This window comes from Actinomadura sp. 9N407 (genome assembly GCF_044326315.1).
Taxonomy (GTDB): Bacteria; Actinomycetota; Actinomycetes; order Streptosporangiales; family Streptosporangiaceae; genus Spirillospora.
This window is the reverse complement of sequence record NZ_JBIRAW010000005.1, coordinates 1-56,457: the sequence shown is the minus strand read 5'-3', so window position 1 is coordinate 56,457 and position 56,457 is coordinate 1. Positions and strand designations below refer to the sequence as shown.

Sequence of the window (56,457 nt, the reverse complement as noted above, 5' to 3'; positions counted from 1 at the left end):
TGATGATGATGACCATGTCGCCCGGCTGCACCAGCCGGGCCGCCGCGCCGTTGATCCCGATCACCCCGCTGCCCGGCTCGCCGGTGATGGCGTAGGTGACCAGGCGGGAGCCGTTGGTGATGTCGACGACGTGCACCTGCTCGCCCTCGACGATGTCGGACGCGGCCATCAGCTCCGCGTCGATCGTCAGCGAACCCACGTAGTGCAGATCCGCCTGGGTGACGGTGGCACGATGGATCTTTCCGTTCATCAGCATGCGCTGCACTGGCCGGCCTCTCTCCAACATGAACAACTAAGGCTAGGCTTACCTTAGCTACTCCCCCAGCCGAGGAGAACCCCGAGAATGCTCCGCCGCCTTGCCATGGACATCTCACCCCTGCGCACCAGCAGACCGTTCCGCAACGTCTTCATCGCCCGCACGGTCTCGGTCGTCGGCATCGGCATGCTCATGGTCGCCGTACCGGTGCAGGTGTACGAGATGACGGACTCGACGGTGCACGTCGGCGCCGTCGCCGCCGCCAGCGGGTTCGCGCTCCTCGCCGGGTTCCTGTGGGGCGGGGTGCTCTCCGACCGGTACGACCGCCGGACGCTGATGCTGCGCGCCCGTACCGCCGCCGGCATCGGCTTCCTGCTGCTGACCGTCAACGCGTTCCTGCCGTCCCCGTCGCTGGCCGCGCTCTACCTGCTCGCCGCCTGGGACGGCTTGGCGACCGGCGTCAGCGTCACCGCGCTGCTGGCCGCCACGCCCGCGCTCGTCGGGCCCGACAAGCTGGTCGCGGCGGGCGCGCTCAACGCGCTGACCGTACGGCTCGGCTCGATGCTGTCGCCCGCGATCGGCGGCCTGGTGGTGTCGGCGTTCGGTGTCGGCTGGAACTACGCGGCCGCCGCGGCCGGAACGTTCGGCACGCTGTTCATGCTGACCGCGCTGCCACCGCTCAAGCCCGCCACGGAGGCGCACGAGAGCCCGCTGAGATCGCTGGTCTCGGGACTGCGGTTCGTCTCGTCCCATCGCGTCGTGGGCTCGCTGATGCTGCTCGGGCTGCTGTTCATGGTGGCGGGCGGCATCCCGGTGCTCATGCCCGCGTTCGCGGCGCTGAGCCTGGGCGGCGGACCCACGACGGTCGGGCTCCTATACGCGGCGCCTGCCTGCGGCGCCGTCCTGGCGTCGGTGACCAGCGGCTGGGCGTCGTCGCTGCGCACGCCGGGCCGGGCGCTGCTCATCGCCTCGGTCGCCGGGTTCGCGACGCTCGCCGTCCTCGGCCTCGCCAAGCATCCGGCGGTCGCCGTCGCGATCCTGTTCGGGTACGGGTTCGTCGCCTCGATCGAGGAGATCCTGCGCTACGGCCTGATCCAGAGCCACACGCCCGACGCCTACCTCGGCCGGGTCAACGCGCTGTGGTCCGCCCAGGAGACCGGCGGCGAGGCCGTCGGCTCGCTCGGCGCCGGAGCGCTCGGCCGCTACCTCGCGCCCGGCGCCGCCATCGTCGTGTACGGAACGGTCAGCGCCGTCCTCGCCCTCGCCCTGGCCCTGTCCCTCACCGGCCTCCGCAAGGCCGAGTTCGAACCGGCCCCGGACACGGCGACCTAGCCCGTCCCGTTGACTCGTGGCGTGTTCGCCTGCTTGTTGCTCTGGAAAGGCGAACACGCCACGAGTCAACAAGGAGGACTTAGGGGTGGGCGAGGCGCTCGGACAGCTCGTCGTCCGACATGCCCTCGACTATCAGCCAGATCTGGGCGACCGCGTCCAGGCGTCCCGGTTCCGTCTCCAGGTCGGTGAACCGGCGGGCGATGGCGGCGACGGTCCGCTGGTTGAAGACCACCCGGACCGGAAGGGCGGTGGTGTCGAGGGCCTCGCGGAGCCGGGCGATGACCGATGTCGCCAGTACGGAGTCGCCGCCTAGCGCGAAGAAGTCGTCGTCCACGCCGACCCGTTCGACGCCCACCACGTCGGCCACGATGGCGGCGAGGACCTTCTCCAGCGCGGTACGCGGAGCGACGTAGGCCTCGCCCGCCGCACCGCTCGCGGCGGCGGCCAGGGCGGTCAGCGCCTTGCGGTCGACCTTGCCGTTCGCGGTCAGGGGCAGCTCCGCGACCGGCAGGAGCAGCTCGGGCACCATGTGCGGCGGGAGCAGCTCGCGGGCGTGGGCGAGCACGTCGGCGGAGGCGAGGTCCGCCGGGCCTGTGACGGCCGCCGCGAGACGTCCGGCGGCGAGCAACCCCACGGCGCGGCCCACCTCCGGGTGGCTCGCCAGCGCGGCCTCGACCTCGCCCAGCTCGATCCGGAACCCGCGTACCTTCACCTGGTGGTCGCGGCGGCCGAGGAACTCCAGCGTCCCGTCCGGCCAGTACCGCGCCAGGTCGCCCGTCCGGTACCAGCGGGTGCCCTCGTGCACCACGAACCTGTCAGCCGTACGATCCGGATCAGCTGTGTAGCCGTCGGCCACTCCTCCGCCGCCGATCCACAACTCGCCCGTCACCCAGTCGGGACGGTCGCGGCCTGCCTCGTCCACGACCCGGCAGGCGACACCGCGCAGCGGCACGCCGTACGGGATCGCGTGCCAGCCGGACGGTACCTCGCCCTCGACCTCCAGGACGGTGGAGTGGATCGCCGTCTCGGTCGTACCGCCAAGGGCCACGAACCGGCAGCCGGGCGCCCGCTCCCGCAGCAGCGCGGGCAGGTGCGCGCCGACCCAGTCGCCACCGAGCAGCACCAGGCGCAGGCTCGGAACAGTTGCCTTTCCCGCCTCGACCCGCCCCGGGCCGGTCGCCAGCAGCATCTCCAGTACGGATGGCACGCAGTTGAGCACGGTCACCGACCGTCGCTCGACCAGCTCGGCCCAGCGCGCGGCGTCGCGGCGGTCGTCCTGCTCGGGCAGCACGACCGCGCCGCCCGACGACCAGGGCGCGAACAGGTCGAACACCGACAGGTCGAAGTCGAGTGCCGACACCCCGAACGTCACGTCGGACGGGCCGAGCCCGAACCGTTCCACCAGGTCGCCGATGGTGTTCATGGCCGCGCCGTGCGAGACCTCGACGCCCTTGGGCTCGCCGGTCGATCCGGAGGTGAACAGCACGTAGGCGACCTGGTCCGGGCGTACCTGAACGGGCGCGTCCAGCCGTTCGGACCCGTCGGTGTCCACGGCGGTCAGGGAGGCGGCCACGGCGGCGCTCGCGCGGATCTTCTCGCGGCGGGCGGCCGGCTGCTCGGCCCCGATCGGTACGTACGCGGCGCCCGCGGCCAGCACGCCGAGCACGGCGACGGCCTGGCCAGGGCCCTTGGGCAGCTCGATCGACACGCGGTCGCCGGGGCGTACGCCTTGGGCCACCAGGCGGCCCGCGACGTGGAGTGCCCGGTCGGCCAGTTCGCCGTACGAGAGCGTGCCGTCGTCGCCCCAGTGCAGCGCGGGCGCGGCAGGCCGCTCCCCGGCAAGGCGGAAGAAGCCTTCGATGAGAGTGCGCGCGGGCGGCGCCTCGGTGGCGTTCAGCCGGTGCCGGATGCGCAGTTGCTCGGGCGTCGCGCCGATCCGCAGCGGCTCGGTCCAGTCGGCGCCCTCGGCGCCCAGCCGGGTGATGTGCGCGGTGTACGCGGCGAACATCGCGTCGGCGACGCCTTCGGGGAACGCGGGAGTCCGTACGTCCCAGTTGAGAAGGAGCCCGCCGGACACCTCGGTGACCTGGGCGTCCAGCAGCACCTGCGGGCCCTGTGACACGATCCACTCCGGCTCGCCGAAGCACCCGCGCACCCGTTCGCCGAACAGCTCGCCGAGATTGAGCGCGCTGGTATAGACGATCGGCGCGAGCACCTGCTCGCCGCGTGCGCGCGACAGGTCACGCAGCACTTCGAGACCGGAGTAGTCGCTGTGCGCGCCCGAGGTGTGCAGCCGCGCCTGGACGGTACGCGCCCGTTCCACGAACGGCAGGTCCTCGGTGAGGTCGACCTCCAGCATGATCGAGCCGGTGAAGTCGCCGACCACCTGGTCGACGCCGGGGTGGACGGGCTCGCGGTGGAACAGCGGGAGGTTGAGCAGGAACCGCGGCGTGGCCGACCAGGCACCGATGACCTCGGCGAACACGGCGGCCAGCGCCATCGCGGGGGTGACTCCCTCGCGGTGCGCCCGCGCGAGGAAACGGTCCTTGTCGCCGGGCGGGAGCCAGTGGTGCATCCGGACGACCCGGTCGCCGGGCTCGGGCACCACCGGCAGTTCGGGCGGGCCGGGCAGGTCGCCGAGCCGCTCGTTCCACCACTGCCGGTCGCGCTCGCGGGCCTCGGCACGCGGGTCGGCGGCCAGGTAGCGCGCGTAGGTGTAGCCGATGGGGGCGAGCGACTCGCCCTCGTACAGCGCGGCCAGGTCGGCCAGCAGCGTGCGGTAGCTCATCGCGTCCGCCGCGACCATGTCCACGTCCAGGTGGAGGCGTGCGGCGCCGGAGGGCAGCAGGCTGAGCCGGGCGTCGAAGACGCGGCCGTCCTCGATCGGCAGCCGCTGCACCGACATCTCGGCGCGGATCCGCTCCAGCCCGGGTGCCGGGTCGCCCGCCTCGCGCAGGTCGTGAACGGTGATGACCGGGCCCGCGCGTTCGGGCAGGACGCGCTGCGTACCGTCGTCGGAGACCGCGACGCGCAGCATCGGGTGCCGTTCCACCAGCGCGCGCACGGCCGCCTCGAACCGTTCCGGGTCGATCTCCCGGCCGTCCAGCTCCACGTACAGGTGCGCGGCGACCGAGCCGAGCGACTGCTCGGAGTCGCGGCCGATCCAGTACGCGTGCTGCATCAGCGCCAGCGGGAACGCCTCGCCGTCCTCGTCGGCCGGACCGGGCTCGGGCGGCGCGGGCTCCGGTTCCGGGACGGGTCCCGGATCGACCGCGCCCCGCTCGGTGAGCAGGTCCCACCACTCCGCGAGGGTGGGGCGTTCGGCCAGCTCGGCGAAGCGCACCTCGACGCCCCGCTTGCGCAGCCGGCCGGTCAGCCCCATCAGCCGGATCGAGTCCATGCCCAGCTCGATGAGGTTGTCGTCGGGCCGGGCCTCCTCGCCCAGCACCTCGGTCAAGGCGGTGTGCAGTTCGTCCCAGGTCAGCACGGCGCTCCTCTGAAAATTAGGTAAGGCTAACCTAATTCACGCCGATTTCGCCGTCAACGCCGCCGCGGCGGTCCCCTTGCCCCGCCGCCGGTCGGCGGGCACGATCAGCGGCGTCCCGGACTCCGGGTCCGGGATGACCTGGCACGCGAGCCCGAACACCCGCTCCACCAGATCCGCCGTGACGACCTCGCTCGGGTGCCCCTGGTCGACGATCTCGCCGCCGCGCATCGCGACCAGGTGCGTCGCGTACCGGCAGGCGTGGTTGAGGTCGTGCAGGACCGCGACGAGCGTGCGGCCCTCCTCGTGCAGCCGCGAGCACAGGTCGAGCACCTCGATCTGGTGCGCGATGTCGAGGTAGGTCGTCGGCTCGTCCAGCAGCATGATGGGCGTCTGCTGGGCCAGCACCAGCGCCAGCCACACCCGCTGCCGCTGGCCGCCCGACAGCTCGTCCACGACGCGATCGGCCAGGTCGGTCACCCCGACCGCCTCCATCGCCTCGTTCACCGCGCGCTCGTCGTCGCGCGACCACTGGCGCAGCAGGCCCTGGTACGGGTAGCGGCCGCGCGCCACCAGGTCGCCGACCGAGATGCCGTCGGGGGTGATCGGCGACTGCGGCAGCAGCCCGAGCCGGCGCGCGACCTCCTTGCCCTGCAGCGAGGTGATCGGCTCGTCGTCCAGGAAGACCGTGCCCGCCTTCGGCTTCAGCAGCCGGGCGAGCGCGCGCAGCAGCGTCGACTTCCCGCACGCGTTCGGCCCCACGATGACGGTGAACGACCCGTCCGGGATCTCCACGCCCAGCCCCTCGGCCACCACGCGCTGGTCGTAGGCCAGCGTCAGATCAGCGGCACGCAACCTCGTCACGGCATCCCCTTTCGATCCCTCATGGACAACAGCCAAACCAGATACAGACCGCCCAGCACGCCGGTCACCACACCGACCGGCAGCGCGACGGGCAGCCGCAGCGAGATGAGATCGCTGAACACCAGCAGCGCCGCCCCCATCAGCCCGGCCGACATCAGATGCGGGCCCGTGCGCCGGGTGAGGCGGCGGGCCAGCTGCGGCGCCGCCAGCGCGACGAACGGGACCGGCCCGGCCGCCGCCGTCGCCGCCGCGACCAGCCCGACCCCCGCGATCACCAGCATCACGCGGGAGCGCTGGACCGGGACGCCGAGCGCCCGGGCGGCCTCGTCGCCCAGCTCCCCCATGCCGAGCTGCCGCCCGTACAGCAGCGCCATCGGCACGAGCACGGCCATCGCGACGGCCAGCGGCACCGCCTGCTCCCACCCCCGGCCGTTGAGGCTGCCGGTCAGCCAGAACGCCGCCTCGTACGCGTCGCGCAGCTCGGCCCGGGTGATGAGGTAGGCGTTCAGCGACTCCAGCATCGCGGCGGCGCCGACCCCGATGAGCACCAGCCGCATGCCGTGCACGCCGCCGCCCTTGTAGGCCACCAGGTAGACGACGAGCGCCGTACCGACGGCGCCCGCCACCGAACTGGTCGCGATGGCGACGGTCCCGCCGCCGAAGACCAGGATCTGCAGCAGCGCGCCGCTCGCCGAGCCGGTGGTGAACCCGATCAGGTCCGGGCTGCCCAGCGGGTTCCGCGAGATGCTCTGGAAGATCGCCCCGCTCAGCCCGAGCGCGAGCCCGGCCAGCAGCCCCACGACGGCGCGCGGCAGCCGCAGCGTGGTGACGATGAAGTCGGTGGCCTGGTCGCCCTGGCCCAGCAGCACCCGGACGACGTCGAGCGCGGGGATGGGGAAGTCGCCCGTCCCGACCACGAACACGGCGGCGCCGCACGCGGCGGCCAGGAGCGCGGCGCAGACCGCGACGACCCGCGGCTCCCAGCGCAGCGATACGGAGTTGGTACGCGTCACCCGGCTCATAGTTTGCGCATCCCCCCGCGCCGCACCATCAGCATGAAGAGGGGCGCGCCGAGGAACGCCGTGACGATGCCCGTCTCCAGTTCGCCCGGCGTCGCCACCCGTCCCAGGACGTCCGCGCCCAGCAGCAGGACCGGCGCGAGCAGCATCGAATACGGCAGCACCCAGCGCTGGTCGGGCCCGACCCAGGCGCGCACGATGAACGGGACGGCCAGCCCCAGGAACGCGATGGGACCGGCGGCGGCGGTGGCGGCCCCGCACAGGATGACCACCGCCAGCGCACCGAGCGCGCGAGTGCGGCCCGGCTTGACGCCCAGCGCCCGGCCGGCGTCCTCGCCGAGGTCCAGGGCGTTCAGGGGGCGCGCGAGCAGCAGGGCCAGGACCGTTCCCACGACGAAGAACGGCGCCACCTCGTAGAACACCTCGATCGGGCGTCCCGACAGCGAACCGACCTGCCAGAACCGGAAGCCGTTGAACGTCTTGGGGCTGAGCAGCATCAGCCCGGCCGTCAGCGCCGTGAACACCGCGTTCAGCGCGGCCCCGGCCAGCACCAGCCGTCCCGGCGAGGCACCGCCCCTGCCCTGCGCGCCGATCAGGTAGACCAGCACGAACGCGGCCGCCGCCCCGCCGAACGCCGCCCAGATGTAGAACAGGACCTCGTCGGTCCTGACCAGGCTCATCACGGTCACCACGGCCAGCGCGGCGCCGCCGTTGACGCCCAGCAGGCCCGGCTCGGCCATCGGGTTGCGGGTCAGCGCCTGCATCAGCGCCCCGGCCAGCCCCAGCGCCAGCCCGACCCCCACGCCCAGCAGCGTGCGGGGAAGCCGCAGTTCCTGGACGATCAGGGCGTGCTCCGAGCCGTCCGGGCTGAGCACCGCGGCCAGCACCTCGCCCGGCGGGATCCCCTCGGCCCCGATCCCGAGACCGGCGAGCACCGCCACCACCAGCAGACCGCCGAGCAGTGCCAGCCCGGCCCACCGGCGGGCGCGGCCACCGCTCCGCGCGGGTGGCGGACGGTCGCCGAGGGGGACTTTCCGCACGGAGGTCAGCACATAATTAGGCTAGCCTAAGCTAATTCCTCGCGCGATCCCCCGGTGCTTTCGGGGCCCGGTGGCTCGATGTGGTCCATCAGCCATTCGATCAGCCGCTGCCGGTGCTCCGGGGACGGCCCGGGCAGTTCGATGCGGGCCGGGCCCCGGCCGACCTGGACGGTACGGCCGGGGCCCGCGGACAGCCACGCGAAGACGCACTCGACGAGCGCGGCGACGGCGGGGCCCGAGGCGACCACGACGGCGAGCGAGGATCCGTAGGAGGGCTCGGCCGGTACGTGCCGTTCGGTCAGCTCGCGGTGCAGCCCTCGCGCCTGCGTCTCCGTCACGAGCGGATCGGCGTGCTCTTCGAAGATCTCGAGCAGGGCGATGTTCTTGCTGGGCTGCCGCATGCCCTTAAGGACGTGGCAGGCCGTGGGACCGATGGCACCTGCCGGGTCTCGATCAAGAAAACACCGGCAGGTAACCACGGGCAGGTAACCACGGGCAGGTAGCCCTCGATCAGCGGCCCGCGTGGACCGGCTCGGACACCGGCTCGGGCGTGGTGTCCTCCCGTACGGACTCGGTGAGGGCCAGCCGGGTGTGGACCCGGTGCAGGGGACGCGGCAGCCACCAGTTGTACCGGCCGAGCAGGGTCATCGTGGCCGGGACCAGCAGCATCCGCACGATCGTCGCGTCCAGCGTGACGGCCAGCGCCAGGCCCAGTCCGAGCGCCTTGATGGGGGCGAAGCCGCCGAGCGCGAACGCGGCGAAGACCACGCCGATGACCAGGGCCGCCGCGGTCACGATGCCGCCGGTGTGCTGGAGCCCCTCGGCGACCGAGGCGCGCGGGCCCGCCCCGGCGAGCCAGCGCTCGCGGATCCGCGACAGCAGGAACACCTCGTAGTCCACCGACAGCCCGAACGCGATCGCGCCGACCAGGACCGGGACGGTGAGATGCAGGTAGCCCGCGCCCTCGGTACCGAACAGGCCCGCCAGATGGCCGTCCTGGAACACCCAGACCACGACGCCGAGCGCGGCGCCGATGCTGAGCAGGTTGGTCAGCACGGCCTTGACGGGCAGCAGGACCGAGCCGGTGAACGCGAACAGCAGGAGCAGCGTGCCGAACGCCACGATCGCGATGGCCCAGGGCACCCGCTCGACGAGCATCGCCTTGTAGTCGGCCAGCCGGGCGGTGTCACCGGTCACCTCGACGCCGAACGGCGCGCGCAGGTCGCGGATCGACTCGACGGCGGCACGGGCCTCCGCGCTCTCGGCGGCGCCGCGCGGGGTGGCCATCATCGCCGTCGCCTCGGGCCCGGCCTTCTCCATCCGTACCTCGGCCACGCCCGGCAGCGCGGCCACATCCCGGCGGAGCGACGCGATGCGCGGATCGTCCGCGGGCGCGTCGGCGATGATCTGGATGTCGCCGCCCCACTGCGCCTGCTCCGGGAAGTACCTGTTGAGCTGGTCCCACATCGCGCGGGTGGTGGACGACTCGGGCAGCATCCGCGGGTCGCCCTCGGAGATGCGCATCCCGAACACCGGCAGCGCCAGCGTCACCATCGCGCCGGCCGCGACGACCAGCGTCAGAACGGGACGGCGCTGGACGGCGCGGGCCACCCGGGCGAAGACCGCGCGTCCCTCGCGCCGCTTCGCCGGCTTGATCCGGTGCCCGAACCGGCCGAGCAGCGCGGGCAGCAGCGTGAGCGCGACGGCCATGTCCACGGCGACGACGGCGGCTCCGGCCACTCCCATCGAGCGCAGGAACGGGTCCGGGAACACCGTCAGGCCGGCCAGCGCGACCGCGACGGTCAGGCCGGAGAACATGACCGTGCGGCCGGCCGTCGCCATCGTGCGCGTCACCGCCGTGTGCACGTCGGGCGCGGTGTGGCGTTCCTCGCGGAACCGGCTGACGATCAGCAGCGCGTAGTCCACCGCCAAGCCGACGGCCAGCATGGTGACGATCTGGATGGAGTACACCGAGATGTCGGTGACGGTGCTGAAGGCGTACAGGATCCCGAAGGTGGCGCCGACGCCCACGACCGCGATCAGCAGCGGCAGACCGGCGGCCAGCAGCCCGCCGAAGAAGACCAGGAGCAGGACCAGCACGACCGGCATGCTCAGCATCTCTGCCCTGGCCACATCGCTCTGGGCCTGCTCGTCGTACTCGGCGTCCGACAGGGGACCGCCCGAGACGGTGGCGCCCAGGCCTTCCAGCCGCCCGGCGGCGGTCTCGGCGGCGTCCTCCTGGCCGTCGCCCGGCGCGAGGGCGATCTCGACCAGCAGCGGTCCGCCGGCCTGGGACGACGGGAGCGGTTCGGACACCTCGGCGACGCCCGGCACGGCGCGCACGGCGGCCAGGCTGCCCTTCAGCGCGGGATCGTTCGCTGGACGGCCGGGGACGATGGCGGTGATGGTCTCGGGACGGGGCGCGGCCTGCTCGAGCCGCTGCTCGGCACGGTAGGACTCGCTGCCCGGCACCGAGCCGACCTCGGGGTTGAGCTTGTCGAACACCCCGGTGCCGACACCGAACCCGGCGGCCACGACCGCGAGCCAGAGCACGATGACGACCCAGGGGCGCCGGACGGAGAATCCGGAGATGGTGTGGTTCACGACAGCCTCCATCTGGGGGGAAGGGCTGCCCTGATGCTCGTACGGGGCCGTCCGGCGCGAATCGCCGCCAGGAGCGGATCTCCGGCCCGCTCTCAGGAGGGGGCGCCTCCCCCTCAGGAGTGGCCGGGGGCCGGGTTCTCTCCCGGCCGTACCAGGCCCGTCTCGTAGGCCAGCACCACGACCTGTACCCGGTCGCGCAGGCCGAGCTTGCTCAGCAGGCTGCTGACATGGGTCTTCACCGTGTGCTCGGTGACGAACAGCTCCCGGGCGATCTCGGCGTTGGACAGGCCGCGCGCGACCTGCCGCAGCGTGTCGGTCTCCCGGGCGGTGAGCGCCGCCAGCCGCTCGCCGGAACGGGCCGCGGGCGGGGCGGCCCGCGCGACCACGTCGGCGATCAGCCGCCGGGTCACGGTCGGCGCGAGCAGCGCCTCGCCCGCGGCCACCACCCGTACGGCGTCGACCAGCTCGGCCCGCCGCATGTCCTTCAGCAGGAAGCCGCTGGCGCCGGCGCGCAGCGCGTCGTAGACGTACTCGTCGAGGTCGAACGTGGTGAGCACCAGCACCTTGGCGGCGGTGTCGCGGCAGATGGCGGCGGTCGCCTCGATGCCGTCCACGTTCGGCATCCGCACGTCCATGAGCACCACGTCGGGGCTCAGCTCGCGCGCCGCCCGGATCGCCTCCGCGCCGTCGGACGCCTCGCCCACCAGGTCGAGATCGGGCTGCGCGGCCAGGATCATGCCGAAGCCGTCCCGGACGAGCGCTTGGTCGTCGGCGATGAGGACGCGGATCCGCTGCTGCTCGGGCACGCCTCAATCTAAGGGTTCTCAGGGCTCCAAGGGCAGAGTGGCCGCCACGCGGTAGCCCGTTCCGCCGGGTCCGGCGCCGGTCTCCAGCTCGCCGCCGGCCGCGTTGACGCGCTCGCGCATCCCGACCAGCCCGTGCCCGCCGGAGCCGTTGGAGCCACCGGGGCCGTTCCCGTCGTCGCTCACCTCCAGGCGCAGCGAGCCGTCACGCCAGACCAGCCGCACCCGGGCGTTACGCGCGGCCGCGTGCTTGACCGTGTTCGTCAATGCTTCCTGGACGATCCGGTACGCGGTCACCGCCAGGTCGGACGGGACGGACCGGCGCTTCCCGTCCTCCTCCAGCGTGACGTCCAGGCCGGCGAGCCGGACGTCGGCGACCAGGGCGGGCAGCGCGTCCAGGCCCGGCGGCGGCCGGCGGGACGCCTCCTCCGAGCGCAGCACGCCCAGCGCCCGGCGCAGCTGCGCCAGCGCCTCCCGCGCGGTGGCCGAGATGGTGTCGAACACCTCCTCGGCCTTGGCCGGATCGGTGCGCACGGCGACCGGGCCCGCCTCGGCCTGGATCACGACCATGCTCATCGAGTGCGCCAGGATGTCGTGCATCTCGCGCGCGATCCGCTCGCGCTCGCGGGTGGCGGCGGCGGACTGCTCCTCGGCCAGCCGCGCGGCCCGTTCCTCCAGCATCGCGATCCGGTCCCGGCGGGCCCGGGCGCCGGTGCCCAGCGCGTACGCGACCGCGAACGCGATCCCGACCGGCCCCAGGTTGAGCACCCCTTCGGCCGGGACGACGATCGACACCGCGATGCCCACGACCGTGGTCACGACCCCGATCAGGCGCTCCGTCGGGGGGCACAGGGCGGCGAACGTGTAGGTGGCGACCAGCTGCGCGGGCGGGATGTCGCCCAGCGCGTCCGCCAGGGCCAGCGCGGTGGTGCAGGCGCCGACCACGCCCGCCACCCCGAGCGGGTACCGTCGCCGCCACAGCAGCGCCACCGAAGCGACCGTCGCCACCAGCGGCAGCCACCACGCGAAGCGCTGGTTGACCATCGCCTGGATGACCGCGTTGACCAGGCAGCCGGCCGCGATGACGGCGTCCACGGCGAACGGCGGCAGGCCGCGCAGGCGGTCGGCGATCCGGTCGATGGGGGGCACCGCCCCAGTATCCGGCCGCGCCCCGCCGCTGTCCTCACTCGTGAGAGCGAGCCCGCTCAGCGATCGACGCCGTAGACGACGCGGCCGAGGCGCGGGAGGCCGTCGATCTCGGCGTACAGCCGCAGGCACCAGATCACCCGGCCGGGGTGCGTCCGGCTGACCACCGGGACGTCGTCCTCGGTGAGGTCGCGGACGTCCCGGAACCGGCGGGCGGGCTCGCGGACCCGCGCGCGCCCGGGCAGTCCCGCCGCCTGGGCGAACACCAGCTCGTGCGAGCGGGCGGCCAGGCCGTTCCACCAGGAGGCCGGGTCGGCGGCCGGAGGCAGGTGGGCGACCGAGCAGAGCGCCTCGTCGACGGCGACCAGGGACTCCAGGGCCCGGAGCGGATCGGCGGACACGTCCGGCGGGAACGCGTCGAGCCTGGTCAGCAGCTCCCTGGTGTAGTCGGCCAGGGCGGCGGTCTCGCCGAGGGGGCGCGGCTGCGGCGTCAGGCTCTCGAAGTAGAGCGCCTCGGGATCGGACGCGGCGATGGCCAGGACCTGCGAGGCGAGCGCCGCCAGTGCCCGGCCGGCCGGATCCTGGACGGCCTGGTGGCCGAGCGCGTTCGCCACCTTGGGATGCGGGGCCGCGCCGATCGCCGTCCGCACTCCCCCGATCCCCTGGTCGGGCCAAGGGAGGATCAGGTCCTCTTCGGTGTCGAGCGCGGGCAGCACCGTCGCGGGCGGGCCACCGTGACTCGCCGGTACGGCCTCGGCCGCCTGGGCGCGCCAGGTCTCCGCCGTCTTCCGCGGCAGGCGCAGCAGCGCACAGTTGAACGCGACCCACTGGCGCGCGGGGTCGTGATGGCGCCGGGTCTCGCCGAGGTGCTCGCGTACGGAGCGGTCGGCGTAGAAACGCTCGAAGAGGTCGAAGACCTGGTGCGGCTCTTCCTCGACGGGCGCCGCCGCCTGTGCGGGGGCCTGCTCGGGGGTCTGCTCGTCAAGGAGCCCGCGCAGGACGGCGCGGACCCGCCCGTACGCCTCGGTGCCCGGGTCGTCCGGGGTGAGCAGGGCGGTCTGGTCGAGAGCGCGGGCCAGCAGCCGGAGCCCGTCGTGAAGGGTCCCGGCGAGGTCGGACCCCTCGACGGCCATCAGGTCGCGGAACGGCTCGTCGCTCCCCACTCCGGGGTTCACTGCTCCGGGGTTCACTGCTCACCGCTGAACGGGTCGCGCGCCTCGTCGAGCTGGAGGTCGGGCTCGGCCAGCGCGGTGCTGAAGACCGCGCCCGGGTCCTGCTCGACGTCCAGCAGGCTCTCGGCCCGGACGAACGGCGGCCCGCCGGGATGCAGGCGCAGCATGCCGTCCTCGTCGATCGAGACCCAGCACGCGACGTACGGTGCCTCGGGCAGCGGCCGGCTCTCGCCCACCCGCACCACGTCGTTGCCGCTGGTGAGGCGGAGGTGGAACGTCCAGGCCCCGTTGCGCGGCGGGCGCTGGAGCGGGAGGGGGGACAGCAGGCCGGACCGGACGCGGCCGTCGCGGCCGCGGAACCGGTCGGCGAGCACGGCGGGATAGATCCGGCCGTCCGGGCCGACGGCCAGCTCGCCGAACACGACCGAGCCGCCCGCCGGGTCCTCCGGGGGCGTGTCCACGACGAGCTGGAAGCGGGCTCCCGGCTCCTCGTGCGCGATGCCGCCCAGATTGGCCAGCACCTCGTGCACGTTCCCGAACGCCTCGCCCTCCACCACGTAGTGCGGCTGGTCGCCGCGCCACAGGTGCAGGGTCGGGGCGAGCTCGTGGCTCATGTCCAGCATCGTGCCGATCTCGGCGGGCCACACCGACGGCGACAGGTCCTCGGCGCCCCGGTGGCTCTCGTAGCTGAACGAGCCCCAGCGCAGCGAGGCCGCGCCCTCGACCTTGCGCATGATCTGGAAGCTGCGGATCAGCGGGCCGGTCGCGGCCGTGCGGACCCGGGTGCCGTGCTCGGCGTCCACGATGTCCAGCGCGTCGCCGGCCGACAGCACGACCAGCTCCTGGCCGTCCTGGCCGGCCAGCGCGAACGAGCTGGGCAGCCCGCGGAACAGGTTCTCGACCTCGACGTCGATGACCGAGTCGTCCTCGCGGAGCCGGGCGGCGGCGTTGGCGGGCTGGTCGTGCCCGAACTGCCGCAGGCTCTCGGCCCAGCAGGCGCCGATCGACGCGGCGTTCTTGGGCAGCGTCCGCTCGACCTCGATGTCGTGCGCCGACCAGGCGAACGTCTCGTGCCCGCCGGGACGGGCCCCGAACCGGGTCGCGAACTCCTCCTCGACCAGCGGCAGCGCGCTGGCGTTGCCGGTCAGGATCAGCTCGTCGAGCCGCTCGTCGCGGTCGCGCAGCCGCTCCTCGACCAGCGCGTTGGCCAGCTCGACGATCCGCCGGACCGAGGGCCGGGCGAGATCCTCGAAGCGGGACGCCTGCAGCACCAGCTCACCGACGCCCTGCTCGGGGATCTGCGCCCGCGAGTCGGTGAGCGCCCGCAGGATCCGGCCGAGCACCGCGCGGGACACGGTGTACGCCCCGTCGCCGCCGGCGGCGCCCAGCTCCCGCTTGGCCTTCTCCGCCTCGTCCCACAGCAGCTCGAACGCGCGGCGCCGGCGCGGGTGCCGCTTCCAATGGGTCGGGACGATGTCCTCGACCAGCTCGGTGATCTCGCCGGGCAGCGGCAGCTCGTCGGCGACGTGCATCGGCAGGCTGCCCGCCAGGTAGCCGCCGTCGGTGTCGCGCAGGTCGTCGGGCAGCGACGCGGCCAGCCGCTGGGAGTCGTGCGCGAGCAGCGCGTCGGCCAGCAGCAGCTTCAGCCAGTGGAAGACGCGCAGCGTGACGAGGTTGCCGCCGAGGTTGGCGTGGCCGCTGGACCCCCGCAGCGTCGGGACGATCCGGTAGTAGCGGCCGGTGAAGCGCGGGTCGACGCCCGGCAGCGGCGGGGTCTCGTCGCTGAGCACGAACGTGATCAGCGCGATGTCGGTCGTGCCGCCGCCGATGTCGACCACCAGCACGTTGCGCTGCCAGTGCCCCGGCCGGCCCGGCAGCGGGCGGCAGCGCGCCCGCAGCGCCTCGATGCCGCTGCCCGAGCGGGCCCCGACGTCCTTCATCAGGAAGAAGAACGCGGCGCCGACCGCCTCGTCGTAGCTGGTGTAGACGGTCCGGACACCGAGCGCCTTGCCGACCATCGGGCGCAGCTCGCCGCGTACCTTGAGCGACGCCATCGCGGGATAGGTGACGACGACGCGGCCGACCGGCCGCCGGTCCATCAGCCTGCGGTGCTCGCGCCGGTCGGTCAGGTGCCGGTTGGTGCGCTCGATCAGGTCGGCGTACGAGGCGCCGATCAGCTCACGGACGGTCAGCTCCCTGCCGTCGAGCGTCGTCTCGACCTGGTCCAGCCGGTCGAACCGCGCCTTGAGGCCGTAGAAGACGCGCGGCCCGTCGTCGCCGGGCCCGTCGCCCTCCAGGTCGGGGACGTCCACGGTCGCCGGGCCGAGCCGTACCTTCGGCGGCGACACCGAGGTCACCTCGGCCCGGCTGGACAGGACGGTGTCGCCCTCGTTCGGGTCCAGGACGATCTGGTGCAGCGAGCGGGTGTCGAGGGCGGGCACCGCGAACGCCGTGTCGTAGCAGCGGTGCAGCCGTACGGCCAGCCACGTCCGCAGCGCGTCGCCGGCGAACTGCAGGTCCAGGTCGAGCCTGCGCAGCACCTCGTGCAGCAGCTCGTCGCTCGTCGAGCGGCGCGCGCGCAGGGCGGCGACCAGTTCCCTGACCGGATCTCCCTCTTCCTGAGGGGACGATCCGCCCGGCCCCCTGCTTCCGCCGCGGGAACCGGCGGTGTCGTCCAGGACGGCCTCGGCCGTCTCGGTGAGCAGCTCCAGCCACTCCTCGGCGGCGTCGCCGTACGGGTCGTGCCGCTCGTCCGGCTGCGCCTCCAGGAGCGCGACGACCTGGTCGCGCAGCTCCTCCTGCTGGTTGGACGACATCGAGACCCGCTGGACGAGCTCGCTGTCGAGCAGCGTGACGGTGGAGTTGGTCGTGCCGAGGTCCACGGCCGCGAAGCCGTGATGGCCGTCCGGTACCGGCGCCTTGGCCTCGGGCTCCGGCGGCGCGTCGACCTGGGTCACCGGGAACTCCTGGACGGGCGGCGGCGCCTGGGCCGGCGGCGCTTGGCCCGGCGGGTACGGCGAGTACGGGGAATGCTCGGGCGCCACCTGCGCGTGCAGCGGCACAAAGATCAGGTCGCAGGTCACGCGCTGGGACATCTCGATGGCGGGATCGGCGGCTCCGGCGGCGGGCGTCCCCCGGTAGACGACGTCCAGGACGAGCCGTACGGTCCCGCCCGCCTCGACGTCCAGCGCCGGGATCGCGGGGCCGGGCACGGTCACCTGGCCCTGGAGCGGCTTGGCCGGGAACCGCGTCGCCCGGTAGGCGTTGCGGATGACCTCGCGCAGCACGCGCGGCGCGCCGCCGGCCTCGATGTCGGCGGCGATGCCGTTCAGCCAGACCGGCGGATGGGTCGGGGAGATCAGCAGGTCGGGCAGCACGTAGCGGCCGGCCTGCTCGGCCAGCCGGATCGGGCCGCCGCCCCACGGGGCGTGCCCGCCGCCCGGTGCCGCGATCCGTACGATGAGCGGCATCAGAGCTCCCCCTGTCCCTGGTCCTGCAGAAGGCTCTCGGCCAGCGTGCCGAGGGCGGCCTCGTCCGATCTCTGGCCGGCGCCGAGCGCCTCGGCGGCCAGCCGCCCGTAGTCGCCCTGCGGCAGCGACTCCAGCCGCTCGGCGAACGCCGCGCGGACGTCGTCCACCAGGACGCGGCGCCGCTGCTCGGCCTGGAGCATCACCTTGCGGCTCAGCGCGTTGACCAGTTCCCTGCGGACGGCCATCACCTGGATCTGGTGGCGGCGCTTCTCCAGCTCGTCGGTCGGCCAGCCGTGCGGTACCGGGTAGTCCGGATGCCAGGGCAGGCCGTGCTCGCGGCGCAGCGGGAAGTCCTGGACCTGGGTGCTCTCCACGGGCGGCCCGGACGGGGCCGGCGCCGCGGGGCGCGCGTTCCGGACGCGTTCGACCTCCTGCCGGATCCAGCCGAACGACAGGAACGGATCGGCCCAGGCCAGCACGCCGGGATCGCCGCCCTCCGCGCCCTGCACGAGCCCGGCGATCTGGCGGCGCAGGTCCTCGGCCTCCTCGTCACGGGCCCGGATCCAGCGATCCAGGAGCGTCTGGTCGAGGTCGACGATCTGCGACTCCAGCCGTTCCAGCGCGGCGGTGAAGCTCTTCTCCAGTTCGCCGGTCTCGTTGGGGCGCAGCTCGCGGCGGTCCAGCCGGCGGATCGGGACGACGCCGCGCTCGACCGGCTCCAGCAGCTGCCGCCACTCCGGCCAGCGGAAGACGTCGCCGACGACCCGTTCCTCCACGGCGGCGCGCAGTCCGGTGTCGCCCTCGGCCTGGTCCATCTGGGGCCGTACGGCCTGCGGCAGGCCCCGGGCGTTCCTGGCGACCTGGATCAGCAGCCGGCGCAGCTCGCGCTGCTCGGGGGTGGGCCGTCCGCCCGGTCGCCGGTCGTCGGGGCGGATGGCGCGGGCCAGGTCGCGCTGGGCACCGACGCGGTCGCCGATGAGGCGCGACATCCGGTCGAGTCGCAGTGGCATGCCGTGCTCGCCCACGTGCCGGGCGATGGTGTCGCGCAGTCGGCCGATCCCGCCGTCGGTGGCGGCGGCCTCCAGCAGCGCGCCCAGCGGGCGGCCCGGATCGTCGGCGTTGAGGCGCTGTGCCAGCCGCCGCCAGCCCTCGGCGCAGGAGCGGGTGGACTGGGCATCACCGACCTCGACGGGTGACGCATCGCCTTCCGTCAGCAGGCGCGCATAGAGGGCGGAGGTGAGCGTCACGCGGTCGGTGTGGCCGTGCGTCACCGCCTGCTCGGCGATGCCCAGCAGGGTACGGAGCGCGTCGGAGTGCCCCAGGACGGCCTCGTTGTGCAGCGGGTCGGGCGCGCTCTCGGCCGACCGCAGCCCGCCGGGCAGCCGGTCCAGCCGGTTGGCGACCACCAGGCAGGACGGGGCGAGCTTGGCCGAGCGGGTCCGCTCGAAGCGGGTGATCAGCCCGAGCGGCGCCTCGTCGTACGGCGACTCGGCGTCGAGCATGATGACGATCGAGGTCAGCCGGTCGATCTCCTGGTCGGCCAGGTAGGCGTCGCGCTCCTTGGACGCCAGGCTGCCCAGCCCCGGGAAGTCGACCAGGCTGACCGACTCGGCGCCGATGTCGGCCAGCGACCACACCGCCGTGGGGACGAGCACGTCCAGATGGATCCGGCGGATGAACGCGAACGCCGCGGCCAGGCCCTCCTCGGTCAGCCGGGTACCGGGCCGGATCGGCAGGCCGGGACCGGGACGCGGCGGCAGCGGGCCCTGCGCGGCCTGCAGGACGTCGGTGTCGAGCTTGATGGCGCTGGCGCTGAGCGTGGCGAAGTCGACCTGCTCCTCGCGGCCCAGCACGTCCCGTCCGGCCAGGCACGCCGTACGGAACGCCAGCAGCTCCAGGATGCGCAGCCGCAGCGCGGTGCTGCCGGCCGGCCAGCCGCGCTCCTCGAACCAGCGGACCAGCCCGCCCCATCCCTCGGGCGTGAACCGGTCCGAGCCCTCGGGGAGCAGCCCGTCCAGCTCGGCCAGCGCCGGCGGCTCGATCTTCCCGGAGTCGCGCGCGGTCTCGCGGACCGCCTCGAACAGCGCGGCCAGGCAGCCCGACAGGTCGGTCTCGTTGAGGAACTCCACCCGTGCCCCGGTGAGCCGCGCCTCCCCCGCCTCCTCGGTCGGGCGCAGGTGCAGCACGGTCACGTTGCCCGTCGTGGGCGCGTACCCGCTGGGCAGCAGGTCGGGACGGCCCAGCAGCATGTTGAGCAGCAGCGTCTTGCCGGTGCTGTGGACGCCGAGGACGCCGATCGTCACCGCCTCGTCGGCGCAGCGGCGGACCAGCTCGGCCCGGTCCAGGAAGGCCCGGCGCGCACCCTCGGCACCCTGTGGCAGTTCCCCTGCGGCGGCCACCCGCGACACCAGGGCGTCGTTGGCCCGCCGCAACCGTTCGATCTCGGCCGCGGCCTCGGCGGGACCGCCCGCGACGAACCGGCTGGACTCCATGCTGGTACCCCCGCAAACCAAGCGACTACGGCAAACTTGACCGTACTGCTTCTATCGGACGCGAAGCACCATCGTTCCGATCCCGCCGATCGTGCAGTCGAGCCGGTCGCCGCGTTCGATCGGGCCCACCCCGGGCGGCGCGCCGGTGAACAGCACGTCGCCGGGCAGCAGCCGCATCATCGACGAGGCGTACGCGACGATGGCCGGCACCTTGGTGATCATGGTGGAGGTGTGCACGGCCTGGCGCGGCTCCCCGTTCACCGACAGCCCGATGTCCAGGCCGGAGGGGTCCCCGATCTCGTCGGCGGTCACGACCCACGGTCCCAGCGGGCTGAACGTGTCGTAGCTCTTGCGCCGGGAGCGGTCGGCGGCGCTGCGCACGGTGATGTCGAGCCCGAGCGTGTAGCCGAGAACGCGGTCCAGGGCCTCGGACTCGGGGATGTCCTTGCCGCCGGAGCCGATGACGACGACCAGTTCGGCCTCGTGGTGGATCTCCTGCCCGGCGGCGACGACCGCGTCCGGCAGCACGATCGGGTCGCGCGGGCCGCTGATCGAGGACGGCGCCTTCAGGAAGACGTCGAAGTTCATCATCCACGACTCGACCTGGCCGAGCGTGCGCTCCTGCACGCCGTGCATCTCCGCGACGTGCTCGGCGTAGTTGCTGGCCGAGGCGACGATCTTGGACGGGTTGAGCACGGGGGCGAGCAGCGCGACACGTTCCGGGTCCAGGGCCGGGCCCTTCCCCGCGGCCCGTTCCAGCTCGTCGCGGACGGCGGAGAAGTCGCGGCACAGCCGCCGCCACCAGCCGGCGGTCAGCGGGTCGGGATCGTGCGGCCAGGGCAGCGCGTCGGTGACGTCGACCAGGCCCTCGCCTGTGACCACGCCGAGCCGGTGGTCGTCGAACAGCGCCAGCTTCATGGGGCGGTCCCTTCTTCGATCGCGAATGTGGAGGTGACGGCCTGCGGTTCGGCGAGGGTCTGCTCGCGGTAAATGCCCAGGGCACGGTGTACGGGTGCGTCGCCGATGCTGAACAGGTCGGCCTGGGTACGGGCGTGGTGTTCCACCGGAACCCAGGACGGGGCGGCGAACATGTCGCCGGCGCGCCAGTCGAAGCGCCGGCCGCCCATGACGCTGTGCCCCTCCCCCCGGTAGACGACATAGACGCTGTTGCCGCTGCGGCGTACCGGCAGGGTGGCCCGTCCCGGAACGATCCGGTGCATCCCGCAGCCCAGGGTGGGCAGCACACTCGCCCCCGACTCGGGGTTGGTGAACTCCAGGCTGGTGACCGCGTCGTCGTTGCCGGCCGCCAGCCGGGTCAGCTCGGCGTCGGTGTCGGCCCAGCGGTAGACCAGCAGCGGTGACGGCGCGGGATCGAGGGCATCGCCGACCTGCCCTTCGGCGAATGTCGGCCCCCGGTTCCTGAGGGATTCGGAGGCGTTGTGCGGGCCGCCGACCGGCTGCCGGAGTTCGGGGTACGGCTCGAAGAACACCGCGTCCAGCGCCTCGATCATCGGCAGGTCCAGGCCGTCGAACCAGAACATCGGCGCGTCACCGGCGTTGGTGTGGTCGTGCCAGGCCCAGCCGGGCGTCAGGACCAGGTCGCCCGGTCCCATGTCGCAGGCATCCCCGTTCACCGTCGTCCAGACGCCCTCGCCTTCGAGGACGAACCGGATCGCGCCCGGCGAGTGCCGGTGGGCCGGCGCCGACTCGTGCGGGCCGAGCGCCTGGAGCGCCCCCCACAGCGTCCCGGCCACGTACGGCTTGCCACCGAGGCCGGGATTGGCCAGCGACAGCACGCGGCGCTCGCCGCCCCGTTCCACCGGTACGAGCCGGATGGCCTCCTCTGCCAGCGGCCGCATCGCCGCGCCGGGCCACAGCCACGGGACGGCCTTCGGACGCGGCGAGGGGGTGAGCAGCTGCTCGGTGATGGTCCACAGCGGCCGCAGGTTCGCCGCGGCCAGGCGGGCGTACAGATCGTCCAGCGTCATGCGCGGGCCTCCTCGACGGACTGCTCGGGCGGGCGGCCGATGCCGAACCTGCGCACGCTCTCCAGCAGCGAGACGCGCCGCATGTACGCACGGGCCCGCTCGGGATCGGCGGCGATGGCGCGCATCTCGTCGTGTGTGGCCCGCCGCTGGGCGTCCTCGGTCTCCCGCAGCCGCTCGGTGTTGCGCTGGGTGTCGGCCTGGACGTACTCGACCGCGACGTGCCTGCGTACGGCGTCGTACGCGGCCAGCTCCGCCTCCGGGTCGCCGTCGCCCGCGCGGATCCGGGCGATGCGCTCGGCCGCGTCCATCACGTCGTGGATGCCGCTGTTGAGGCCGACGCCGCCGATCGGGCTGTTGATGTGGGCGGCGTCCCCGGCGAGCAGGACGTTCCCGCGCCGGAACCTCTCGGCCACCCGCTGGTGCACGTTGTACGCCTGGTAGTCCACGATCGGGTAGCCGTCGGGGTAGGCCACCATGCCCTGCAAGGTCTCCTGGAGGCGGCCGGGCGCGGTCGCCTCTTCGATCGGCTCGTCCGGCGAGACGGGCAGGACCACGCGCCACGACTCGGGAGTACGCAGGACGAACAGCCACTGCTCCGGGTCGGCGATGTAGTTGACGTGCGCGAGGCCGGGGATCAGGTCCTGGAGCTCCACGGTGGTGCTGACGATGAGGAACCGCTCGGGGTAGGTGTAGCCGGCGAAGTCGATGCCGAGCGAGCGGCGCACCGTGCTGCGCGGCCCGTCCGCGCCGATCATGTGCGTGCCGTCCAGGGTGCGGGTGCCGCCGGGGGTCTCGACCGTCACGCTCACGCCGTCCTCGGTGTTCGCCACGCCGGTGACCCGGGAGCCGAACAGCAGCTCGACGCGGTCGTCCTCGCGCAGCCGCTCGTGCACCATTCGGACCAGGTGCTGCTGGTTGAGCTGGAGCCGGTACGGGTAGCGCGTCTCGGCCGCCAGCAGCCCGAAGTCGAACTGGGCGATCAGCCCGTCCCTGCGGTCCCTGAACTGGTACAGCGGGACGACCAGGCCCTCGGCGTGCATCCGCTCGGTGACGCCGATGCCCTCCAGCAGCTCCATCGTGGCGGCGTGGAACGTCGACGCCCGCCAGTCCGTGCGCGGGACAGGTTCGGCCTCCACCAGCACGACCGGGACGCCGTGCGCGGCCAGCCGCGCCGCCGCCGTCATGCCGACCGGGCCGGCCCCGGCGACGATGACCGGCCGTCCGGAGGCCCGCTGCGGTCCGGATGTCTTCTGGGGATTGAGCGTCATGGAACGAACGCTGGCATCATTTCCGCCCAGGCGAAAGATCCGCTGCTAAAGTTCCGCTATGTCGAACTCCGTGCCGTCGCCCTCAGTGCCATCACCATCGGGGCCGCCTCCATCCGCGCCACCCGGCTCCGACGGAGTGCCCAGCTCGGTCGACAACGCGCTGCGCCTGCTGGAGCTCATCGGGGAGCAGCAGACGCTCCGGGTGTCCGAGGCCGCCGCGCGGCTCGGCGTCGCGCCCTCGACCGCGCACCGGCTGCTGAGCGCGCTGCGGCGGCGCGGGTTCGTGCTCCAGGACAAGCCCAACGGCGTCTACCGCCCCGGCCCGGTCCTGAACGAGATCGGCCTGGCCGCGATCGGGCGCATCGACATCCGGTCGGTGGCACGGCCGGTCCTGGAGGAGCTGAGCCAGCAGACCCTGGAAACGGTCAGCCTCACGCTGCTCGAAGGCCGCGACGTACGGTTCGTGGACTGCGTGGAAAGCCCCCGTACGGTCCGCGTCGGCGACCGTACGGGGGTCGTGATGCCCGCCCACTGCACCGCCGCGGGCAAGGCGATCCTGGCGGCGCTCCCGGCGACCGAACTGGACCGCCGCTACCGCGACCGGGCCCTGCGCACCCGTACGGCGGGCTCCATCACCACGTGGGACCGGCTCCAGGCGGAGCTGGCGCTGGTCCGGCGGCACGGGTACGCCCTCAACGAGGAGGAGGGCGAGGAGGGCATCTGCGCGGTCGCGGTGGCCGTGCGCGACCTGACCGACACCCCCATCGCCGCCATCGCGGTCGTGCTCCCGGCCGCCAGGACGGCGAAGGCCGACGCGCGCCGCGAGTTCGTCCCGCACCTGGAGCGGGCCGTCGAGTCGGTCCAGGAGCTCCTGCACGCGCGCCTTACCTGAGACCTCGCCCGGGACCTCGTCCCGGAACCGGGCCGGGCCTCACTTGAGGACGCCCTTGTCGTAGTCGAACTCCCGCTCGGTGAGGCCGAGCCGCCGCATCGACCGTCCGATCAGCTCCACCGAGGCGCGGTCGGTGGCACCGCTCCAGCTCGGCAGGTGGATCTTCGCCGCCAGCTCCGGCTTGAAGCCGGCGATGCCGGGCAGCGCCTGGCGGAACGCCTTCGGATCGCGGGAGATCGACTCGGCCGTGCGCCGCACGCCCGCCTGGAAGGACGAGACGAGCCGGCGGTCCTTCGTCGCCTTCTCCCTGGCCATGAGGTACGTGCCGATCTGGAGGCCGTGCCTGGTGTCGGTGTACGGCCTGGCCACCTCCCGCATCCCCGCGCTCTTGGCCATGGTCAGGAACGGCTCGATCAGCATCGCCGCGTCGATGTCGCCGCGCTCCAGCGAGGGCGCCATGTCGGGGAAGCCCATCTCGACGTACTTGGTCCCGGCCGGCCGCCCGCCCGCGCGCTGTACGGACGCGTCCAACACGATGTCGTTGATGTTGCGGAGCGTGTTGACGGCGACCCGCTTGCCGGCCAGGTCGGCGGCGCTGCGGATCGGGCTGTCCTGCGGGACGACCAGGCCGGAGAAGTCCTGGCCGGGATCGGTGGACGCGCGGGTCCCCGAGCCGACCATCGTGATCGGCAGCCCCCGGTTCATCGCGATCATCGCCGACACCACGTTGGAGCCGGCCACGTCGAGCCCGCCGTTGATCAGCGCGGGGATCGCCGCCGCGCCGCCCGCCGAGGTCTGCACCCGCACGTTCAGGCCCTGCGCCTTGAAGTAGCCGCGCTGGACGCCGTAGATCAGGAAGGCCGAGGGCATCCCGGCGGTGTCGGTCACCTTGACCGTCTTCAGCCCGTCGGCACCGGCGCCCATCTCGGAGCCACCGCCCGCGCCGCCGCCCGACAGATCGCCGCCATAGTCGCTGCACGCGCCGCCGCCGAGCACCACGGCCAGCACTGCGGCCAGGGTGAAGCGCAGCGCCCGCGGCCGCCGGGCCATCACGCGGCCCCGGCCGGCGCGCTCTCGCCCTGCAGCGCCGCGAACAGCTCGGCACGCAGCCGCCCGAAGTCGGGGTGCGCCTTGGTGGCGAGCTGGTCGCGCGGGCGGGGCAGGTCGACCTCGACGGTGAGCCCGACGTGCGCGGGAGGCCGCAGCACCAGCACGCGGTCGGCCAGGTAGACCGCCTCGTCGATGTCGTGGGTCACGAAGAGCACGGTGGTCTCGTACCGCTGCCAGATCGCCAGCAGCAGGTCCTCCAGCTCGGCCCTGGTCTGCGCGTCGACCGACGCGAACGGCTCGTCCATCAGCAGGATCCGCGGCCGGTACGCCAGCGCGCGGGCGATCGCCACCCGCTGCTGCATGCCGCCCGACAGCTGCCACGGGTACGCCCCGCCCCGGCCGCCGAGGCCGACGGCGTCCAGTGCCTCCTCCGTCGCCTTCCCCGCGTCCCGCTTGGACTCGCCCTTGTGGCGCAGCGGGAACGACACGTTGCGTTCCACCGTCATCCACGGGAACAGCGAGCGGCTGTAGTCCTGGAAGACGAACGCCATCTCCCGGGGCGGGCCGGTGACCGGCGTACCGTGCAGCCGTACCTCGCCGGCCGTCGGCGGCTCCAGCCCGGACAGGCAGCGCAGCATGGTGGTCTTGCCGCATCCCGACGAGCCCAGCACGCTGACGAACTCGCGCTCGCCGACCTCGAACGACAGGTCGGCCACGGCGGGCCGCCCGGACGGGTCGGCGCCGTGTACCTTGCGCAGCCCGGAGACCTCAAGCATCGGTGTTCCCCTTCAGACCTCGGTGCCAGAACAGCACGCGTGACTCCACCGCGAGGAAGAGCCGGTTGAGCAGGTAGCCCAGCACGCCCAGCAGGACGATCCCGGTCCACATCTCCGGGATCGCGAACGAGCGCTGCGACTCCAGGACGAAGTAGCCGACGCCGTTGTCGCTGGCGACCATCTCCGAGACGACCATCAGGATGATCGCGATGGACAGGCTGGTGCGCAGGCCCGCGAAGATCCGCGGGCTCGCCGCCGGCAGCACGATCCGTACCAGCCGGGCGCGGGCCGGGATCTGGTAGGAGCGGGCCGCCTCCAGTTGCTGCGGCTCCACGCCCCTGACCCCGTCCACGGTGTTGAGCAGGATCGGCCAGACCGTGCCGAGCGCGATGATGAACACCTTCGAAGCGTCGCCCGCGCCGAACAGCAGCAGCGCGAACGGGATGAGCGCGGGCGGCGGCAGCGCCCGCAGGAACTGCACCACCGGATCGGTGGCGGTACGCAGCGTGCGGGACAGGCCGAGGGCGGTGCCCACGGCCACGCCCAGGACGGCGGCGATGCCGTACCCGGCGAACATCCGGGCCAGGCTCGGCAGCACGTCGGCGGCCACCCGGTCGAACAGCCACAGCTCGCCGAAGTAGCGGGCGATCTCCGAGGCGGGCGGGAAGAAGAAACTGCCCGCCCGTTCCGACCAGATCCAGAACGCCGCGACGGCGGCGGCCGGGACCGCCAGCGAGAGCACGAGCGCGCCGAGCCGCCGGACGATCTGCCGGGTCGCCTGGGGCTTCAGGGCCATCGGGCGCGTCATCGGGCCTCCTCCAGCCGCTGCGCGGGATGCCAGCGCAGCACCCGGCGCTCCGCGGACTGGAAGGCCGCGTTCAGCGCCCAGCCCAGCAGTCCGGTCACGATGATCAGCGCGTACATCCGGGTCGGGTCGCCGGCCGACTGCGCCACGATGATCGCCCGGCCGAGACCGGGCGTGCCGACCACCAGTTCCTCGGTGACGGCCAGGATCAGCGCGATCGAGGACGAGATCCGGAGCCCGGTCGCGATGTAGGGGGTGGCGCTCGGCAGCACGACCGTCCGGAACCTGGCCAGGGTGCCCAGGCCGTACGCGCGGGCGGTGTCCTTGGCCACCGGGTCGACGTCCTGGACGCCGTACACGGTCTGGAACAGCAGCGGCCAGAAGACCGCGAACGCGACCAGGAAGATCTTGGTCTGCAGGCCGGTGCCGTACACCAGCACGGCGAGCGGGATCAGCGCGACCGGCGGTACCGGGCGGCAGAACTCGATCGCGACCCGGGCCAGCCGGTAGGCGGTCCGGCTCGATCCGAGCACCATCCCGGCGGGTACCGCCAGAGCGGTGCCCAGCGCGAGCCCGGCCGCCCAGCCCGACAGGGTGCGGCCGATCTCCACCCAGAGCGGGCGGCCCCCGGCCAGCTTCCCGAACTCCACGTAGATCTCGCCGGCCGGCGGGAACCAGCGCGACGGCAGCAGCCCGCCACGGGTGACCGCCTCCGCCAGGACCAGCGTCACCGCCACGCCCGCGATCTTGAGCGCCAGATCCTTCCGGCCGCGGGCGGGAAGCCGGCGCCAGGTGAGCGGCCGGCTTCGGGCGACATCGGACACGGGACCTCCCCTCGTAACCTGGTGCTGCGTCACGGCCGTATGGCCGAGTGCTGCGAACCTATGCATGCCTTCCACACTGTGCAATAGCTCACCCACTGAATTCCGCAGCATGGAATTCATGCCTGGACGTGCGGGTACGAGTGCTTTGCCGTCGCGTGGACATGACTGTCCCGTGGACAGGACGAGGGGGATGACCGGCACCCTGCACGCGGTACGCGGCAGGAAGGCGTACTGGCAGGAGCGCGCGGAGATCACGGTCAAGGCCGTCGCGGCCTCGGTCCTGGCCTGGCTGGCGGCGCGCTGGCTGCTGGATCACCAGCAGCCGTACTTCGCCCCGCTGGCCGCGCTGCTCGGCGTCTATCCCACGATCGCGCGCTCGCTGCGCGAGAGCCTCGGGTACGCGGCGGGGTTCCTGGCCGGCGGGCTGCTGGCGATACCGGTCGGCCTCCTCATCGGGCCCAACGCGCTGGGCATCGCGGCCGTGCTGGTCGTGGCGCTGGTGGTCTCGGAGTGGAAGTGGTTCGGCGACCAGGCCTCGCAGGTCGCGTTCACGGCGCTGTTCGCACTGCTGGTGGGCGGGCACGAGGTGGTGTCGTACGTGCTGCCCCGGCTGGCGGACGTGGCGGTCGGGCTGGTGGTGGGGCTCTCGATCAGCGCCGTCGTCTTCCCGCCGGTGCGGCTCAGCCGGGCCGAGAACGCGCTGCTGGGGATGCGGGACACCCTCTCGGACGCGACGGCGCGGCTGGCCGAGGCCGTGACGGAGGAGGACGGCTGGTGGTCGCACTGGCGCGAGCACGAACGGCAGCTGCTCGGTACCCAGGACCAGGCGCACCGGGCCTATGACCACGGCCGCGAGAGCCTGCGGGCCAATCCGCGGGCGCGGCTGCGCGGCTACCGGGCCCGGTGGCAGGAGGCGTCCGGCCCCTGGCCGGCCCCCCGCCTCCTGAACGCGCTGGACCAGGCCACGGCGAACCTGCGCTCGATCGCGGGCACGCTGCGCGAGGCCAACGATCTGGAGGACGACACGACCCGGTACGACCCGACGTTCCGTGGCGAGTACGCCCACCTGATGCGCTGCGTCGCCGAGCTCATACGCAAGCTCCCCGAGCTCGCCGACGCCGGTTCGCTGGAGGAGGCCGACGGGATGCAGAAGCGGCTGGAGGCCCCCCATCGAAGCCCAGGGACCGATGGGCCCGGGCTGTGGGATCCGCAGAAGGAACTGCTGCGCTTGAGCAGGCGCATGCTGGACGACGTCCGCACTCCCATGTCATAAGGCACCCATGCCATCAGGCGGTGTCATCAAGGGCAGAGGCGGGACGTCGCCGCGATGTCCCTCGACGACGCGCCGACCATGACCGACACGCACCCGGGAGCCACCCGCCACGCCCCGGCACGCTCGTCCCAGTACGACAGCGCCCGCTCGTTCAGCGGCATGACGACCCGGCGGCTCTCCCCCGGGTTCAGTTTCACTTTGTCGAAGCCCTTGAGCTGCTTGGGCGGCTGGGGTGCCTCGGGCGTCCCGGGAAGCCCCAGATAGAGCTGCGGGACCGCCGTGCCGTACCGGTCTCCGGTATTGGTCACCGTGATCTCGACACGGTCGCGCCGTACGGCCAGATCACCGTACGAGAACGTCGTGTAAGACAGGCCATGACCGAAGGCGAAGCGCGGTGAGATCCCGCGCGCGTCGTAATGGCGATATCCCACCAGGACGCCTTCGGAGTAATGGACCTTGCCGTTCTCGCCGGGATACTGCGCGGCTCCGCCCGCCGCCGGGGCGTCCTTCTCGGCGACCGGGAACGTGACCGGCGAGCGCCCGCCGGGGTCGGTGTCGCCGAAGAGCACCCGGGCGATCGCGTGGCCGCCCTGCTCGCCCGGGTACCAGGCCTCCACGATCCCCTCGACCTGGTCCGCCCACGGGGTCAGGACGGGGCCGCCGTTCTCCAGGACGACCACGGTCCGGGGATTGGCCTTCGCCACCGCCGAGATCAGGCCGTCCTGGTCACCGCGCAGCGCGTCACCGCAGCTCAGGGTCAGGCACCACTGGTCGGCGAACTCGGTACGGGCGTCGGCGGCGACCACGACGGCCACGTCCGCGTCCCGGGCCGCCGCGGCCGCGCGGGCGTGATCGGTCCCGTTGTCGTACCGCACCTGGACGCCGCTCCGGCCGGCGCGCTCCCGGATGCCCTGCAGGGGCGTCACCGGTGAGCGCGCCAGGACCTGGGACGATCCGCCGCCGCTCACGTACGCGTCGGCGGCCGAGCCGATGACCGCGATCGACGAGGCCCGGCCCGGCCCGGGGTCCCGCAGGGGCAGCACGCCGTCGTTCTTCATCAGCGTGATGCCCTCCTCGGCCAGCTCGCGGGCGGTGCCGAGGTGGGCGGGCACGTCGATGGTGGCGGGGGCGTTCGGGTACGGCGGCCGGTCGAAGACACCGAACGCGAACATCGTGCGCAGGATCGCCCGGACCCGCGCGTCCACGGTCGTCCGGTCCAGCCGGCCCGCCGCGATCTCGGCCTTGAGGAACCACGGGTTGAACCGCGCACCGACCGGCATCTCCAGGTCCATCCCGGCACGGGCGGGGGGCGCGGTGCCCGACAGCTGCGTCATCCAGTCCGACACGACCAGGCCGCGAAAGCCCCAGTCGTCGCGCAGAATGCGGCTCAGCAGCGTCTCGTTCTCGCACGCCCAGGCGCCGTTGACCTTGTTGTACGCGCACATGACCGTGGCCACGCCGGCGTCCCGGACGGCCGCCTCGAACGGCGGCAGGTAGATCTCGCGCAGCGCCCGTCCGCCCACGACCGCGTCGATGGTGTAGCGCTCGGCCTCCTGGTTGTACGCGGTGTAGTGCTTGGCCGAGGCCATGACGCCCTCGGCCTGCGCCGCCCTGATCCACGCCGTGCCGATCCCGGAGATCAGCCGCGGGTCCTCGCCGTACTGCTCGAACGAGCGCCCGAACCGCGGGTTGCGCACCAGGTCCAGCGCGGGCCCGAGCGTGACCTCGCTGCCCTTGCGCCGGGTCTCGTCGCCGACCAGCGCGCCGTGCCGGCGGGCCGCCCCGGTGTCGAAGCTCGCTCCGAGCGCGATCGGCGCGGGCAGCGCGGTCGCCTGCCCCTGCCGTACGCCCGCGTCGCCGCCGCTGAGCCGCAGGCCCGGGATGCCGAGCCGCGCGATCCCGTTGAGCGTGCCCGCGCGGGCGTTCCCGTCCCAGCCCGAGGTGATCTGGCCGAGGAACTCGTCCCCGCCCATCAGGTCCGCCTTCTCGTCCAGGGTCATCGCGGCGAGCACCAGCGCCGCGCGACGGTCGGGCGGCAGGGAGGTCCGGCACCAGGGGCGTTCGGCGACGTCCCCGCACACCGTGGCGGGCCGCGCGGCCCCTGCCGGAACGACGGCGAGAAAGGCGGCGGAGACGACGGACGCGGTGACGGCGACGGTCGGCCGGGTTCGCATGAGCGGACAGTAAAACGGCGCCGGGGCGCTGCCTATCAGCCGGCTGAGCCTTATTCGTCAGAACGTTGTCAGGCCGATGACTGGCCGGCGACCGCCTGGAGCCGCGCACGCCCTTCGGGCAGGGTCCGCAGCAGGTGGGCGATGTCGTCACTGTGCGGGCCCAGCCCGTCCAGATGCTGGATCCGGCGCAGCGCGATGCCCTCCCGCAGCGCCCACGGGCAGATCTCCAGCCGCTTCAGGCCCAGATGGCCCATCACCGCCTCGGCGACCACGGCACCGGCCAGGATCTGCGGGGCGCGCGATGCCGAGACGCCCTTCAGCCTGGTCCGTTGGGCGGCGGTCATCCCGGCCAGGCGCGGGATCTGCGCGCGCAGATCCTTGCGCCGCAGGATCCGGTTGCCGTCGGCGTCCTTGCGCCGGTTCAGCTTGGCCAGCTGCGTGAAGATCTTGGAGGTGGCGATCGCCCGGGCCGGTTCCGGTCCCGGATCGTACGGTCCCCGGGGCAGGCACTCGGCCAGCCGCTCGCGGACGAACCCGCGCAGCCGCTTGACGTCCTTGCGCCCGGGCGGGTCACCGGGCAGATGGTCGCGGGTGAGGCGCCCGGCGCCCAGCGGCAGGGACATCGCGAGGTCCGGTTCGGCGCCCTCCCCGGTCGCGATCTCCAGCGAGCCGCCGCCGATGTCGGCCAGCAGCAGCGGCCCACCGGACCATCCGTACCAGCCCCGGGCGGCCAGGAACGTCAGCCGCGCCTCGTCCTCGCCGGACAGGAACGCCGGCTCCACCCCCGTACGGGCTGCCAGCCCGGCGACGATCTCACCGCGGTTGACCGCGTCGCGCAGCGCGGAGGTGGCGAAGGCGATCAGCTCCTGGGCGCCCTCGGCACGGGCCACGGCCAACGCCTCGGCCACCGACGCGCCCAGCCGGCCGGCCGCCGCCGGTCCGAGCCGGCCGTCCCGCCGGAGCGACTCGGCCAGCCGGGTCGGCCGCTTGACGGAGCGGACGTCGCGGGCCGGCTCCCCCGGCTCCAGATCGACGATCTTCAAATGGGCGGAGTTGGAGCCGATGTCCAGGATCGCTGAGCGCATGCGGCCCCGTTACCCCCGGAACGCGGTTCCATCCCGGCAGCCTCTTTTCGGACATCCGGGAGGACCACCGGCGGCTCGGATCCGCCCGCCGCTCAGGGTTTCAGGGGGTTCAGGGGTTCAGGACCACCTTGAGGGCGCCGTCCCGCTTCTTCTGGAAGATCTCGTAGCCGTGCGCGGCCTCGGCCAGCGGCAGGTGGTGGGTGGCCAGGCCGTCCACGCCGAGCGGATCGCCGTCCCCGGTGAGCAGCGGCATCAGGTCGTCGATCCAGCGCTTGACGTGCGCCTGCCCCATCCGCAGCGTGATCCCCTTGTCGAACATCCGCAGCATCGGCAGCGGATCGGTCATCCCGCCGTACACCCCGATGACCGAGATCGTGCCCCCGCGGCGGACGATCTCGATCGCCTGGAGCAGCGCGGCCATCCGGTCCACCCCGACCCGCGCCATCAGCGGGGCCGCGGCCCGGTCCGGCAGCAGCCCGGTGAGGGTGTGCGCGATCTTGGCGCCCGGCGAGCCGTGGGCCTCCATGCCCACCGCCTCGATGACCGAGTCCGTGCCGCGTCCGCCGGTCATCTCGCGGACGGCCTCCGCGGGGTCCCCCACCGCCGTCTCGTCGATGACCTCGATGCCGTGCCGGCGCGCGGTCTCCACCCGTTCCGGCACCGGATCCACCCCGATGACCCGGTAGCCGCGGTGGAGGGCGATCCGCGCGATCATCTGCCCGATCGGTCCCAGCCCCAGCACGGTCACGCTGCCGCCGTCGGGGATGTCGGCGAACTCCACGCCCTGCCAGGAGGTGGGCAGCACGTCCGACAGGTAGAGGAACCGGTCGTCCGGTGGCCCCTCGGGCACCTTGATCGGCCCGAACTGCGCCTGCGGCACCCGCAGGTACTCGGCCTGGCCCCCCGGCACCTGGCCGTACAGCCGGGTGTAGCCGAACAGCGCGGCGCCCATCCCCTCGTCGCGCACCTGCGTGGTCTCGCACTGCGCGTACAGGCGGCGATCGCACATGTGGCAGTGCCCGCAGGAGATGTTGAACGGGATCACCACCCGGTCCCCGGGGCGGATGTGCGACACCGCCGGGCCGACCTCCTCGACGATCCCCATGGGCTCGTGTCCGAGGATGTCGCCCTCGGTCATGAACGGCCCGAGCACCTCGTACAGATGCAGGTCGGAACCGCAGACCCCGCTGCTGGTGACGCGGATCACCGCGTCGGTGGGTTCCTTGATCGCCGGATCGGGCACCGATTCCACGCGCACATCGCGCTTGCCGTGCCAGGTGAGTGCCTTCATGCGATCGGCCCTACCCGGCCCACCGACCCGAAACATCACCTAAAAGATGGCGATGCCGGTCATCCACGGCGTCCATCTTGTTTAAAGCGCTCGCAGTCGGTGAGGACGACACCTACCTGCATGAAGGTCCGTGCACGTTATGGGGACGTGCACGGAACACAGGGAACACAGGGAACACGGAACAGGGGAACACGGTCTCTCCGGCCGGCCGCCGGTCTCGTTGCGCTGCCATGTGCGAGGCCGGCGGTTCCCGTTCCCGGACGGGCGCCTCCGGCTAGGCCTCCATGTCGAGGGGGTTCAGCCGGCGGATCAGGCGCAGGGCCGTGTCGGCGACGACGGCGGCCTCCTCGGCGGTCTCGCAGGCGGCGACCTCCCGGCCCGCCTCGCCGATGATCGAGGTGAGCATGGTGACGATCACCCGGTCCTCGGGGCCGGTGCCCGCGCCGAGCAGCACGGCGTTCTGCCGGATCCAGTCGCGGCCGCGGGTCCGGCGCACCAGCTCGAAGCCGGGCGGGGCGTCGCCGTCCATGAAGAGCCGGACGAGGTGGCGGCGCTCCCAAGATCCCCGCAGGAACGCCCGCGCCCCGTGCACGAACAGCTCCAGCGGGTCGTCCTCGCCGGCGGCCCTGGCCTTGGCGACGGCGCTGGCCGCGTTGCTCTCGTACTCGTTGTGGTGGTCGTCCCACAGCGCCAGGAACAGCTCGCTCTTGCCGCCGAAGTGGTGGTAGAGGCTGCCGACGCTGGAGCCGGCGCGCTCCACGACGTCGGCCACACTGGACTCGGCGAAGCCCCGTTCGATGAACACCTCGCGCGCCGCCCGCAGCATCCCCCGGCGCGTCTCGGCCGTACGGCTCCACTGCCAGGAGCCCTCGCCCGAGCGGCCACCCGCCTTGCGCGTCATCGCCACCTCCGGCCCCCAGATTACCGAACGTTATTCCAGAATCGGCGGGGAGCGGCGTTCAGGAACCGTTCAGGTGGGCGAGAGGAAGCACCCAGGGTCATCCCCTAGGGTGGCCCGGATGCCCGCCAGCACTACGCCTCCCGCCACCGCTCCCACCAAGAACCCGGACGCGCGCGCACCGGCGGCGCCGACGAGACCGGCGCCATCGTCGCCCGCCGGGGGCGGCAGGCGGCTCCAATGGCTGGACGCCCTGCGCGGCCTGGCCGCCCTGGTCGTGGTCTTCGAGCACTCGCTGGACGTGCTGTTCCCCGAGGTCCGCAAGGGCGTCAGCCCGTGGTTCGACTTCGGCCGGTACGGCGTCTTCGTCTTCTTCATCGTCAGCGGCTACATCATCCCCGCCTCGCTCGAGCGGCGCGGCAGCGTCCGCGAGTTCTGGATCGGCCGGATGTTCCGGCTGTACCCGCTGTGGGCCTTCGCGGCCGTGGTCGGCGTCGGCATCGGCCTGGCCAAGGTCAGCTGGGATCCCCCGGGCGATCTCACCGCCAAGCCATGGACCTCGGCACTGGCGCATCTGACCATGCTGCAGGACCTGCTCGGGGTCCCCAACGCGGTCAACGTCTTCTGGACGCTGTCGTACGAGATGGTGTTCTACCTGCTCGTCACGGCCATGTTCGTCGCGGGCGTACACCGGGCCAGCGCGCTGACGGCCGTGCTGCTGGCCGTGGCCGCCGCCGTCTTCGGGGCGCTGCTGCCCGTGACGCTGCTGGCCTCCCACGCCAGGGAGGGCACGATCGCGGCGGCCGCGCTGCTGATGGCCGGCGGCCTGGTGGCGGTGATGAGCGGCAACCGGACCGCCCGGCGCTGCGGCGTGCTCGCGCTGGCCGTGCTGGCACTGGGCCTGGTCACGCTCAACAACCGCATCGGCGGGCTGGAGAGCCTGGCCATCATCGCCACGATGTTCGCCGGCTCGGGCATCTACCGCATCCAGCAGGGGCAGTCGTCGCGGTGGCCGGCCATCGCGGCGATCGCGCTGGTCCCGGTGCTGTCCGTCGCGGGCGGCGCCTACCTGGCGATCACCGCGGACCGGCTGCCGTACGGGGCGACCGGCGTCTGGGGATGGCCGGCGGCCGTCGCGGCGGCCTGGGTGACGTTCCTGGTCGGCATGGTGCTGCGGAACCGCCGGTTCCCGCGCTTCCTGGCCTGGCTGGGCGTGATCAGCTACTCGGTCTACCTGCTGCACTCGCCGGTGGTGCAGATCGTCTGGCGGCTCGTCGGCGAGCCGGCCCGGATCTCGGTGCCGGTACGGCTGCTCTGGCTGGCCGTCCTGACCGCCGCCGTGCTGGTCACCGGCGCCGTGGCGCACCGGTACATCGAGCTGCCGACGCAGCGGATGGGGCGGCGGGTGATCACGGCGAGGCGCGCCAAGGCCGAGGCCCACGTCCAGGCCCAGGGCCGGGCACGAGAGCAGGACCCCGGCCGGGACCAGGACCGCGAGACGTCCGGCGATGAGTTTGCGGTCGCCGCCGGGTCTGTTCCTTCACGTGCACCCTGACCCCGGTGTCCCGAAGGAGCCGACCATGATCGACCTCACCCCGGCCGCCCGGCGGACGGCCGCCCTGATCGCCGCCGTTCCCGACGATCTGCTCGACGCGCCGACCCCGTGCGAGAAGATGTCGCTCACCGAGCTGATCTTCCATGTGGACGGGCTGTCGCAGGCCTTCACCTGGGCCGCCGAGAAGAGCCCCGAGATCGAGTCCGGCCCGCCCCCCTCGGTGCAGAACGCCGACCTGGGCGACGACTGGCGCGAGCGAATCCCCCGGCGGCTGGAGGCGCTCGCCCAGGCGTGGCGCGATCCGGCCGCCTGGGAGGGCATGACCAAGGCCGGCGGCGTCGATCTGCCCGGCGAGGTCGCGGGCCTGGTGGCCCTGGACGAGGTGCTCGTCCACGGCTGGGACATCGCCCGTGCCCTGGACCGCCCCTACAGCGTGTCCGGGGAGGAGGCCGAGGCCTGCCTGGAGTTCGTCTCCCAGACCCCGGAGGACCCCGAGCCCGGCAACGGCCTGTTCGGTCCGGCCGTCCCCGTCCCCGCCGGGGCCCCGGCGCTCGACCGGCTCATCGGCCGGACGGGCCGCGACCCGTTCTGGACGCCCTGATCACGGGTCCTTGATCACGGGCCTTGATCACGGGTCCTGGTCACGGGCCCTGATCACCAGGAGGCACCCCAGCCGCCGAGCACAGCGATGCGTTCGCGCAGGTAGTCCTCGCGGGGCCGGGGGTTCAGCGCGGCCGTGATCGCGCGGCGCTCGCGGAGGGCCTCGACGGCCAGGACGAGGTCCTCCGCGCCGCTCGCCGGCTCGTCCGTCTCCGGCATCGTCCACTCGTCCAGGACGAACAGCGGCGCGGCGGCCTCGGGCAGTTCCAGGACGTCCTTCAGCCGCTCGCCGGACAGGAACGCCTCGTCGAGATCGAGCGTGAGCATGTGCACCTCGAGCGGGCCGAACGCGTCACCGAACGCGGGCAGCGGGCGGAGCGGCCGCCCGCCGGCGGTCCTGGTCGCCACGATCCGCGCGGCGGTCTCCTCGTCCATGATCTCGTGGCGGATCCCGAGCAGCCATCCGAACGCGTCGCCGAAGCCGAACCGGTGGAACTCGATCCGGACGTCGTCCTCCCCCAGCCCGGTGGTCAGGGACTGGAACACCAGGCCGTCCACGCCGCCCGGGGTGATGAAGCCCGTCATCCGCATCGCCGCGCAGAAGTCATTGGCGTTGTCCCACATCGGGTACTGGTAGTCCTCGAAGCACTCGTCCAGCTCGGCCATCGCCAGCGGTGTGCTGGGGCCGGCCTCCACGCGGGGAGCGGCGTCGAGCGCCGCCCGGACGGCGTCCGGCACCGGCGGAGTGACCAGGCCCAGCCCGTCCAGGACGTCCGCGTCGAGGCGGTGGGCGGTGCCGCGCGGATCGATCCGGTGCAGCGTGCGGATCGCCGCGGCGACCCCGTCCTCGGACGCGCGCTCGGCCAGCAGCCGGTAGCCGATCTCCGGATGCCGGCTGATCCACTGCCACAGGACCTCGCCGCCGTCCCTGATCGACGCCGCGATCCCGAACGCCTCGGCCGACCCGGACGCGAACAGGCAGGGCAGCACGCACCAGGGCTTGTCGTGCAGGACGCCCTCGCCGTCCACGCGGGTGGCGATCCAGGGCAGGACGCCGTCGCCGTACCGCTCGTACAGCGCGAGGTTGTCCCTCCCGCGCGGATCGGCCTCCCACGCCAGGCGGCTCGCCACCGGCACGAACTCGGCCGCGTCCGCGAGGCTCAGCAGCGCCGCCCAGGCGCGGTCCGATTCCAGGACGAACCTGCCGTCGACCATCTCCCCCTCGCCCCGCCGGAATACCCGCGTCCGGGCGAGGAGGTCACGGGCCTGGGCGAGGGGCATCAGCCCGCGCTCGTCGAGGTCGGTCAGGCGGGCGTCGCGCATCGCGGCGGGGAGGCTCACGCCGACACATTAGCCCCGGGACGGTCTCGGGGACGCTTCCGCCCGGACGGGAGCGGGACCGGCTCGGCGCCCGCGACGATCGTGCCGGACGTCGAGCCGATGCCCTCGGCGGTGAGCGTCACCGTGTCGCCGATCTTGAGCGGCGGCGGGTTCCGGACGCCTCGCACGCCCCACAGCTCCGACAGGCAGCCGCCGTTGCCGCACGTCCCGGAGCCGAGGACGTCACCCGGCCGGACCCATGTCCCGCGCGAGGCGTAGGAGACCATCTCCTCGAACGTCCAGCTCATGTTGGACAGCAGGTCCGTGCCGACGACCTCGCCGTTGACCGCGGCGGCGAGCCCCAGCCGCAGGAAGCCGTCGGCGTCGCGGTACGGCTCCAGCTCGTCCGGCGTCACCAGCCAGGGCCCCAGCGTGGTGGCCGTGTCCTTGCCCTTGCAGGGGCCGAGGCCGACCTGCATCTCGCGTCCCTGCAGGTCACGGGCGGACCAGTCGCCGAGGATCGTGAATCCGGCGATGTGCTCGCGGGCCTGCTCGGGGGTGAGGTCGCGGCCCGCGCGGCCGATCACGACGGCGATCTCCAGCTCGAAGTCCAGGACCTCGCAGCCCGGCGGTACGGGGACGTCGTCGTACGGGCCGATGATCCCGTACGGGTTGGAGAAGTAGAAGGTCGGGGCGTCGTACCAGGCGTCCGGGACGCCGGCCTCGCCCTGGACGCTGCGGCGGACCCCCTCCACATGCTCCTCGAAGGTGACGAAGTCCCGTACGGTCGGCGGCTCCAGCGGCGCGAGCAGCCTGGCCTCGCCGAGCGGGACCCCCTCCCCCGGCTCCGGGCGGGCCTCCCCGCCGGCCCGCAGGTGCTCCAGCAGCGAGACGGGCAGCGGGCGCAGGACCTCGCCGTCGAGCAGGCCGGTACGGACCTCGCCCTGATGCTCGTACGTGGCGAATCGCATTCCAGACCCCTCAGACCGGCGGCGCGACGAAGCAGCCGCGGTCGGGGTCGTTGAACGACTCCTTGGCGACCAGCTCGTTCATCGGGTTGGCGGTGCCCCACTGGTCGCTGACCCCGGGCTGGGTGAAGTCGTACACCTGGGGATGCCAGGTGTCCTCGTCGACCGTCTCCAGCTCGGTCGTGTACTCGACCGTGTTGCCGTGCGGGTCGAGGAAGTAGGAGAAGGTGTTGTCGCCGGCCAGATGGCGGCCCGGCCCCCAGACCTTCTTGACCCCGGCCTGCAGCAGCCGTCCGGTCCCCCGCATGTACTCGTCCAGGCCGCGCATCTCGAACGAGACGTGGTGCAGCGACGTGTGCGGGCCCCGGGCGATGGCCATGCTGTGGTGCCAGGAGTTGATCCGCATGAAGTGCATCATCTCCCCCATCGCGGGGTGGGAGAGGGTGTCGGAGAGCCGGAAGCCGAGGTGCCGCTCGTACCACTCCCGGGTCTTGTTCAGGTCCGGGGAGTTGAGCACCACGTGCGAGAGCCGGACGGGGATCGACTCGCGTTCCTCGATCTTGCGGTGCTCGCGGGTCCCGACGTTGGCGGAGACCTCGACGGTACGGCCGTCGACGTCGAAGAACCGGAAGCCGTAGCCGCCGCCGGGCGTGGTCAGCTCGCCGGGCTCGCCGACCAGCTCGACGCCCTCGGTACCGAGGCGGGCGGCCAGGGCGTCGACGTCCTCGGGGGAAGCGGCGCCGTAGGAGACCAGGTCGAGCCGCTTCTCCTCGGCCCTGCGCAACCGGACGACGTACTGCTCGGGCGACCCCTCGGCGGCCATGAACGCGATGCCGCCGTCGTCGGCGACCTTGGTGAGGCCCCAGACGCCGGAGTAGAAGTCGAGCTGCTTGTCGAAGTCGGGCACGGCGAGGTCGACGTGCCTGAGATGGGTGATCACGTTCATTCCTCCTCGGTGATCGGGAGCGAGAGGTTCAGGAGCGCTGCGGCGTTGCCGCCGGCGATGGCGAGGAATTCGGGTTCGGGCAGCCCCGCGTCGCGCAGCGCGCCGAGCGGGTCGCCGGTGCCCATGTCGAACGGGTAGTCCGAGCCGAGCAGGACCCGGCCTGGCCCGGCGGCGGCGATCAGGTGCCGCAGCACGGCGGGATCGTGCACGAGCGAGTCGAACCAGAGCCGCCGCAGGTACGAGCTGGGCGGATGGGCGCAGCCCCGGGTGTCGGTACGGGCCCGCCAGGCATGGTCGGAACGGCCGATGTGGGTGGGCAGGTAGCCGCCGCCGTGCGCCGCGATGATCTTCAATCCGGGATGCCGGTCGAGCACTCCGGAGAAGATCAGGTGCGACAGCGCGACCGCGTTCTCGGCGGGCTGGCCGACGGTGTTGGACAGGTACCAGCGGTCCAGGCGCTCGTCCAGCGTGCACCCGAACGGATGCAGGAAGACCAGCGCGCCCAGCTCCTCGGCCCTGGTCCAGAACGGCTCGTACGCCGGGTCCGACAGTTCGAGCCCGGGGGCGTGGCTGGAGATCTCGACGCCGCGGAGGCCCTGGTCCATGGCGTGCTCGAGGGCCTCGACCACGAGCGCGGGATGCTGGAGCGGGACGAGGCCGAGCCCGTACAGCCGCTCGGGCGCCTGCGCGCAGTGCTCGGCCGTCCCGGTGTTGGCCAGCTCCCAGACCGTACGGGCCAGGTCCTCGCCGGCCCAGTAGTGGTAGTGCGACGGGGACGGGCTGACCAGCTGGACGTCCACGCCCGCCTCGTCCATCGCCGCAAGGCGGGCCTTGACGTCCACCAGCTTCGGGAAGCGCTCGCGGATCATCGCTCCGCTGGTCTCCAGTGCCTCGGGCCCGTTGCGGCGCGCGTCCAGTTCGCGGGCCGCCGCGAGCCCGGGCGCGCCCTCCACCGCCTGCTCGACCGCGAGGAGCAGGACGTGGGCGTGCACGTCGATCGCCGGGGTCACGGCAGCTCCCGCAGCACGCCCATCGTGCGGCCCATCAGGCCGCCCACGTCCGCGTCGCGATCGCCGTCCATCAGCCACTGCCCGAGCTGGACCGAGGCGTCGACGACCATCCGCACGCGCGGCATCCGCCGGTCGCGGTACTCGGTCAGCAGCGCGTCGTCCCAGGTGTCGCGCGTGGTGAGCAGCTCGGCGAGGACGAGGACGTCCTCCAGCGACATCGCCGCGCCCTGGGCGAGCGTGGGCGGGCAGGCATGGGCGGAGTCGCCCGCCAGGACGACCCGTCCGCTGTGCCAGGGGCCCTCCACCAGCAGCTGGGTGAACCACGTGTAGTTCACCTGCGCCGGGTCGGTGATGGACTCGCGGATCTGCTTCCACGCCCCGCCGTACCCCTCGGCCAGCCCGCGCATCTCGTCGGCGTAGGACGCCGGGTCGAGCGCGGACCGGTCGCGGTTGGGCTCGACCAGGTACGCGTACAGGGTGGTCTCGCTGGTCGGGCAGTAACCGGCGATGTAGCAAGGACCGCCGTAGGCCAGGTCCGTGCGGGTCACCTCGTCCGGCCTCGGCGCGGTCGTCCGCCAGATGCCCATGCCGGTGGGCACGGGCCGGTCGGGAACGCCGATCATCTCCCGTACGGCCGAATGCACCCCGTCCGCCGCCACGATCAGGTCGTAGCGGCCGCTCGTCCCGTCGCTGAAGGCGACCTCGCCGCTCGCCTCGTCGATCGACTCGACGGTCACGCCGAGCCGCGCGGGCGGGCCGGACGCGCGGACGGCGTCGGCCATGGCGCGCTGCAGGTCCGGACGGCGCATCCCGGCCGTCGCGGGCAGGTCGTCGCCTCCGGTGGGCAGGTCCTCCATGGCGTGCAGCACGGTGCCGTCCGGAGCGATCAGGCCGAGGGAGCCGAAGCCGTAGCCGTGCGCCTCGACGTCGTCCCAGACACCGATCTCGCGCAGCACGCGCAGCGCGTTGCCCTGCAGGGTGATGCCGGATCCAGAGACGACGTTCCAGTCCGGCCGGATCTCCACCAGATCCACCTCGATCCCGGCGCGGCGGAGCAGCACCGTGAGACCGTTCCCGGACAGGCCGCCTCCGACGATGAGGACGCGGCGGGTGTTGGGGGGCATGACCGGCTCCTTCTGGCTGGGGGTCACGTGGCCGGGGGTCACTTGACCGCGATGGGGTTGACCGGGGAGCCGACGGCGCCGGTCACGGGCAGCGGGGCGGCGGTGAGCCAGAACTCGTACCGGCCGTCGGCGGCGCAGTCGGCGGCGAGCGCGTCCAGGTCCCACATCTCGCCGATCAGCAGCCCGATGTGCGGGATGGCGACCTGGTGCAGCGGCTGGAAGGCGTGCTCGAACTCGTTCGGCCGCACCTCGAAGCCCCAGGTGTCGGTGGCGATCCCGGCGATCTCGCTCCGGTGCAGCCAGCCGGCCGAGGTGAACGAGAGGCCCGGCGCCGGACCGCCCGCGTAGTCGCCCCAGCCGTCCCCGCGCCGGGCCCGGGCCAGCTGCCCGGTCCGGACCAGGACGAGGTCGCCGCGCCCGACCGCGACGCCCTGGGCCTCGGCGGTCGCGTCCAGATGCTCCGCGGTGATCGCGAACCCGTCGGGCAGCTCCCCGTCCTCGCCGATCGCGCGCCCGACGTCCAGCAGCACCCCGCGCCCCGCGATCGGGGCGGCCATGTGCTCGATCCCGGTGACCAGGTCACCCTCGGACGTGACGACCTCCTCCGCGCGGCGGCCGTTCCAGGCCAGTCCGTGGTCGAAGATGTGGCCCAGCCCATCCCACTGCGTGGAGCACTGCAGCGGCATGGCGATCACGTCGTCGGCTCCGCCGATCCCGTGCGGGAAGCCCTGGTTGCCCAGCGCGGCGTCGGTGCCGGTGTCGAGCATCGTGTGGACCGGGTTGGTACGGCGCCGCCAGCCCTTCTGCGGCCCGTTCATGTCGAACGGCAGCGACAGCGAGAAGCTCTCTCCCCGCCGGATCAGCGCGGCGCCTTCGAGGCGCTTGGCCTCGGTGAGGAAGTTCAAAGTGCCGAGCACGTCGTCCTGGCCCCAGCGTCCCCAGTTGGAGCACGCCTTGGCGGCCGCCGCGACCTCGGCCTCGGGATCGGTACGGTCGAGCGCCATCACGCGGCCCCTTCCGCGACGCAGCGGGTGCGCTGGGTGCCCAGGCCGGTGATCGTCGACTCCATCACGTCGCCGTCGCGCAGCAGCCGTCCCCAGTGCATCCCGTTGCCCGCCGGGCTTCCGGTCAGGACCAGGTCGCCGGGCAGCAGCCGGGCGAACCCGGAGATGTAGGAGACGAGCCGGGCGACGTCGAAGATCATGTCCTTGCTCGACTCGTCCTGCTTGACCTCGCCGTTCAGGCTGAGCGTCAGCCGCAGGTCGGACGGATCGTCCACGAACCCCGCCGGCACGATGTACGGGCCCACCGGCGTGAAGCCCGGCGCGTTCTTGCTGCGCAGCCAGTCCGACCCGATCTCGGGCATGTCCCGCCGGAACACCGCCTCGCGGGCCGTCAGGTCGTTGGCGATCGTGTAGCCGGCGACATGGTCCAGCGCGTCCTCACGGCTCACCTGGTACGCCTCGCGGCCGATCACCGCGGCCAGCTCCAGCTCCCAGTCCGGCTTGGCGGCCCAGGACGGGAGCACCACGTCGTCGTACGGGCCGGTGATCGCCGACGGCAGGCCGGTGAACACGTACGGCAGGTCCTCGGCGGCCCGGCGGTCCATCATCTCGGCCGCGTCGGCGCGCGCCTGCTCCTCGCTGCGCGGATCGTCCGGCTCCCGATGGGCCACCACCAGGTCGATCACGTGCCGCCGGTAGTTGGCCCCGGACTGGAAGACCTGCCGCGGCTCGACCGGGGCATGCACGTTCAGGCCCTCCAGGGGCTGCCAGCCGGTAGCGCTTCCCGCCAGCTCCACGAGCCGGGGCAGCGTCCGTTCCCAGTCATCCAGGAGGGTACGGACCGTCCCGCCGGGGAGCTCCAGGACGCGATCCCCGACGACCAGGCCGGGGAAGGGCGCTCCGGAGGCGGAGAACGTACCGATGGCGAAGAGTGAGGCCGACACGATGTTCCTTTCAGGTGTGTTGTGACTAACATGGCGGCGCGCGAGAGATTTGGGAAATAGATATGTCTGATGCCGACCATTCACCCGATGGATGCCGATGAACCTGGCCAGCCTGGACCTCAACCTCCTGGTCGCCCTGCAGGCCCTGCTGGAGGAGCGCAACGTCACGCGGGCGGGCCGCCGGATCGGCCTGAGCCAGCCCGCGATGAGCGCCGCGCTCGCCCGGCTGCGCCGCCACTTCGGCGACGAGCTGCTGACCCGCAGCGGCAGCGGCTACCACCTCACCCCGCTCGGCACCGCCCTGCTCGGCCGGGTGCCGACCGCCTGCGAGCTGCTGGAACGGATCTTCAGCAGCCAGGCCGAATTCGATCCCGCCCGGGACAGCCGCGAGTTCACGATCCTGACCTCCGACTACGGCGTGGCCGCCTTCGGTGCCGCCCTGGCCCGCGCCGCGCACGCCGAGGCGCCCGGCGTGCGGATCCGCTTCCGCCAGGTCCCGGCGGATATCGGCGAGAGCACCGACCTGCTGCTCGGCGCCGTCGACGGCCTGCTGATGCCGCACGGGATCATCAGCGGCTACCCGTCCGTGGAGCTGTTCACCGACCGCTGGATGTGCCTGGTCGCCGACGACAACCCCGAGGTCGGCGACGCCCTCACGCTGGACCTCCTGGCGGAGCTGCCGTGGGTCACCTACCAGCGCACCTACGACGCGCCCGCCGCCCACCAGCTCAGCATGATCGGCATCGAGCCCCGGGTGGAGGTCTCGGTCGACAGCTTCCAGCTGCTGCCGTTCCTGATCGCCGGAACCCGCCGCGTCGCCCTCATCCAGGACCGCCTCGCCCGGCTCCTCGCCGGCGTCGTGCCCGTACGCGCCCTGCCCTGCCCGTTCGAGGCCGTCCCCGTACAGGAGGCCCTGTGGTGGCACCCCGCGCACACCCACGACGCGGCCCACATCTGGCTCCGCGAGATCGCGGCCCGGGTCGGCGCGGAACTGTGAGTTGCGGGCAACCGGCCGGTCGTAGACTCGAGGGCATGGACGACCCGCTGAAGCTCGACCACCAGGTCTGCTTCGCCCTGCACGCGACCTCGCGGGCGTTCGACGCGCTGTACCGGTCGGAGCTGCGGGACCTCGGGCTCACCTACCCGCAGTACCTGGCCATGCTGGCGCTCTGGGAGTCCGACGGCCTCACGGTCAAGGAACTCGGCACCCGCCTGCGGCTCGACTCCGGCACCCTGTCCCCGCTGATCAAGCGCCTGGAGACCGCCGGCCTGGTCGAGCGCCGCCGCGACCGCCAGGACGAGCGCTCGGTCTCGGTCCACCTCACCCCGTCCGGCGCCGCCCTGAAGGACCGCGCCACCCGCGTCCCCGTACGGATCCTGGACGCCACCGGGCTCGAACTCGAAGAGATGCGCACCCTGCACGCCCTGCTGTCCAAGGTCACGACCAACCTCGACGCCGCCGTTTAGTCCTGTTTCGCGCTGCGCGGCCTGGCCCGTACGTGCATCCGCTCGCCCTGCCGCCCGAACAGGCTGAGGATCTCGACCGGCTCGTCATCGGCGGCCCCGAACCAGTGCGGAAGCCGCGTGTCGAACTCGGCGGCCTCCCCCGGCTTCAGCACCAGGTCATGCTCGGCGAGCAGCAGCCGCAGCCGCCCGTTCAGGACGTAGAGCCACTCGTGCCCCTCATGCGTCCGCTGCTCGGGGCGGTCCCGCCCCGGCTCGATGATCATCTTGTACGCCTGCACCCCGCCCGGACGCCGGGTCAGCGGGATCGCGGTCATCCCGCCCAGTTCCCTCGGCGCGAGCCGTACCCGCGGATCCCCCACCTCGGGGGCACCGACCAGCTCGTCCAGCGGCACCTGATGGGCCCGTGCGATCGGCAGCAGCAACTCCAGCGTCGCCCGCCGCCCGCCCGACTCCAGCCGCGACAGCGTGCTCTTGGAGATGCCGGTGACGTCCGACAGGTCCTGCAGCGTCACCCCGCGCTTGGTCCGAAGCTCCCGCAGCCGGGGCCCGACCTTGGCCAGTACCTCGCCCACCACGGCTGATCCCGCTGACTCGTCCATACCGACCATTCCACCCCATCGTTGCCATACTGGCAACCCAGGTTGCGGTCAGGCGAGCATCCCCGCGATCAGCTCCCGGTGCTCGCGGTCCTCGTCGACGGCCCGCCATCCCCCGTGGCAGCGAAGCCGCCGGTCCGTACCGGCCAGTTCCGCGAGGACGGGCCGGATCCTGTCCGGCACCATGCCGCTCCGGGCGATCCGCCGCAGCGCCTCCCACCGCACCGGCTGGAACGAGCCCGTCGCGAGCGGATACGCGACCTCCCACAAGGTCGGGAACACTTCTGCGGCATCACCGGTGATCCGGTGGAGCGACGAGGCCGCCCCGACTCGCGTGTACGCGTCCCGCCGTTCCAGAAGGTCCCGAAGCCTGGGGGCATGGACGGCGGCAAGGGGCCCGAGATCTTCGAAATAGGGCCACAGAGCCTGCCCGTACCGCCCCTGGAAAGCGGCGTCCAACTCCTCGAGAACAGGCCCTGGATCACCTGCCAGTTTCCAATAGGCCCAGGCCACCACGAGCCGCGACCATCGGCTCTCCCATTCCGTCGGGCGGCCGGGAGGACGCCGCATCATCCGTTCCAGAACGGGAACGGCCGCTGCCGACCCGATCCGCGCGAGAGCCTTGACCGCCGCGAGATGCGCCTCCGTCCCCAGCAGTCCAAGAAGCTCCGGCTCCGCCTCGGCCGCCGCTTCTCCCCACTCCCCCACGACCGTGGCGAGCGAGGGCGCCATCCGGTCATCGGGCCGCCGCAGCCTCTCCCGTATCAGAGGAAGAAGCACCGGGGCATGCGCTTCCAGCCGCCCGAGGACCTCGACCAGGGAAGGCAAGGCCGTCGAATATCCGTAAGGAGTACCAGTGCTGTAACTCGTGGCAGTGCCATAGGCGTCCAGCCGTTCGCCCAAATGAGACAGGCATCGCGGATCCTCCTGCCTCGCCAACCCCCAGGCAGCGATATCCCGCACCCACGGTTCTGAATCGTGCAGCCTCTCGGCGAGCAATGAAGCATCTCCACCCAGCGCAGCGAGGAGATGCGTCGCATACCTACGTGTCACGGCACCTGGGTCCAGCGTCCATTCCTCCAGAACGGGCATCAGCCTGACGACCGGTGACCGCCGGCACCCGACCAGCTTGCCCGCCACCTGAACGGCACCGGCCCGCCGGTCCTCGTCCGAATGCCCGGCCAGCGTCACACACAACTCGGTACGAGTTCCGACATCGCATTCGTCGGCCACCCACCTGACCACCGCCGCGCTCGTACCGCCGAGATGCTCGACCAACTCCTCCGGCATGGCCCCCACCCACGGGACTTCCCGCCAGATCTCCAGGTCCGCCGCCCCGTTCAGAACCTCCAGTGCCATTCCGGGTTGCTCGGCGTCGACGCCCCGCGCCATGGCCATCCCCGCCGCCAGCCTCACCTGAGGATCCCAATGCCCCCGCAGGTCCCGGAGCCAGATCAGCACCTCAGGAAGTACGGCCGCCGAGCAGCCACGCAGCAGGTCTCCGGCCTCCAGAACGATCCCCAGCCGTTCCTCGAGCGGCTCGTCCCGGCTCCACCTTCCGAGCAGCTCCCGTACCCGGGAATCCTCCCCGCCCGCCGCGCGCGGCCCTTCCGTGCACTCGTCCTCGAACAGGAGGCTCAGCGGCGGTACAAACCCCGACGAAGAAGACATCCCCCAAGAATGCCACCTGACGCCCCCGCGAACGACACCCGAGCGTTCGACGAATCAGCGTTTCGCGAGAAATCAAAAACAGCCTCACGCAGACCGGACGAGGCACCTGGCCGGGGTACCACTAATGTCGCTCCATCGACACAGTCTCCGTTTCTGACATCAAGATTCGCGAGTGTGTTCTACGCTCCAATTCCCCGCCGAAACGCGAAACAGTGGAGGACCGATGCCGATCGTCCGCGACCCCCTCGACCCCACGATCTCGATGTGGCACTTCCTCGCCTTCTACATGCGCTACTGGCGCGAGAAGGAGGGGCTCTCACTGACACAATGCGGACAAATCATCAACGCGGCGCGCTCGACCGTCTGCAACATGGAAGCAGGCAGGCAGCGCCCACACGACGATCAGATGCGGATGCTGGACAAGAAGTACGGCACCGGAATGCTCTTCCAACTCCTCCTCTGGTACGCCCGCATGGCACACGACCCCGAGTGGTTCCACCAGTACAGCCAGTACGAAACCCAGTCGCTCGCGATCAGGATCTTTCATGGAGGCGGCATCCCGCTGCATCTACAGACGGACGAGTGCACAACTGCCTACATGCGGAGTAGCAGTCACAGCGACCACGGGGCCGAACTCGCCGAACACCTCGCACGCAAGCGACTCATCCTCGGCAGAGAGACGCCACCCGACATCTGGGTCGTGCTCGATGAAGCCGTGCTCGCGCGGCCGGTCGGGGATAATGAAGCCATGAAGCGCCAGCTTCGACATCTGCTCACCGCAATGGATCTCCCTCACGTCAGCCTGCGCATCGTGCCGTTCTCGTCCGGGATTCACCCGGGCGTTGAGGGATTCTTCCAGGTCATCAGCTTGGAGAGTCGTGACGTTGCCTACGCGGGCGCGCAGAGTGGCGGGCGCCTGATCGAATCACCAAGCGAAATCAGGGCACTACGGGATAGATTCGATCGTATCGGCGCGAAGGCAGCCTCTGAGGATGCCTCATGCGACATCATCAAGCAGTACCTGGAGCGATACCCGTGAACGTGAAGTGGCGGAAGAGTTCCCGCAGTGCCGTAGGCGACGACAAAGTGTGTGTGGAGGTGGGCCGTCTCCCCCGTGGTGTTGGGGTCAGGGACTCCAAGGCCCCGGAGAGCGGATACCTCAGCCTGACCGCCGGGCAGTTCACCCGCCTGATCGGCCAGATCAAACACGGCCGGTAGGAGTGGCGGACGCCTACGGGCCGACGACCGGGGTGCTTCCTCCAATAACCGGTTCCGTGGCCCAGCGGAGGACGTGGGCGGGCTGCGGGTGGACGATCGAGCCCGGTGACTCGGGGTCGAACCACCGGTCGATGTACGTCCAGTGGTACGGGTGGAGCAGGTAGGGGCCGAGCCCGTCCTCGTCGTCGTACTCCTGCTCCCACGCGTGGGTCCAGGCGGACGGGCTCAGCTGTTGGTCGACGCGGCTGAGCGCCCATGACCGGATGGTGCCGATGTGGACGGGCATCGCCAGCAGGTCGTTCTCGAACCGTTCCACGACCGCCTGGGGCGTGCCCTCATGAACGGTCAGGAGCAGGGTCCGCTTCACCCTGGCGCCGCGCAGCGGAACATGACCGGACGCAATCGGTGCCAGCGCGACGGCGTCGACGCCCGGCGCGAGGGACGGGGCCTGCTCGGCGCTGAAGTCCCAGCTCGTTCCCAGGCCGCGGATGCTGCCGGGAAGATCGGGCCCGCCCGAGCCGGGGACCGTGGCTCCGGGCGGGGCGAGTGCCGTCCAGCGGGTCACCGCTCCACCGCCATGACGCGCCGTTCACGGGTACGGGCGACGGTGTCGGTGGCGGCCCAGAACTCCGCGACGGAAGGGTCCCTACCGGCGGCGGTCCGCATGGCGTAGAAGTCGTACGGACTGCTCAGCCACCACAGGATGTGCAGGGCGATCGTGTCGGGGCCTTCGTGGGATCTCCACGTACGTTCGTGGCGGAGGCCGCGCGAGCGGGCGGCGGGCAGGTAGTCCTCCCGCCAGCGTTCCAGCCAGCGTCCCTCCTCGTCCGCGGGGAGCACGATCGTTTCGAGCACGTTGACCTCGGTCACAGCTTCTCCAGGACGTCGTCCCGGTAGCGGGTGACCTGTTCGCGCACGGCGTCCAAGGTCCGTGCATCGTCCGTTCTGACGCGCGGCGCGATCACCAGGCGGGACGCGCCGGCGGACACGTACTCCCGGGCGAGGTCGTTCTGGCGGGACGGGTCGTGGCTGCCCGGCCAGGCGGTGATCTCGACGGCGCCGGGGTCCCTGCCGTGGGCGGCGGCGGTCTCGCGCAGCAGGTCCGCGCGGGCGGCGAAGTCGCGGGGGCCGATCGTGTACGGGAACCAGCCGTCGCCGGTACGGCCCGCGCGCCGCACCGCGGCCTCGCTGTTGCCGCCCAGGACGATCGGGACCGCGCCCGACTCGGGTCGCGGGCGGCAGTGCACCCGCTCGAACGACACGTGCTCGCCGTGGAACGTCGCGGGCTCCTGCGACCAGAGGGCGCGCATGGCGCCGACGCACTCGTCGAGGCGCGCGCCGCGCTTGGCGTACGGGACGCCGATCGCGGCGTACTCCTCCTTCTGCCAGCCGATGCCCAGGCCGAGCATCAGCCGGCCGCCGGAGTGCCGGTCGATCGTGGCGGCGCGCTTGGCCAGCACGACCGGGCTGTGCAGCGGCGCGACGACCATGGCCGTCCCGAACCGCAGTGTCCTCGTCGCCCCCGCGAGGTAGGCGATGGTGTCGAGCGGGTCGGGCATCGGGATGCCCTCGGGCGGTCCGGGCATCCGGCCGTTCCGGGAGTACGGGTAGAGGGTCTCGTAGTCCTCGGCGACCACCACGTGCTCGACCGTCCAGACCGACTCGACCCCGCACTCCTCGAGCGTCCCGGCGAAGTCCCGCAGGAACCCGCCCGAGGTGATCAGGCCGTCCACGAACGGCGCCATCATGCCCAACCGGACCACGCGACCTCCTATGACTGAACGACATATTCCTATTCGAAATATATCTGGAGGTCAATACGCCCGCGCGGCCGCTTTCCCCCGCCGGACGGGCGGACGCGACCCCGTGAGAGCCTGGCGGCGTCGGCGCCCACAGGCGTCGCCGGCTCTGCGAAAAGGGGCGTGATGGCAGCGCGTACCGCGGTGATCGTCGGAGGCGGGATCGGTGGGCTGGCCACGGGCGTGGCCCTGCACCGGCAGGGGTGGCGGGTGGAGGTCTGCGAACGGGCCCCGGCGTTCACCGAGATCGGCGCCGGCCTGTCCCTGTGGCCCAACGCGCTGCGGGCCCTCGCGGCGCTGGGTCTGGACGGCCGGGTCAGGGAACTGGGCGCGGTCGAGGCCGGCGGCGGGGTCCGCGACCGTACGGGCCGCTGGCTGGCGCGGGCCGACAACGCCGAGATCGAACGGCGGTTCGGGTCGCCGCTGATCGTGCTGCACCGCGCCGACCTGGTGCGCGCCCTGGCCGGGGAACTGCCGGCGGAGGCGCTGCTGCCGGCGACCACGATCACCGGGGTACGCGATGACGGCGACGCGGTCGTGGCCGAGCACGAGGGCGGGAGCCTGCGCGCCGACCTGCTGATCGGGGCCGACGGGGTGCACAGCACCGTCCGCGGGCTGGTGTGGCCGGCGGCCAGGCCGCTCCGGTACGCCGGCTACACCGCCTGGCGCATGATCACGGCACCGCTGCCCAGGTCGCTCACCAGTGGCGGCGTGACCTGGGGCCGGGGGGAGGTGTTCGGCTTCGCCTCGATGCCGGGGAACCGGGTCTACTGCTTCGGCACCGCCTCGGTGCCCGCAGGCGGCGCCGCCCCGGACGGTGAATGGACCGAGGTCCGCCGCCGGTTCGGGCACTGGGCCGACCCGATCCCGGCCTTGCTGGACGCCGTCGCGGAGGACGGCGTTCTGCGGCATGACATCCACGATCTGCCGCCCCTGCCCGGTTTCGTCAGCGGCCGGGTGGCGCTGCTCGGCGACGCCGCCCACGCGATGACGCCCACTCTGGGGCAGGGCGCCGCCCAAGCGCTGGAGGACGCCGTCGTTCTCGCCTCATGCCTCGGCCGGACTCCGGACATCGGCTCGGCCCTCGCCGGCTACGACCGGTTGCGCCGCGCCAGGACCCAGCGCCTCGTACGGCGGTCCGCCCGGCTGGGTGCCGTCGGCCAATGGGCCTGGCCGCCCGCCGCGATGGCCCGCGATCTCGCCGCCAGGCTGGCCCCGAACTCCGCGAACCTGAGAGCCATGGCCCCCGTCCTGGACTGGCGCCCCTGATGCCCGACTGGACGTACCATCCGCTCCGAAGACCCGCCGCCGCCCTGCTCGGCGCAAGCCGATCGCGGCGGGCCGCCCTGCGGGCGCTGGCGACGCTGGTCTCGCTGCCCGGCGGGCGCCGGATCATCACGGGAACGTTCGGTCACACCGCGCCTCCGGCGGCGCTGGCCGGAGCCGTCGCCGGTATCGGCGTGGCCACCCGGCTGGGCGCGATCGTACCGCCGGCGGTGGCGCGCGACGCCGTACGGGCACTGCCCACGCAGGGGGCCGGGCTGATCATGGTCGCACCCGTCGGCCGGGACGATGCCGTCCTGGTACGGGACGCCGCCGCGGGCCGGCGGTGCCTCGTGCTCGTACGGACAGATGACCCCGTGGTGGCGGAGGCCGTCGCCGCTCACGTGGACGCGGTGCTGTTCGACGACACGGAGATCGTCCGGCTGTCCGGCCCTTCCATCGGCGATGCGCTGGAGGCGCTGGCAGATCCCGGCAAGGCCGTCCTGGCGACCCCGGCGGCACTGGTGGAAGCGGGGCCCGGCTGGTTCCAGCGGGTGGCCGAGGCGGCCACGCCGACGTCCCCGGCGCCACGGCTGCGCGAAGTGGGCCGCGATCCGCGGCGGTGGCCCGCCTGGTGGTGGGGGGTGTGCGCGGGGCTCGGGATGATCGTCGCCGGTCTGGGCGCGGCCGCCATCACGCTCGGCCCGGTCCTGCTCTGGTACGACCGCGCCTTCCTCGGCCTGGACCGAGACCGGCTGCACGGCACCAACCAGCACCTGGTGCATTTCCTGCAGCACGACAGGATCACGATGGCCGCGACGGTGGTGGCGATCGGGGTGCTCTACACCGGGCTGGCCGCCGGCGGCATCCGCCGTGGATGGCCGTGGGCACGCAAGGCCTACCTGGTCTCCGGGTGCATCGGGTTCCCGACCCTGCTCTACTTCCTGGGATTCGGCTTCGTGGAGCCGCTGCACACGGCGGTCACGATCGTGCTCGTCCCGATGTTCGTCCTCGCCACCCGCCGGTCCCCCGACCGCCCGCGCTGGACGTCCCTGGCCGAGGGCCCCGAGCCCCAGCGGCGCAGGGCGCTGCTGGGGCAGCTCCTCATGATCGTCACTGGGCTGGGGCTCCTCGCCGGCGGCGCGGTGGTGTCCGTCGTCGGGCTCACGCACGTGTTCGTCCCCAGCGACCTGGCCTTCCTCGGCACCACCCCCGGCGAGCTGCGCGCCGCGAGCCCCGGCCTGCTGCCGTTCATCGCGCACGACCGGGCCGGGTTCGGCGGCGCGCTGATGGCCGCCGCCGCGGCGATCACGCTGCTGAGCGCCTGGGGCTGGCGCCGAGGCGAGGCCTGGGTCTGGTGGTCGCTGGCGCTGTCGGCGGTCGCCGGATTCGTTCCGCCGGTGGTGGTGCACTCGGGGATCGGCTACACCGACCTCCCGCACCTGGCCCCGGTGTATGCCGGAATGGGCCTGACCGTCCTGGCCCTGGCGCTCGCCCGCCCCTACCTGTGCGCTCAGCCTGCGTTCAGACCGGATAGGCACTCGTCATCGTGTTGAAATATCCCTCCGGCATTTCCTCGAGATAGTCCAGCAGATTGTCGAGGAAGGCGCGCAGCGGCGGATATTCGTTGTGCCGGTCGAGGTCTTCCTGGGAGCGCCAGATCTCGTACAGGAACAGCCGGCCGTCGTCGTGCTCATGGAGGTGGTACTGCAGGTTCCCCTCCTCCTGCCGGGTGGGCTCCACCAGAGAAGAAAGGAGTCGCTTGACCTCCTCGGCACGCTCGGGCATGGGCCGGAGGATTCCGTAGAGGGAAATGGGCGCTTGTACCGTCGTCGCGTTCATGAGGACAACGTTAGAATGTGACACCTATGTGAGCTCCCGGCGCAGTGACGGAGGGCACCGCCACTACGGCGCCGATGCCCCGGCGACGGTCGCCCGCATCCGTACCCTGCTGGCCGCCGGGCTGCCCACGAAGGTCATCCGCGACCTCATGCCCTGCTTCGTCGGGGACGGCACCGGAGCTCGCTCAGCGAGCTTCTCGACGCGTCCGTCCGGCTCGTCCCTTCCTCGGCCTGAACGCGAGCGACGCCGGTTCGCGGGTCCGGCGTCGGCGCTCGTGTCGGCTCAGCCGGCGAGGAGGTCCTCGAACGAGGTCACCGGGTCGGCGTAGGGGTCCTCCCGTACGGCCTGCGGGCGGGCGTCGATGGCGGCGGCGAGTTCGCCGGCCGCCTGGGCGACGCGGTCGGTGAGGTCGCCGGGGCTCGCCCAGTCCTCGGTGGCCGCGTACACGGCGGTCGGGACGACCTGGGCCCGCAGGTACGCCAGCATCGGCCGTACGGCGAAGTCCAGGGCCAGCGAGTGGCGGGCGGTGCCGCCCGTGGCGCCGATCAGGACGGACTTGCCCTCCAGGGCCTCCTTGTCGAGCACGTCGAAGAAGGTCTTGAACAGGCCGCTGTACGAGGCGTTGAAGATCGGCGTCACCGCGATCACGCCGTCGGCACCGGTCACGGCGTCGATGGCCCGGCGCAGGGACTCGGGCGCGAAGCCGGTGACCAGGTTGCTCGCCAGGTCGTGAGCGTGGTCGCGCAGCTCGATCGTGATGACCTCAGCAGGCAGCGATGCGGTGGTGGCGTCGGCCAGCCGGTCCGCCAGCAGGCGGCTGGAGGACGGCTGGCCCAGTCCCGCCGAGATCACGGCGAGGGTGCGGTCGGTCATCGGACGGCCTCCTTGCGCAGCTGGGAGTGGGTCGGCGCGGTAGCGGGGACGTGGGCGGGACGCAGGGCCTCGAACTCCTTGCGGAGGACGGGGACGACCTCTTCGCCCAGGAGGTCCAGCTGCTCCAGGACGGTCTTGAGGGGCAGCCCGGCGTGGTCCATCAGGAACAGCTGCCGCTGGTAGTCGCCGAACGAGTCGCGGAAGGCCAGCGTGCTGTCGATGACCTGCTGCGGGCTGCCGACGGTGAGCGGCGTCTCCTCGGTGAACTCCTCCAGGGACGGCCCGTGCCCGTAGACGGGGGCGTTGTCGAAGTACGGGCGGAACTCGTTCACCGCGTCCTGGGAGTTCTTGCGCATGAACGCCTGCCCGCCGAGCCCGACGATGGCCTGGTCGGCCTGGCCGTGGCCGTAGTGCTCGTACCGCCGCCGGTACAGCTCGATCAGCCGGCTGAAGTGCTCCTTCGGCCAGAAGATGTTGTTGGCGAAGAAGCCGTCGCCGTAGTAGGCGGCCTGCTCGGCGATCTGCGGGCTGCGGATGGAGCCGTGCCACACGAACGGCGGGACGCCGTCCAGCGGGCGGGGCGTCGAGGTGAACGACTGCAGCGGCGTGCGGTACTTGCCCTCCCAGTCGACGACGTCCTCGCGCCACAGCTTGTGCAGCAGGTGGTAGTTCTCGATGGCGAGCGGGATGCCGTCGCGGATGTCCTTGCCGAACCAGGGGTAGACCGGCCCGGTGTTGCCGCGCCCCATCATCAGGTCGACCCGGCCGTCGGCCAGGTGCTGCAGCATCGCGTAGTCCTCGGCGATCTTCACCGGGTCGTTGGTGGTGATCAGCGTCGTCGAGGTCGACAGGATCAGCCGCTCGGTCCGGGCGGCGATGTAGCCGAGCATGGTGGTCGGCGACGAGGGCACGAACGGCGGATTGTGGTGCTCGCCGGTGGCGAAGACGTCCAGGCCCACCTCCTCGGCCTTCTGCGCGATGGCCACCATCGCCTTGATCCGCTCCGCCTCCGACGGCGTGCGGCCGTTCGTCGGGTCCGTGGTGACATCGCCGACGGTGAAGATTCCGAACTGCACGCCGTCCCCCTATTAGTAGAAGTTTCAACTATCGTACCGGAACCCGGGGGCCGGACGTTCTATTCCGGTGCCGGCCCCAGGTCGCGAGGCCCACGGACCTGGGCCGTGGGGGCGCGGATCCGGGGCCGTGAGGACCTCAGATCGAGGTCGCGAGGGCCTGAAGCAGCCAGGTGTGAGTGGCTCCCAGCGTGTCAGGCTCGCCGGTCACCTCCTCCACCAGCCCCCAGTAGCGGGCAACGCCGGGCTCGGCCTCGAAGGAGATCTGCTGGAGCAGGTCCCGGCGGAACTCGGGGGTGTCGCGCCCGCCCCGTACCAGCGCATGGGTCTCGACCAGCCGGTCGAGCGCCGGGCCGGGACGCGGGACCGTCCCCGCGAGGACGTCGGGTGCCGCCATCGCGCAGGCGTCGGCGGTGCCTTCCAGCAGGGTCGGCTCGTCGGCGATCAGCGTGGCGTTGACCCTGCCCCGGGCTCGCAGCCGACCGCGGAGCGCCCGGTCGGAGGTCAGGGCGACCATCTCGGCGTACGCGACGACCTGGGCCGGGGTGGGATCGGCCGGCGGCTCGGGGACGACGCCGTCGACGAAGGCGTCGATCATCTCCGCCGGCAGCGGGGCCACCATCAGGCCGCGCCAGAACGCCGCGACCGCCTCGCGCGCGGATCGGCCATGCTCGACCGCGGCCAGCAACTCCAGGCGGGCGGCGCGCTCGGCGGGAGCGGCGGCCGACTCCAGCGCCCGCAGCGACGCGCGCCGCCAGGCGAGATCGGCCAGCTCGACGTCCAGCGCGGCGCGTTCGGCGGCGATGGCCTCGCCGAGCCCGCGCTCACCGGTCAGCACGCGGGTGATCGCCGGCAGCCCGAGACCGAGCCCGCGCAGCCGCCGGACCAGCCGCAGCCGTTCCACCGCCTCGGGGTCGAACCGCCGGTGCCCGCCCGAACTCCGCCCTACGGCCAGGATCCCCTCATCGCAGTAGAAGCGGACCGTACGCACCGGCAGGCCCGCGAGCCGGGCCAGCTCCCCGATTCCGATCGTGTCGTCGGTCACAGCCACGTCAGCTTCTCGGCCGTGAACGGTCGAGCTTGCGGCTCGGTCGTTCACGCCTCGTTGCGCTCCCCTTCGCCGCTGGCGGCCGCGCTGGGGTCGCATCACCTTTCCCCTGTCCAGGGGTCGGGTCGGG

At 72.5% G+C, this 56,457-nt stretch carries 51 protein-coding genes (1 of these 51 only partly in view); 12 read left to right on the top strand and 39 right to left on the bottom strand.

The features are described 5' to 3' along the window. A protein-coding gene (gene panD, locus ACH34Q_RS09840) for an aspartate 1-decarboxylase (RefSeq protein ID WP_395982498.1) crosses the window boundary here: on the bottom strand, window positions 1-265 show its 5' portion. The gene continues 143 nt to the left of window position 1, outside the view; only the first 265 of its 408 coding nucleotides appear in the window; it begins with the start codon at window positions 263-265; its stop codon lies beyond the left edge, outside the window. Window positions 266-361: 96 nt separating this feature from the next. Between panD and entS the strand changes: the two genes are divergently transcribed. Then, entirely contained in the window at window positions 362-1,588 is a 1,227-nt protein-coding gene (entS, locus tag ACH34Q_RS09835) for an enterobactin transporter EntS (RefSeq protein WP_395982497.1), read from the top strand. Window positions 1,589-1,667: 79 nt separating this feature from the next. On the opposite strand, the gene ACH34Q_RS09830 is transcribed toward entS, so the two are convergent. From ACH34Q_RS09830 to ACH34Q_RS09765, 14 genes are all read right to left on the bottom strand, one after another. Next, complete coding sequence (locus ACH34Q_RS09830) at window positions 1,668-5,075, bottom strand: amino acid adenylation domain-containing protein (protein ID WP_395982496.1); 3,408 nt, start codon at window positions 5,073-5,075, stop codon at window positions 1,668-1,670. Between the two features lie 36 nt (window positions 5,076-5,111). Then, window positions 5,112-5,936 (bottom strand): ABC transporter ATP-binding protein, encoded by an 825-nt coding sequence (locus ACH34Q_RS09825; RefSeq protein WP_395982495.1) that lies wholly within the window; start codon window positions 5,934-5,936, stop codon window positions 5,112-5,114. Beyond that, a complete protein-coding gene (locus tag ACH34Q_RS09820; RefSeq protein ID WP_395982494.1) occupies window positions 5,933-6,958 on the bottom strand; it encodes a FecCD family ABC transporter permease in 1,026 nt (341 codons plus the stop codon). Before ACH34Q_RS09820 ends, ACH34Q_RS09825 begins: the two co-directional genes overlap by 4 nt. Continuing rightward, a complete protein-coding gene (locus ACH34Q_RS09815) occupies window positions 6,955-8,007 on the bottom strand; it encodes a FecCD family ABC transporter permease (RefSeq protein ID WP_395982493.1) in 1,053 nt (350 codons plus the stop codon). The genes ACH34Q_RS09820 and ACH34Q_RS09815 overlap by 4 nt, the downstream gene beginning before the upstream one ends. A 14-nt stretch (window positions 8,008-8,021) precedes the next feature. Continuing rightward, window positions 8,022-8,396, bottom strand: coding sequence for a hypothetical protein (locus ACH34Q_RS09810; protein WP_395982492.1), 375 nt, complete (start codon window positions 8,394-8,396; stop codon window positions 8,022-8,024). Window positions 8,397-8,505: 109 nt separating this feature from the next. Next, window positions 8,506-10,599: an MMPL family transporter gene (locus tag ACH34Q_RS09805; RefSeq protein WP_395982491.1), complete on the bottom strand. Its 2,094-nt coding sequence runs from the start codon at window positions 10,597-10,599 to the stop codon at window positions 8,506-8,508. Between the two features lie 113 nt (window positions 10,600-10,712). Continuing rightward, window positions 10,713-11,405, bottom strand: coding sequence for a response regulator (locus tag ACH34Q_RS09800; protein ID WP_395982490.1), 693 nt, complete (start codon window positions 11,403-11,405; stop codon window positions 10,713-10,715). Between the two features lie 18 nt (window positions 11,406-11,423). Continuing rightward, the gene (locus ACH34Q_RS09795) at window positions 11,424-12,551 is read right to left on the bottom strand and encodes a sensor histidine kinase (RefSeq protein ID WP_395982489.1); all 1,128 of its coding nucleotides are present in this window, start codon (window positions 12,549-12,551) and stop codon (window positions 11,424-11,426) included. A 56-nt stretch (window positions 12,552-12,607) separates the two neighbouring features. Beyond that, window positions 12,608-13,723, bottom strand: a complete 1,116-nt coding sequence (locus tag ACH34Q_RS09790) for a hypothetical protein (protein WP_395982488.1) — start codon at window positions 13,721-13,723, stop codon at window positions 12,608-12,610. Between the two features lie 11 nt (window positions 13,724-13,734). Continuing rightward, on the bottom strand, window positions 13,735-17,190 hold the full coding sequence (locus ACH34Q_RS09785; RefSeq protein ID WP_395982487.1) for a hypothetical protein: 3,456 nt from the start codon (window positions 17,188-17,190) through the stop codon (window positions 13,735-13,737). Beyond that, complete coding sequence (locus tag ACH34Q_RS09780; RefSeq protein WP_395982486.1) at window positions 17,190-19,682, bottom strand: dynamin family protein; 2,493 nt, start codon at window positions 19,680-19,682, stop codon at window positions 17,190-17,192. The genes ACH34Q_RS09785 and ACH34Q_RS09780 overlap by 1 nt, the downstream gene beginning before the upstream one ends. Window positions 19,683-19,733: 51 nt before the next feature. Then, window positions 19,734-20,600: a fumarylacetoacetate hydrolase family protein gene (locus ACH34Q_RS09775; RefSeq protein ID WP_395982485.1), complete on the bottom strand. Its 867-nt coding sequence runs from the start codon at window positions 20,598-20,600 to the stop codon at window positions 19,734-19,736. Further along, window positions 20,597-21,670: a cupin domain-containing protein gene (locus tag ACH34Q_RS09770; protein ID WP_395982484.1), complete on the bottom strand. Its 1,074-nt coding sequence runs from the start codon at window positions 21,668-21,670 to the stop codon at window positions 20,597-20,599. Before ACH34Q_RS09770 ends, ACH34Q_RS09775 begins: the two co-directional genes overlap by 4 nt. Beyond that, entirely contained in the window at window positions 21,667-22,938 is a 1,272-nt protein-coding gene (locus ACH34Q_RS09765) for an FAD-dependent oxidoreductase (RefSeq protein WP_395982483.1), read from the bottom strand. Before ACH34Q_RS09765 ends, ACH34Q_RS09770 begins: the two co-directional genes overlap by 4 nt. Window positions 22,939-23,074: 136 nt before the next feature. Between ACH34Q_RS09765 and ACH34Q_RS09760 the strand changes: the two genes are divergently transcribed. Next, the gene (locus ACH34Q_RS09760) at window positions 23,075-23,830 is read left to right on the top strand and encodes an IclR family transcriptional regulator (RefSeq protein ID WP_395982482.1); all 756 of its coding nucleotides are present in this window, start codon (window positions 23,075-23,077) and stop codon (window positions 23,828-23,830) included. Window positions 23,831-23,869: 39 nt separating this feature from the next. Here ACH34Q_RS09760 and ACH34Q_RS09755 read toward each other — a convergent pair whose 3' ends face one another. Genes ACH34Q_RS09755 through ACH34Q_RS09740 form a run of 4 tightly spaced genes read right to left on the bottom strand, consistent with a single transcriptional unit; the run spans window position 23,870 to window position 27,285 of the window. After that, a complete protein-coding gene (locus ACH34Q_RS09755; RefSeq protein ID WP_395982481.1) occupies window positions 23,870-24,880 on the bottom strand; it encodes an ABC transporter substrate-binding protein in 1,011 nt (336 codons plus the stop codon). Next, on the bottom strand, window positions 24,880-25,656 hold the full coding sequence (locus ACH34Q_RS09750; protein WP_395982480.1) for an ABC transporter ATP-binding protein: 777 nt from the start codon (window positions 25,654-25,656) through the stop codon (window positions 24,880-24,882). Before ACH34Q_RS09750 ends, ACH34Q_RS09755 begins: the two co-directional genes overlap by 1 nt. Next, on the bottom strand, window positions 25,649-26,464 hold the full coding sequence (locus ACH34Q_RS09745) for an ABC transporter permease (RefSeq protein ID WP_395982479.1): 816 nt from the start codon (window positions 26,462-26,464) through the stop codon (window positions 25,649-25,651). The genes ACH34Q_RS09750 and ACH34Q_RS09745 overlap by 8 nt, the downstream gene beginning before the upstream one ends. Next, window positions 26,461-27,285, bottom strand: coding sequence for an ABC transporter permease (locus tag ACH34Q_RS09740; RefSeq protein ID WP_395982478.1), 825 nt, complete (start codon window positions 27,283-27,285; stop codon window positions 26,461-26,463). The genes ACH34Q_RS09745 and ACH34Q_RS09740 overlap by 4 nt, the downstream gene beginning before the upstream one ends. A gap of 190 nt (window positions 27,286-27,475) precedes the next feature. Between ACH34Q_RS09740 and ACH34Q_RS09735 the strand changes: the two genes are divergently transcribed. Continuing rightward, complete coding sequence (locus ACH34Q_RS09735; RefSeq protein ID WP_395982477.1) at window positions 27,476-28,558, top strand: FUSC family protein; 1,083 nt, start codon at window positions 27,476-27,478, stop codon at window positions 28,556-28,558. Window positions 28,559-28,584: 26 nt separating this feature from the next. On the opposite strand, the gene ACH34Q_RS09730 is transcribed toward ACH34Q_RS09735, so the two are convergent. The 4 genes from ACH34Q_RS09730 to ACH34Q_RS09715 form a co-directional block, all read right to left on the bottom strand. After that, a complete protein-coding gene (locus ACH34Q_RS09730) occupies window positions 28,585-30,732 on the bottom strand; it encodes a beta-glucosidase (RefSeq protein WP_395982476.1) in 2,148 nt (715 codons plus the stop codon). 68 nt (window positions 30,733-30,800) lie between these two features. Next, on the bottom strand, window positions 30,801-31,817 hold the full coding sequence (locus ACH34Q_RS09725; RefSeq protein ID WP_395982475.1) for a Ppx/GppA phosphatase family protein: 1,017 nt from the start codon (window positions 31,815-31,817) through the stop codon (window positions 30,801-30,803). Between the two features lie 109 nt (window positions 31,818-31,926). Beyond that, on the bottom strand, window positions 31,927-33,108 hold the full coding sequence (locus ACH34Q_RS09720; RefSeq protein ID WP_395982474.1) for a zinc-dependent alcohol dehydrogenase: 1,182 nt from the start codon (window positions 33,106-33,108) through the stop codon (window positions 31,927-31,929). Between the two features lie 274 nt (window positions 33,109-33,382). Then, window positions 33,383-34,009 (bottom strand): TetR/AcrR family transcriptional regulator, encoded by a 627-nt coding sequence (locus ACH34Q_RS09715; RefSeq protein ID WP_395982473.1) that lies wholly within the window; start codon window positions 34,007-34,009, stop codon window positions 33,383-33,385. Window positions 34,010-34,127: 118 nt separating this feature from the next. On the opposite strand from ACH34Q_RS09715, the gene ACH34Q_RS09710 reads away from it, so the two are divergent. Together ACH34Q_RS09710 and ACH34Q_RS09705 are read left to right on the top strand one after the other, a co-directional pair. After that, complete coding sequence (locus ACH34Q_RS09710; protein WP_395982472.1) at window positions 34,128-35,561, top strand: acyltransferase family protein; 1,434 nt, start codon at window positions 34,128-34,130, stop codon at window positions 35,559-35,561. A 25-nt stretch (window positions 35,562-35,586) separates the two neighbouring features. Continuing rightward, the gene (locus tag ACH34Q_RS09705; protein ID WP_395982471.1) at window positions 35,587-36,162 is read left to right on the top strand and encodes a TIGR03086 family metal-binding protein; all 576 of its coding nucleotides are present in this window, start codon (window positions 35,587-35,589) and stop codon (window positions 36,160-36,162) included. A gap of 53 nt (window positions 36,163-36,215) precedes the next feature. Here ACH34Q_RS09705 and ACH34Q_RS09700 read toward each other — a convergent pair whose 3' ends face one another. From ACH34Q_RS09700 to ACH34Q_RS09670, 7 genes are read right to left on the bottom strand one after another with little or no spacing between them, the layout of a single operon-like run. Next, window positions 36,216-37,502, bottom strand: a complete 1,287-nt coding sequence (locus ACH34Q_RS09700) for a hypothetical protein (RefSeq protein ID WP_395982470.1) — start codon at window positions 37,500-37,502, stop codon at window positions 36,216-36,218. Next, a complete protein-coding gene (locus tag ACH34Q_RS09695; RefSeq protein ID WP_395982469.1) occupies window positions 37,499-38,452 on the bottom strand; it encodes a fumarylacetoacetate hydrolase family protein in 954 nt (317 codons plus the stop codon). Before ACH34Q_RS09695 ends, ACH34Q_RS09700 begins: the two co-directional genes overlap by 4 nt. 10 nt (window positions 38,453-38,462) lie before the next feature. After that, entirely contained in the window at window positions 38,463-39,395 is a 933-nt protein-coding gene (locus tag ACH34Q_RS09690) for a VOC family protein (protein WP_395982468.1), read from the bottom strand. Then, the gene (locus tag ACH34Q_RS09685; RefSeq protein ID WP_395982467.1) at window positions 39,392-40,405 is read right to left on the bottom strand and encodes an amidohydrolase family protein; all 1,014 of its coding nucleotides are present in this window, start codon (window positions 40,403-40,405) and stop codon (window positions 39,392-39,394) included. Before ACH34Q_RS09685 ends, ACH34Q_RS09690 begins: the two co-directional genes overlap by 4 nt. Beyond that, window positions 40,402-41,529 (bottom strand): FAD-dependent oxidoreductase, encoded by a 1,128-nt coding sequence (locus tag ACH34Q_RS09680; protein ID WP_395982466.1) that lies wholly within the window; start codon window positions 41,527-41,529, stop codon window positions 40,402-40,404. The genes ACH34Q_RS09685 and ACH34Q_RS09680 overlap by 4 nt, the downstream gene beginning before the upstream one ends. 38 nt (window positions 41,530-41,567) lie before the next feature. Continuing rightward, window positions 41,568-42,533 carry a cyclase family protein gene (locus ACH34Q_RS09675; protein ID WP_395982465.1) on the bottom strand — a complete coding sequence of 322 codons (966 nt, stop codon included), beginning with the start codon at window positions 42,531-42,533 and terminating at the stop codon, window positions 41,568-41,570. Further along, the gene (locus tag ACH34Q_RS09670) at window positions 42,533-43,477 is read right to left on the bottom strand and encodes a fumarylacetoacetate hydrolase family protein (RefSeq protein ID WP_395982464.1); all 945 of its coding nucleotides are present in this window, start codon (window positions 43,475-43,477) and stop codon (window positions 42,533-42,535) included. The genes ACH34Q_RS09675 and ACH34Q_RS09670 overlap by 1 nt, the downstream gene beginning before the upstream one ends. A 97-nt stretch (window positions 43,478-43,574) precedes the next feature. On the opposite strand from ACH34Q_RS09670, the gene ACH34Q_RS09665 reads away from it, so the two are divergent. Both ACH34Q_RS09665 and ACH34Q_RS09660 read left to right on the top strand, forming a co-directional pair. Continuing rightward, complete coding sequence (locus tag ACH34Q_RS09665) at window positions 43,575-44,474, top strand: LysR family transcriptional regulator (RefSeq protein WP_395982463.1); 900 nt, start codon at window positions 43,575-43,577, stop codon at window positions 44,472-44,474. Between the two features lie 35 nt (window positions 44,475-44,509). Further along, a complete protein-coding gene (locus tag ACH34Q_RS09660) occupies window positions 44,510-44,944 on the top strand; it encodes a MarR family winged helix-turn-helix transcriptional regulator (RefSeq protein ID WP_395982462.1) in 435 nt (144 codons plus the stop codon). Here the strand turns inward: ACH34Q_RS09660 and ACH34Q_RS09655 are convergent. After that, window positions 44,941-45,543 carry a helix-turn-helix domain-containing protein gene (locus ACH34Q_RS09655; RefSeq protein ID WP_395982461.1) on the bottom strand — a complete coding sequence of 201 codons (603 nt, stop codon included), beginning with the start codon at window positions 45,541-45,543 and terminating at the stop codon, window positions 44,941-44,943. The two genes, ACH34Q_RS09660 and ACH34Q_RS09655, sit on opposite strands and share 4 nt — an antisense overlap. A 48-nt stretch (window positions 45,544-45,591) precedes the next feature. Beyond that, on the bottom strand, window positions 45,592-47,211 hold the full coding sequence (locus tag ACH34Q_RS09650; RefSeq protein ID WP_395982460.1) for a HEAT repeat domain-containing protein: 1,620 nt from the start codon (window positions 47,209-47,211) through the stop codon (window positions 45,592-45,594). A 223-nt stretch (window positions 47,212-47,434) separates the two neighbouring features. Here ACH34Q_RS09650 and ACH34Q_RS09645 point away from each other — a divergent pair, with 223 nt between their 5' ends. Together ACH34Q_RS09645 and ACH34Q_RS09640 are read left to right on the top strand one after the other, a co-directional pair. Further along, on the top strand, window positions 47,435-48,250 hold the full coding sequence (locus ACH34Q_RS09645) for a Scr1 family TA system antitoxin-like transcriptional regulator (RefSeq protein ID WP_395982459.1): 816 nt from the start codon (window positions 47,435-47,437) through the stop codon (window positions 48,248-48,250). Further along, window positions 48,211-48,429, top strand: a complete 219-nt coding sequence (locus tag ACH34Q_RS09640; RefSeq protein WP_395982458.1) for a DUF397 domain-containing protein — start codon at window positions 48,211-48,213, stop codon at window positions 48,427-48,429. The genes ACH34Q_RS09645 and ACH34Q_RS09640 overlap by 40 nt, the downstream gene beginning before the upstream one ends. Window positions 48,430-48,442: 13 nt before the next feature. Here the strand turns inward: ACH34Q_RS09640 and ACH34Q_RS09635 are convergent, their stop codons facing one another. From ACH34Q_RS09635 to ACH34Q_RS09625, 3 genes are read right to left on the bottom strand one after another with little or no spacing between them, the layout of a single operon-like run. After that, window positions 48,443-48,994, bottom strand: coding sequence for a Dabb family protein (locus ACH34Q_RS09635; protein WP_395982457.1), 552 nt, complete (start codon window positions 48,992-48,994; stop codon window positions 48,443-48,445). Further along, the gene (locus ACH34Q_RS09630) at window positions 48,991-49,299 is read right to left on the bottom strand and encodes a hypothetical protein (RefSeq protein WP_395982456.1); all 309 of its coding nucleotides are present in this window, start codon (window positions 49,297-49,299) and stop codon (window positions 48,991-48,993) included. Before ACH34Q_RS09630 ends, ACH34Q_RS09635 begins: the two co-directional genes overlap by 4 nt. Next, window positions 49,296-50,192, bottom strand: a complete 897-nt coding sequence (locus tag ACH34Q_RS09625; RefSeq protein ID WP_395982455.1) for an LLM class F420-dependent oxidoreductase — start codon at window positions 50,190-50,192, stop codon at window positions 49,296-49,298. Before ACH34Q_RS09625 ends, ACH34Q_RS09630 begins: the two co-directional genes overlap by 4 nt. Window positions 50,193-50,354: 162 nt before the next feature. Here ACH34Q_RS09625 and ACH34Q_RS09620 point away from each other — a divergent pair, with 162 nt between their 5' ends. Continuing rightward, window positions 50,355-51,497: an FAD-dependent monooxygenase gene (locus ACH34Q_RS09620; RefSeq protein WP_395982454.1), complete on the top strand. Its 1,143-nt coding sequence runs from the start codon at window positions 50,355-50,357 to the stop codon at window positions 51,495-51,497. Further along, window positions 51,497-53,047 (top strand): hypothetical protein, encoded by a 1,551-nt coding sequence (locus tag ACH34Q_RS09615; protein ID WP_395982453.1) that lies wholly within the window; start codon window positions 51,497-51,499, stop codon window positions 53,045-53,047. The genes ACH34Q_RS09620 and ACH34Q_RS09615 overlap by 1 nt, the downstream gene beginning before the upstream one ends. Here ACH34Q_RS09615 and ACH34Q_RS09610 read toward each other — a convergent pair. Continuing rightward, the gene (locus ACH34Q_RS09610) at window positions 53,016-53,333 is read right to left on the bottom strand and encodes a putative quinol monooxygenase (RefSeq protein ID WP_395982452.1); all 318 of its coding nucleotides are present in this window, start codon (window positions 53,331-53,333) and stop codon (window positions 53,016-53,018) included. The two genes, ACH34Q_RS09615 and ACH34Q_RS09610, sit on opposite strands and share 32 nt — an antisense overlap. Here ACH34Q_RS09610 and ACH34Q_RS09605 point away from each other — a divergent pair. Beyond that, complete coding sequence (locus ACH34Q_RS09605; protein WP_395982451.1) at window positions 53,305-53,661, top strand: MerR family transcriptional regulator; 357 nt, start codon at window positions 53,305-53,307, stop codon at window positions 53,659-53,661. The genes ACH34Q_RS09610 and ACH34Q_RS09605 overlap by 29 nt on opposite strands. Here the strand turns inward: ACH34Q_RS09605 and ACH34Q_RS09600 are convergent. From ACH34Q_RS09600 to ACH34Q_RS09590, 3 genes are all read right to left on the bottom strand, one after another. Then, the gene (locus tag ACH34Q_RS09600) at window positions 53,616-54,206 is read right to left on the bottom strand and encodes a CE1759 family FMN reductase (protein WP_395982450.1); all 591 of its coding nucleotides are present in this window, start codon (window positions 54,204-54,206) and stop codon (window positions 53,616-53,618) included. The two genes, ACH34Q_RS09605 and ACH34Q_RS09600, sit on opposite strands and share 46 nt — an antisense overlap. After that, window positions 54,203-55,282, bottom strand: coding sequence for an LLM class flavin-dependent oxidoreductase (locus tag ACH34Q_RS09595; protein ID WP_395982449.1), 1,080 nt, complete (start codon window positions 55,280-55,282; stop codon window positions 54,203-54,205). Before ACH34Q_RS09595 ends, ACH34Q_RS09600 begins: the two co-directional genes overlap by 4 nt. Window positions 55,283-55,418: 136 nt before the next feature. After that, window positions 55,419-56,330 (bottom strand): MerR family transcriptional regulator, encoded by a 912-nt coding sequence (locus ACH34Q_RS09590; protein ID WP_395982448.1) that lies wholly within the window; start codon window positions 56,328-56,330, stop codon window positions 55,419-55,421. Window positions 56,331-56,457: the final 127 nt, after the last annotated feature.

Bases quoted from the DNA above. Each gene is read 5' to 3' on its own strand.
- entS (WP_395982497.1), top strand. From the start codon at position 362: ATGGACATCTCACCCCTGCGCACCAGCAGACCGTTCCGCAACGTCTTC.
- ACH34Q_RS09820 (WP_395982494.1), bottom strand. From the start codon at position 6,958: ATGAGCCGGGTGACGCGTACCAACTCCGTATCGCTGCGCTGGGAGCCG.
- ACH34Q_RS09810 (WP_395982492.1), bottom strand. From the start codon at position 8,396: ATGCGGCAGCCCAGCAAGAACATCGCCCTGCTCGAGATCTTCGAAGAG.
- ACH34Q_RS09785 (WP_395982487.1), bottom strand. From the start codon at position 17,190: ATGCCGCTCATCGTACGGATCGCGGCACCGGGCGGCGGGCACGCCCCG.
- ACH34Q_RS09780 (WP_395982486.1), bottom strand. From the start codon at position 19,682: ATGGAGTCCAGCCGGTTCGTCGCGGGCGGTCCCGCCGAGGCCGCGGCC.
- ACH34Q_RS09775 (WP_395982485.1), bottom strand. From the start codon at position 20,600: ATGAAGCTGGCGCTGTTCGACGACCACCGGCTCGGCGTGGTCACAGGC.
- ACH34Q_RS09770 (WP_395982484.1), bottom strand. From the start codon at position 21,670: ATGACGCTGGACGATCTGTACGCCCGCCTGGCCGCGGCGAACCTGCGG.
- ACH34Q_RS09765 (WP_395982483.1), bottom strand. From the start codon at position 22,938: ATGACGCTCAATCCCCAGAAGACATCCGGACCGCAGCGGGCCTCCGGA.
- ACH34Q_RS09755 (WP_395982481.1), bottom strand. From the start codon at position 24,880: ATGGCCCGGCGGCCGCGGGCGCTGCGCTTCACCCTGGCCGCAGTGCTG.
- ACH34Q_RS09750 (WP_395982480.1), bottom strand. From the start codon at position 25,656: ATGCTTGAGGTCTCCGGGCTGCGCAAGGTACACGGCGCCGACCCGTCC.
- ACH34Q_RS09745 (WP_395982479.1), bottom strand. From the start codon at position 26,464: ATGACGCGCCCGATGGCCCTGAAGCCCCAGGCGACCCGGCAGATCGTC.
- ACH34Q_RS09735 (WP_395982477.1), top strand. From the start codon at position 27,476: ATGACCGGCACCCTGCACGCGGTACGCGGCAGGAAGGCGTACTGGCAG.
- ACH34Q_RS09730 (WP_395982476.1), bottom strand. From the start codon at position 30,732: ATGCGAACCCGGCCGACCGTCGCCGTCACCGCGTCCGTCGTCTCCGCC.
- ACH34Q_RS09725 (WP_395982475.1), bottom strand. From the start codon at position 31,817: ATGCGCTCAGCGATCCTGGACATCGGCTCCAACTCCGCCCATTTGAAG.
- ACH34Q_RS09720 (WP_395982474.1), bottom strand. From the start codon at position 33,108: ATGAAGGCACTCACCTGGCACGGCAAGCGCGATGTGCGCGTGGAATCG.
- ACH34Q_RS09715 (WP_395982473.1), bottom strand. From the start codon at position 34,009: ATGACGCGCAAGGCGGGTGGCCGCTCGGGCGAGGGCTCCTGGCAGTGG.
- ACH34Q_RS09710 (WP_395982472.1), top strand. From the start codon at position 34,128: ATGCCCGCCAGCACTACGCCTCCCGCCACCGCTCCCACCAAGAACCCG.
- ACH34Q_RS09705 (WP_395982471.1), top strand. From the start codon at position 35,587: ATGATCGACCTCACCCCGGCCGCCCGGCGGACGGCCGCCCTGATCGCC.
- ACH34Q_RS09695 (WP_395982469.1), bottom strand. From the start codon at position 38,452: ATGCGATTCGCCACGTACGAGCATCAGGGCGAGGTCCGTACCGGCCTG.
- ACH34Q_RS09690 (WP_395982468.1), bottom strand. From the start codon at position 39,395: ATGAACGTGATCACCCATCTCAGGCACGTCGACCTCGCCGTGCCCGAC.
- ACH34Q_RS09680 (WP_395982466.1), bottom strand. From the start codon at position 41,529: ATGCCCCCCAACACCCGCCGCGTCCTCATCGTCGGAGGCGGCCTGTCC.
- ACH34Q_RS09675 (WP_395982465.1), bottom strand. From the start codon at position 42,533: ATGGCGCTCGACCGTACCGATCCCGAGGCCGAGGTCGCGGCGGCCGCC.
- ACH34Q_RS09665 (WP_395982463.1), top strand. From the start codon at position 43,575: ATGAACCTGGCCAGCCTGGACCTCAACCTCCTGGTCGCCCTGCAGGCC.
- ACH34Q_RS09660 (WP_395982462.1), top strand. From the start codon at position 44,510: ATGGACGACCCGCTGAAGCTCGACCACCAGGTCTGCTTCGCCCTGCAC.
- ACH34Q_RS09655 (WP_395982461.1), bottom strand. From the start codon at position 45,543: ATGGACGAGTCAGCGGGATCAGCCGTGGTGGGCGAGGTACTGGCCAAG.
- ACH34Q_RS09650 (WP_395982460.1), bottom strand. From the start codon at position 47,211: ATGTCTTCTTCGTCGGGGTTTGTACCGCCGCTGAGCCTCCTGTTCGAG.
- ACH34Q_RS09645 (WP_395982459.1), top strand. From the start codon at position 47,435: ATGCCGATCGTCCGCGACCCCCTCGACCCCACGATCTCGATGTGGCAC.
- ACH34Q_RS09640 (WP_395982458.1), top strand. From the start codon at position 48,211: ATGCGACATCATCAAGCAGTACCTGGAGCGATACCCGTGAACGTGAAG.
- ACH34Q_RS09620 (WP_395982454.1), top strand. From the start codon at position 50,355: ATGGCAGCGCGTACCGCGGTGATCGTCGGAGGCGGGATCGGTGGGCTG.
- ACH34Q_RS09615 (WP_395982453.1), top strand. From the start codon at position 51,497: ATGCCCGACTGGACGTACCATCCGCTCCGAAGACCCGCCGCCGCCCTG.
- ACH34Q_RS09605 (WP_395982451.1), top strand. From the start codon at position 53,305: ATGGGCGCTTGTACCGTCGTCGCGTTCATGAGGACAACGTTAGAATGT.
- ACH34Q_RS09610 (WP_395982452.1), bottom strand. From the start codon at position 53,333: ATGAACGCGACGACGGTACAAGCGCCCATTTCCCTCTACGGAATCCTC.
- ACH34Q_RS09600 (WP_395982450.1), bottom strand. From the start codon at position 54,206: ATGACCGACCGCACCCTCGCCGTGATCTCGGCGGGACTGGGCCAGCCG.